Here is a 57,671-nt window from a genome sequence, read left to right as displayed (position 1 = left end):
TGAGAAAACTGAAATAATAACGAACATTGCAGCCACAGCAACCGTCATGGCACCTACTGAAAGCCACGTAATAAAGGTAACAGCGGTACTGCCTTTTTTAGCCAAAAGGTATCTGGATGCTATGTAAAATGCAATATTCTTCAAGATCTATAAAACAGGATTGTCACCTTCGCCTCTTAATTCTCTTTCCAGCTTTTCAACATCATCAAGAGCAGTATCTAAGTAAAAGTTAAGTTGTGGAATAATACGTACCTGTTTTGCCATTTTCTGGCCGATAAAGTTTCTGTATTGAGGTTTGTTTTCTTCAATCTCCTTCATTACCGCTGTACGGTGTTCTTGAGGGAAAATACTTAAATAAATTTTTGCAATACCTAAATCCGCCGTTACTTTTACATCTGAAACGGATACCAATATACTTTGTTTGCTGTCAGCAGCCTGCTTGCGGAAAAGTTCTGCGAAGTCCTCCTGAATAATCTGTGCTACTTTTCTTTGTCTGTTACTTTCCATAATTTATGCAAATTTACTACTTTTGTTTGAATTGATACTTTGAAATTCAGCGATCGTATCAAATTTACGAATTAATTATATTTATTAGTATTTATGAAGCTAGAACATATCGGTATTGCCGTAAAGTCTTTAGGAGTTTCTGACGAGCTTTTTGCTAAACTATTAGGAAAAGAATCCTACAAACAAGAAACAGTGGAAAGAGAAGGAGTGGTGACTTCTTTCTACGGAACAGGAGAAAGTAAAATCGAACTTTTGGAAGCCAGTAATCCCGAAAGTCCAATCTCAAAATTTATCGAAAAAAAGGGTGAAGGCATCCATCATCTGGCATTTGGGGTTGAAAATATCCTGGACGAAGTAAAAAGATTAAAAAAAGAAGGATTTCAATTTATCTCTGAAGAACCCAAAGAAGGTGCTGATAACAAATTAGTTGTATTCCTTCATCCTAAATCAACAAACGGTGTGCTGGTAGAACTTTGCCAAGAAAAGCAATAAAAAATTTTGTAGTGAAAGAAATTTTACTATTTTTGCAAACACAAAATTTAACCAAGTTTTGAGGTCCTATAGCTCAGTTGGTTAGAGCACCTGACTCATAATCAGGTGGTCCCTGGTTCGAGCCCAGGTGGGACCACAATAAAATCAACCACTTACATAATGTGAGTGGTTTTTTTATATTCTTATAAGAATTGATTCTTTATAATCTTGAAAACATAATGTTTTTTTAAGCTCCCTATTATAAAGAAATTCTCCAAAGATTTTAAATTTTCCCGCAAGGTCTATTATACTTTTGAAATAATTTTTTCCTTAATTAATAAAAAAGTAATCCCTGTTGTGGAAAAGCGTATTGGGTAGTATAAATATTTATTTAAATTGAATGACTCTAGTGAATATTGAGGAGATATCCATAAGACAACTCATCTATAAATAAATATATTATGAAAACCTTTGATGAAGATTTTAATTACTTTAGACAAAATTGTACGTTTGAAAATTATTTCTTAAGGAAACATTTTCACCACAAAAAAAGGACTGGCTTTTATTAATTCCTCTCTTTCTTGCATTTGTAGGTTGTATTTTACTTTATTTTAATTATTTGAAATGGGGACTAATATTAGCAATACCCAGCTTTTTGGTTTTCTTTTATTACATTATTCTTGTGAAAGCTAAACAGGCTAATAGTGAATTAAAAATGAATAATTTACCTTTTTCAAAATCATCTTATAAATGGAAAGTTACTGAACATGATGGAATAAGAATCAGAGAGGTGGGTAAACTCTATGAGGATATCAGTAATGATATTATTGTGAAAAGAATAAGTATGGCAAAAGAAAAAATCAAAACGGATAAAAATGAAATATTCATGGATATTCAAAATATTGTAAGCTTTTTCGGTAAAAATTTCATAATACTTTTTCTTGGTTTTTTCATGGGACTATATAGTAAATCTGACTTTTCTACAGAGAATTTTGAAGCATTGATGTCAATCATAAAATTATTGTTTTTGTTTGGGTTGATGATAGCTTTGATGTGGGTGTTTTTTATTAAAAAGAATTATACAGATTTGAGTAAGAATAGAAATGAACAGTATGCCGATTATATTTTTGTAATGGAAAATGTTTTATTAATGAGAATGTAAAACTAAAACCTCTTTTGGAGATTACATTGAAATCAAACGTACGTTTAAAAAAACCATAAAGAATAATTAAAACTCAGTTAACAGCCTTCTTCCTCAGATCCCGTTGCTTTGCAGAAAAAAGTAATGATGGAAAATAACAATCTGCTTAACAGAAGAAGGTTTCTTAAGAATTCACTATTAGCAGCTGGAGGAATCTTTATTGCTCCTCTCATTGAAAGTTGCAGCGATCAAGACTTTACCGAAGGCGGAACGGCTCCTAATGATCTTAAAAATTCAGGTTTTGATAACGGAGTAGCCAGTTTTGATCCTACCGCAACAGGAGTTATTATATGGACAAGATATTCTGTAGGAGTGGATGCTGAAATTACATGGGAAATAAGCAAAAACAGCAATTTTTCTGAAGTTTTAAGAAGTGGAAAAGCTAGTGCTGTAACCATTAATGACTTTACTGTAGCGGTAGATGTACAAAATATTCCATCCAATACGAAATATTACTATAGATTTTATAACCTTAAAACAAAGGAAGTCAGTGTAACAGGGGAAACGATTACCTTACCTTCTAAGGCAGATTCCGTCAGTGAAGTGAAAATGGCGGTGGTATCATGTTCGAACTTTCCTGCGGGACTTTTCAACGTATACGGAGCCGTTGCCAAATCTGAAGCTGATGTAGTAGTACACCTTGGCGACTATATCTACGAATATGCACCGGGAGAATATGGAACGAATCCATATACCAACCAGCTTGGAAGAGCTCATAAGCCTGCGAAAGAAATCCTGAACCTGAACGATTACAGAGAAAGATACAGACAATACAGAAGTGATAAAAACCTTCAGCTGGCCCATCAGAAAAAACCTTTTATTTGTGTATGGGACGACCACGAATTTGCAAACGATACCTATAAAGGCGGAGCAGAGAATCATCAGCCTAACGAAGGTGATTTTCAGGTTAGAAAAATGGCAGCATTTCAGGCTTACAGTGAATATATTCCGCTTAAAACAGGGAAAGATCTGAAAATCTACAGAAGCTTTACCTTCGGAAATATTGTTTCCCTTTATATGATGGATACCAGAGTGATTGCAAGAGATAAGCAACTAGAGTATTCAGATTATCTGGATAATGCAGGAAACTTCGATCAGTTGAAGTTTAAAACAGATTTTTTAAATCCAAACAGAAAACTGATCGGAAGCGAGCAAATGGCATGGTTAGGCTCCCAGATCAATTCTGATTCTACAAAATGGAAGGTATTGGGACAGCAAATCCTGATGACCAAAATGATGGTTCCTGCAGAACTATTGATGCTATTGAATAAGATTTTAGCAGAAATAAAACAGTACGGAAGCGCACAACCGGCTACGATGCAGGCACTTCAGAATACCATTGCCCAACTGATGGTCATAAAAGGCAGATACAAAGCTCAGGATCCCACGCTTACTCCACAAGAAATAGCAAGGATAACCACCACTTTACCTTATAACCTGGATGCCTGGGACGGATATTTCATGGAAAGAGAACAGCTGTATTCTATGCTTGCGGGTAAAAATGTTGTTGTGTTGGCAGGGGATACGCATAACGCTTGGTTAGGGACATTGACTAATGCACAAGGGAAGGTTATCGGAACCGAATTAGCCTGCAGTTCCGTTTCTTCACCAGGCCTTGAAGGCTATCTCGGAATTACATCAGATCCTGGTCAGGCAATCGCATTAGCTCAGGCATTTTCATTACTGATCGACGATCTGGAGTATGCGAATCTTTACAAAAGGGGGTATCTGCATGTTAAATTTACTTCAGGAAATTCAGTAGCAGAATGGAGGTTTGTAGATAATGTGATTTCCGACCTCTATAATGTTACTACAGAAAAAACACATACAATTTCATAGTTTCAAAGAACATATCTTATTTTCAATTTTGTACAAAGCTATAGGCAATCCTATGGCTTTTTTTATTATCATTTTTTTCCGTATCTTGAACAGATGCAAGAAGATTTTAGAAAAGAATTTTTACCATTAGCCTCCAAACCTAGCTGGGTAATCACATGGCTGATGAATATTTTCTTTGGATCAGTGTTGTTGTTTATGTTTACAGTACTTGCTGTGTTTCCTTTTTTGGTTTCGGGGAATATAAAGGTATTTGTTGTAGTAGCTGTATTATATTATCCTGTTTGGGTTATAGGTATGTATCGGTTTTTTCGTTATGTGAAAAAATCAAAAGGTATATCCGTAACAAAAATTATGGTAGATGATAAAGGCATTCATTTTTATAAAAAAAACGGAAGCATAGATGCTATTCTTTACAATCAGTTAGGAACGTTCCTTCGTTCAGATGATTATGAGGTTTACCTGACAATGAAAAGAAAAACATGGATACTCACTGTAGGAATCAATCGTAATGAAACTAAAGTTGTATTTGACGGAACAGACATTGGAAGTACTCATTATATCAAAAATGGAAGAGCTCTACGTGCCAGGTTCATAGAAGGAATTGTTCGCTTCAGGCCAGATTTGAAAATAGATCCGTTTGTTTTTAAGGAATTCAGTATCCATCCCGAAAAATTCACATTTGACGGAAAAAGATATCTGAAGCATGTAGGCGAAGCTGCTATCATAGCCGGTATTATAGTATTGCTGAGTTTAGGATTAATGCTCTTGGTTGTAAAAATGTAGAAAGACCAACCGTAAAATGTATCCGTTTTTCCTGAATATGTATCATAAGGACACTGTTCAAAATATTTAATTTTACCCATTATTGAAAGCCTGTACAATGAGTATAAAAATATTAAATATCCCCGGATTCTGCCAATACCTGAATGTTGGCAATCTGAAAAGTGATGATCTTCACATCGTAGATTTTGAGACGCAGAATGATATCAGGCTAAAATCTGAGCCGGTAACCATTGATTTTTATCTTTTGGCTATCAAACCACCGATGGAAGTTAAGTTTGTTCCTCACCAGCTTCTGGAAGATCAGTCAGACTCTTCCTATATGTATGTGGATTGTCCGCAAAATACGTTGGAGTGGGAGATTGCTCCACCATTTTCAGGGTTATGTATTATGATGGGGGCTAAATATCTTGAGAAATATGCCAAAGATTATAGCTTTGTACATTATAACAATCATGAAGCTCTTTTCCTCACTAAAGAAGAAGAAAGTATTTTGTGGGATCTCTTCAGAAAAGCAAACCACGAATTTCAGAAAGAATATTATTCAAAAAAGGTTATCATTTCTTATGTCAACCTGATTCTTACTTACGTTAAAGATTTTTATGACCGTCAGTTTGATACCCGCAGTGAGATTTACCACAGGGTAATCGATGAGTTTTATAAAAACCTGGATCATTATTTCATCGATAATGAGAATCTCGCCGGACTCCCTTCTGTTGCTTATTTTGCACAAAAAAGTAACCTTTCTCCTAATTATTTCGGAGACCTCATCAAGCACTTTACAGGCAAATCACCATTGGATCATATTCATGATTACGTTGTAAAGCTGGCAAAAGATAAACTCAAGAATACAAGCCTTTCTGTAAGTGAAATATCCTACAGCCTCGGGTTCGATTATCCCAATTATTTTGCACGGTTCTTTCGTAAGAAAACAGGCCTTTCCCCAAAAGTTTTCAGGAATCAGTAAACAGTTTGAACAATATAATAAAAGGCAGCTCCGCGAGTTGTCTTTTGCTTTTTCAGGAGCTTTTCCGGCTATTCACTCATACTCCTCGCGCCAGCGCATCCCAGGCTTACCTCCCCAGCTTTCCAGTTTAGCTGCGGGGTAACCGTTACTATCCGGGCTAATGTATGCGTAATGCGTAATAAATGATGAGTAATATTAATTCTAAACCGGTGTTTTGTTTTCAATAATATCTACAAACATCTGTGTAAATCTGAGCAATCTGTGGGAAATAAAATTCTGCAATCTAATAAGGATTGTGCCTAACCACAAAAGTCACAAAAGATTTAAACACTTAAGGGATTTTAAGTTAAAAGCTTTGTGGAGAAGAAGTACACGCAAGTTTTTGAAAACCTATGATTTTCATATCCGCAATCATCTGCGAAATCTGTGCGATTTGCGGGAGATAAAACTTTAGCAGGTCTGAAAATACCCAAAAACATCATCCGGCTCTAGCCAAAATTTACTATAGAAGTACCCAAAAATACAAAAAGGTAAAATGTATCTGTTTTCAGGTAATGTGTCTCCGTCTCAAGAGCGGGTCCCTTTCTACCTTTGATTTATCAAAATGAAAGAAGAATAGAGCTGAAAAAAAGTAATCAAAAAATAGGATACTCTTTTGTTCTTCCAGCTTTCATCAAAATAAATAATAACAAATAAAATACAAAGTCATGTCACAGGAAAAGATCAGTATCAAAAACACAAACGCCCAGGAAATTATCCTGTCAGCAATCATCAATTTCCCTGAAGGGTTTGATCAGAACAAAAAATACCCGGCAGTCGTAGTGTCTCATCCGGGCGGCGGAGTAAAAGAGCAGACCGCAGGTCTATATGCTAAAAAATTAGCTGAATATGGATTGATAACTATTGCGTATGATGCTTCTTATCAGGGAGAAAGTACAGGAGAACCACGCCAATTGGAAAATCCTTATATCAGAACAGAAGACATAAGTGCAGTAATTGATTACCTTACAACCTTATCTTATGTAGATGCTGATAAGATCGGAGCTATGGGAATCTGTGCAGGAGCAGGATATACAGCCAATGCAGCTATCAACGATCATAGAATTAAAGCGGTAGGAATGATAAGCGCAGTAAATATTGGATCGATGTTCAGAAACGGATGGGAAAACAATGTAAAAGATGCCGACGCACTACCTTACTTAATAGCTGGCTCTAACGCAAGAACAGCAGATGTCGGGAGTACAGAAATCCAGACGATTCCGTTAGCTCCAACGAGAGAAGAAGATGCACCCAATGAAGAATTAAGAGAAGCCTGGGAATATTATCATACAGATCGTTGTCAATATCCTACAGCACCAGGTTTTTCTACAACCAGAAGTCTGACACAGCTTACTTCTTATGATGCCTATAATAAAGCAGAGGTTTTCTTTACGCAGCCGCTGCTTGCAGTAGTGGGAAGTATAGCAGGAAGTGCCTGGATGAGTGATGATCTGCTTGAACGTGCTGCCTCTACAGACAAAAGAAAATATACTATTGAAGGAGCCAATCATATGTCTTTATATGATAGAGAAAATTATGTTAATGAAGCCGTTGATCAGTTGGTAGCATTCTTTTTGGAAAAATTAGCCTAAGAAACCTGATAAATACAGCCATACAAGAATGTATGGCTGTATTTATTTACAATAAAATGGTAATACCGGATGAAAAAAATGCATTCTTAAGCAATATACTTGAAAATTAGTTTCTACTGGAATTGAAAACTAGATAAAAAACAAATCATATTTATCAAAATTTATATAAATTAGATTCACACAATTAATTGAAAAACAAATGGTGGAGAATTTCATTTATTATCTCGGACTGGTTCTGGTCATTATTGGGTCCATTATGCTGGCCAATCGCTTAAGAATAGCATATCCTATAATATTGGTAATTGCTGGTCTTTTGATAAGTTTTATTCCTGGATTACCACCCATAAAAATAGATCCGGAACTTATATTTATCATTTTTTTACCACCATTATTATACGAAGCGGCATTTGCCGTTTCATGGAAAGAAATCTGGAAAATGAGGCGGATCATCACCAGCTTTGCTTTTATTGTAGTGTTTCTTACAGCTATATCAGTGGCTTTTGTTGCCAATTTCTATATTCCCGGGTTTTCATTAGCATTAGGTTTTGTACTGGGAGGAATTGTTTCTCCACCGGATGCGGTGAGTGCAGGAGCTATTTTAAAGTTTGTAAAAGTTCCTAAAAATCTATCTACCGTTTTGGAAGGGGAAAGCTTATTCAATGATGCTTCCTCCCTTATTATTTTTAGATTTGCGATGGTAGCTGTCGCAACCGGGCAGTTTATCTGGCAGGATGCAGTGGTAAGCTTTGGATGGATGGTTTTCGGGGGTCTAGGAATAGGGGTTGTACTGGCAGTTATTTTTCTCAAAATCGAAAAAATATTTCCTACAGATGTAAACATGGATGCTATTCTTAGTCTGGTAGCTCCCTATGTAATGTATATTGCCGCTGAGGAAGTGCATTCATCCGGAGTATTGGCCGTGGTGAGCGGCGGATTGTTTCTTTCGATCAGAAGACATGAAATCTTTAGAACCTCAGAATCAAGGCTGAAGGGTTCCAATGTATGGGAAAGTTTCGTATTCCTGATTAATGGGATTGTGTTTTTATTAATAGGGCTGGATCTTCCGGAAATTATGGTAGGGTTGGATAAAGAAGGAATAAGTCTTTCTAATGCGATTGGTTATGGGTTATTAATCACAGCAGTACTGATAATTGTACGATTTTTAGCTTCTTTTGGAGCGGTTTTCGTAACATTAATTATGCGTAATTTTATCAATGTAGCCGATAGAGATCCAGGGACGAAAGCTCCCATATTGATGAGCTGGACCGGAATGCGTGGGGTAGTTTCATTAGCCGCCGCTTTATCCATTCCTGTCGTGATGGAAAACGGGCAGCCTTTTCCCCATCGTGATCTTATACTCTTTATTACTTTTATTGTAATTTTGGCTACCCTTATTATTCAAGGGCTTACATTACCTGCATTGATTAAAAAACTTAATTTATCTGACATCGGACGTGGATACCTGTCCGAAGAAGAATCTGAACATTATTTAAGAAAAGGAATGCGTAGGGTTGCTTTCAGATACCTTGATGAAAATTATAAAGAGCGAAGAAATGAAAATGAATACTTTAATAAGCTGATGGATCGCTGGGAGCAGGAAGATAAAGAAGGTTCCACCCATAAACTGTCGGATGAAGCCAAGGAAATTTATTTCGAAACTCTGGAACAACAGCGCATCTGGCTTCGGGAAGAAAACAGACAGAATCCGAATATTGACGAAGAATATATAAGACATTATTTAACAAGGCTGGATCTTGAAGAAGAAAGGCTGAGAATGTAAAAAATAAGGAAATGAATTTAGTAAAACAGCTCGGACAGTTTCCTGATGAAAAAAGAAAGGAATACTTCAGTACACTTCCCAATTACCTCAACGGGAAATTTCAGAATATACTTATTACTCCGGCTTTATTAGAAGGAGAAAGTATGACAAAAGCCCTCCTTAACAGTTTGTGTAAAATAGAAAATACTTCCCCAAAATCTGCCCTTCCATTTGTTGTCACAGATTTGAAAAACCTTCCCCCGGAAGAAAACGTTTTGGTATGGTTTGGACATAGCTCGTATTTTATACAAGTGGATGGAAAAAAAATCCTGGTAGACCCTGTTTTCAGTGGAAATGCCTCACCAATGCCCGGATCTATAAAAGCATTTCAAGGAGCAGATTATTATAAACCGGAACATATGCCGAATATCGACTTTTTGTTGATTTCCCACGATCATTGGGATCATCTGGATTATAAAACCGTACAGGAATTAAAAGATAAAGTAGGAAAAGTAATCTGTGGATTAGGAACAGGCCAGCATTTTGAATACTGGGGTTGGGAACCGGGGAAGATTATTGAAAAAAACTGGTGGGAAAGCATAGATCTTGCCAGTGGATTCAGAATTACCCTTACTCCGGCAAGACATTTTTCCGGCAGATTGTTGAATAGAAATATCTCTCTCTGGACTTCATTTGTTTTAAAGACTCCAACCAAAAACCTGTTTTTAGGAGGTGATAGTGGTTATGGAAATCATTTTGCTGAAATTGGTGAAAAGTATGGCCCATTTGACCTTGCAGTGATGGAATGCGGACAATACAACGAAAAATGGCCCTATATTCATACATTGCCGGATCAGCTTATAGGAGAAGTTAAAGAACTGAAAGCAAAAAACTTTATGCCGGTACATCATTCAAAGTTCAAGCTGTCTCAGCATGCATGGTTTGAGCCGGTAGAGCTGGCCGCTAAAAATGCAGAAGATAACAATCAGCCAATTACCTTACCTGTTATCGGTGAAAAAGTAGATCTGGATCAGTTGGGCAATGTAACCTGGAAAAAATGGTGGGAAGAATACTGGTAATAACCAATACCTTATCTGAATGTAAATAAAAAGCTACTGTCATACTGAATGAAGTATCTCTATTCAAAATGAAAATTGCTTACTCCATAAAATTAAAACCTGCCCATATCGAGCAGGTTTTTCTTATAATAAAACACTATTGAGGTTCTTTGTGAGCAGGATCATTTGTATGAATGATATCATAAAATACAGTTGGTGTGTTTGCATCAGGAGTAATTCTGTAAGTAAACGTAGTTTCGTTCAACACAAGAATTTCTACAGTACGGGTGAAAAGCACATTACCGTTAGCATCTAAAGCAACAAGTGTTCTTGTCTTCCCATCAGGAGAAATTGACCATGTTCCCTGAGATCTTAAGACATCATTTAATCCAAAAATTTTAAAAGTTCCGTTGGCTTTGAAGTAAGAATATCCTACATAACCAGCCACCGCGGAATTATCTAAAGCTACATTGGCTCCACTGTTATCTTTAGCACCTGTAGTCTTCCATGGGGTAGAAGCTAATGTAAGTTGTCCGTTTTTAGGTTCAGCATGAGGAGTTCTCGTATGAATGATGTCATAATATACAGATAGATCGGCAGCATTAGGGCGGATTCTGTATGTAAATTCATTTCTGTTTAAAACAAGAATTTCAACATCACGTGTGAAAATGGTTGTTGCATCCGGGTTTAACGCTGTAATGGTTCTCGTTTTCCCCTGAGCATCTACAGACCATGTTCCCCTTGATCTCAAAACATCAGTCAAACTGTAAATAGCAAAGTTTCCGTCCGCTTTAAAGTAAGCAAATCCTACATAACCAACTACGCTGGCGTCTGTTAATGCTACGTTACTACCGTTTTTATCCTTAGCTCCTGTCGTTTCCCAGGGAGTAGAAGATAGAACTTGTGAGGGAGTCTGTTGTTCAATAACAATTTCGTTATCATCGCTTGAACATGAAACGAAAGAAGCAGATAAAAATATCGCTGCAGACAGATAACATAATTTTTTCAGTGTATTCATAAGGGTATTTTTAAGTCTTTGCAAACTTATCCTTATTACCTATCAAAATCTTTGTATGAAATATCTCTTTTGTTGTAAAAAATATAACCGATAAAGTGTTGAATTGATTGAAATTACCAGCCTGTCACCAATAAGTTTCTTGCTGCTTTGATGCTGCATTTTTGGTATTTTGAATAGGCTAGTGCCGCCCGGCTTCTGATCTGTTCCGCTGATTAATCGTTGAGATAACCTGTTAAGGCATCATGAAGAATATAGGCTTCAGGGGCCATCAGATTTTCTCACAATGCTTATGCTTCAAATAACTTAAGTGTCAGAAAATATATTTTAAATTTGGTAATTATATACAATTTTACACTAATGCGGTTATCTTATTACTATGACTCCGTCATTCTGAATACAGGCTGAAGGTCTGCGAACGTAGTTCAGAAGTGAAATGAAGAATCTAAGCGATATTATGAGATTCTTCCTTCGTCAGAAATCGAAGATTCGACGTAGTCAATGACAGTGATGTAAAATTGTATAGAGCCACTTTAAATTTTATCTCCCACAGATCCCACAGGTTTTACATATGGTTGTAGAAAGAGCTGCGTGATCAGCAAAATCTGTAGAGATTTACCTTTAAAAATTCTATTTTTGAGTATGAATAACAGAAACCGCGGAAAAAACACAGGTGATGACACTCTGTTCGGTTCAGAAAAGCAGATCAGCAAGCTGAAGCTGGCAGTTCAGGATATGCAGTATCTTTTGACAAGAGGGTATGCGGAAAAAGCCGCATCTGACCTTGTAGGAAACAGATATAGATTAAAAACACGACAGATACAGGTGATTCGTGGAGCTTCAGCATCTGATGGACAAATTCATAACAGAAGACTAAAACAATTGAATCTTTCAGATCTGAAAGATAAAACCGTATATCTTGATGGCTTCAATGTATTGATTCTGTTGGAAAGTCTGTTGTCGGAAGCCTATATTTTTGAAGGGGTGGATGGTTGTTTTCGGGATCTTTCCGGAGTGCATGGAACATATAAACGGGTAAATCAAACAGAAAGAGCAATAGGACTTGTGGCTGCATTTTTTCAAAAAGCTCAGGTTCAGAAATTGGACTGGATTTTTGATCAGCCGGTTTCCAATAGTGGAAGAATTAAGCAGATCGTTCTTGACTTTGCTGTTGAAAATCAACTTAACTGGGAAGTTGAACTACAATACAGCCCGGATAAATTTCTGGCAGAGAGTTCCGGAATCATTATTTCCTCAGATGCCTGGATTCTGGATCACTGTAAAGAATGGTTTAATCTTATTGGTTATCTCATTAAAGAAGAAAGTCTGTTCGTTAATCTGATACAATGTTATGATGAATAAGTTCGAACAATATATGGTATGGATTTCAGAGGACTGGAAGGAAAAATATCAGGCTATTTTAGCAGAAGAGCATTTAAAAAGTTTGTCCGATAATATTCAGAAATTTCAGGATAAGAAGTTGGAGTGGAATCTCCCTTATTTTAATGAAGAAATTGAGATAAATAGGGAAGATATTTTTAACCAATTTATCAATATTATTAAGAATAACAATACGGATGAGGATAAAGCAAAACAGTTGGAAGGTATTCCATTTGAAAACTGGCTTATTGTTTTGGGACAAAGACTGACTTCTGCAAGTATTCGGGACGAAAATGCTGTTCCACCACTGACTTCTATTTTGATCGAAGCCTGCCAGGAACCTTTTAATGAAGAAATTACTATTGCCCAGCGTGCCTGGGAAAAACATACCGGAAGAATGGACGATGATTTTTGGGGTGAAGTGAAAGGAAATAACCAGCAAAAACAGGAAAAAGTAATGAAGAAAATTCACTATATCCTTGAAAATAACACCTGGTGGAATGTTTTCTTTCACTATAAGCACGAATTTGTCTTTGAAATAAGGGAAAAAGAAGGCCACGGAATTCGTTGGAGTCATGGAGGAAAGAAACTGATTGGATTTCTTGAAAAATTCATCAATGAATAAAAAAGCTGGAAGTTATTTTTGTCTCGTAACTTCTAATAACCACATTAAAAAATAGAGGTCCACTATAAATTTTTGTAATTTCTATCTCCCAATTTCCAACTCATCTTTTTACTACGCAAAAAGATTGCGTTTCTTATAAATAATTTTGCCGTGCATTTTTCTAAAAAAAATAAGTAACCTTGGAAGATAGATAAAAAAGTAAAACAAAAATTTTTAACCAATGAATACATACATTGATATTGGCATTAACCTGACCAATAAACAGTTCTACAACGAACAAGAAGAAATCATTAACAGAGCTTTGGATAACGGAGTAGATTATATGATCCTCACCGGAACAAGCGTCCGTGGAAGCAAAGAATCTTCAGAAATTGCAGAGGAATATCCTGATATTTTATTTTCAACAGCAGGAATTCATCCCCATGATGCAAAGTCTTTTAATCATGAAAGCATGAATGAACTTAGAAAGCTGTTAAAGCAGGATCATGTGATTTCAGTAGGTGAGTGCGGATTAGATTTCGACCGCGATTTTTCACCAAGGCCCATGCAGGAAAAGTGCTATAAAGCTCAATTGGAACTGGCAATAGAAGTTGATAAACCTCTTTTTCTTCATGAAAGATCAGCCTTTAAAAGATTTAATGAAATTACGGATGATTATCTTTCTCAATTACCGAAAGCTGTGGTGCACTGCTTTACAGGAACACTTGATGAAGCCAAAACTTATCTGGACAAAGGATTTTATCTGGGATTTACCGGAGCCATCAGTGATGAGAAAAGATTTAAACATTTGGAAGAGGTGATTCGTTATGTTCCTCTGGACAGAATGATGATTGAAACCGATGCACCATTCATGCTTCCGAAGAATATGCCAAGGATGCAGAACAGAAGAAATGAACCCTCCTTTTTGCCCTATGTGGCGCAAACTATTGCCCATTTGAAGAAGATCAGCATTGCTGAAGTAGCAGATGAAACTACAGAAACTGCCAGAAAATTTTTCAGACTATAAAAAAGAGCTCTACTGATTCAGTAAAGCTCTTTTTAATTATAGTGTTGAAAGGGTGACCAGCAAATTTGCCTTTTATCCTTTTCTTATAAACTCTTGATTGCAGACTCCAGTGCTAATTCCATCATTGGCTTCAAGGCAGTTTCTCTTTCGTCAGCAGAAATTTTCTCATGAGTTGGGATAATATCAGTTACGGTAAGAATCGTAGCTGCATTTTTACCTAAGTGCTGAGCATTTGCAAACAATCCGAAAGCTTCCATTTCTACAGCAGGACAGTTATATCTTGTAGCAATTTCAGGAGTGTTTGGATCTTTTCTGTAGAAAATATCACTACTGTGGATATTGATCGCTTTAGCATCTATAGATAACTCTTTAGAAGTTTCATTGATTGTATTGAAGATATTTCCTTGGTGAGGAAGGATGTCTCCTTCAATTCCCCATGCATATTTAGCATAGGTACTTTCGCTGGCAGCATTTTCAATATTTAAAATATCAAAAAGCTTAAGGTCTGTATTGTAAGCTCCACAAGTTCCGATTCTGATGATCGTGTCTACCTCATATTCTGTAAATAACTCAAAAGAATAGATCCCGATACTTGGGAATCCCATTCCACTAGCTCCTACAGTGATTTCTTTACCTTTGTAAAGACCTGTATAATAAAAGATACCTCTGGTTTTGCTTACCAGTTTTGCATTTTCTAAATAATTTTCAGCAATATACTGTGCACGAAGCGGATCCCCCGGCTGCAATACTACTTTAGCAATTTCTCCTTTTTTAGCACTGATGTGAATACTCATAATTTAATTTTGAATAGCACAAAGATAATAACTTTTATATTGACCTCATCATTATGAGAATTGAAATGAGACAGGTGTTTTATAAGAATGTAATAGGTAAATATTTGTATATAAGTGTTTTGTTTATTGCTTTCGAACACAAGTCTTAGTGTTTTTATTTTTTAGTCTGTTTTAAAAAAATGCACACCTTGAAATGAAAAAATAAAACAGGTAAATACAGAACAAAGATAGAATAACAGAGAGCAGATATAGCCAGGCTGTTCAGCTTACTTTTGCGAGAGTAATCATATTAAAATTAAAAAAATGAAAATAGAACATATTGCTGTTTGGGTAAAAGACCTTGAAAAGACCAGAGCATTTTATGAAAAATATTTTGAAGCGGTTTCCAATGAAAAATATTGTAATCCGGTCAAAAAATTTCAATCTTATTTTCTCAGTTTTGAGAATGGGTGCCGTCTTGAAATTATGACCAGGCCGGATCTTTCAGCAAGTGAAAACTCCTATGAATCCCAACAGTTTGGAATCATTCATTTGGCGTTCTCCGCAGGAAGCAAAGAAAAAGTAAATGAGCTTACAGAAACCTTAAGAAAAGACGGTTATACCATTGCTGGTGAACCCAGGACAACAGGTGATGGATATTATGAAAGCGTCATTCTCGATCCTGAAAATAACATCATTGAAATAGTAGCCTAACCTGTCATTGCGACGAAGCAATCTCTTACTTTTGATAGAACCTCTTTGTTGGAAAACAGAAAAAGGGTTTGAATAGTATTATACCTATTTTAAGGCCCAAGAAAATCAACAATTTTCAGCAATTAGATCGTTATAATGCCACGAATTCACGAATAAAATCATTCGTGAATTCGTGGCTACAAATATATGTGTCGCAAATAAATACTGTTGCCTTAAGGCATGGAGAAAGGAAAAAACTTCCCTCTGCATTTTCCAACATCACCAGATTTTTAAAAGTAAAGCTTGTACTTTCATGTCCACAAAAAGTGTTTTTTTTCATCATCACCATAATTTAATAGTAATCCTTTCTTTAAAAATTTTATTCTCAACGAAATAATTCTATTTTTGTTAGATGATGGAAACCAAATCACCATTTTTAGATACCATATTTTTGCTGAGGAAGAATGAATGCATCACTCTTTTTTCCAATATCCAGACCATTTCCCTAAAAGAGGAAGAGGAAGCAGAAGTGTATTTAGAAGCAGAATTTGAAAAAGAAAGACTGGAGTTTCTGTCCGATCAGATAATCTGTAATAAAACAACCGCTGTTTGGGCAGCAAAAGTGCTGTATCATAGTGCACAATTGTATCTGATAAGGGAAAAGACAGCCAATAACCTTGAAAGTCTTGTTCCAAAGTTTAAGAGGACAAGAGATATTCCTTCCATTTTATCTGCCGATTTATCATTAAGGTTTCTCCCTGATGTGATGTTGGCTCTGAATGCATTAGATCCCGAAGATCCACTTATTAAAATACTTGAAGATATTCTGACAGAATTTCATTATTCAGCCATAGGGTATGATCTTGATTTGAAGCAAGTAAACTGGGAAGAAGAATTGAAAGATAAAACGTACCGGAAATTATATCTGGAAAGAATTGTAGAAAAAAAAGATTACAAACTAGCGGAAATTCCGTTCATTAATACACTGCTAATTGCAGAATTTGGAATGTATAAGGATGCATTCTGGAGAGAATTAAAAATTATAACTGAAGAAAATCAATGATGCAGAATATTAATAAACTCAATACGGTTCTCAACTACGTAAAAGATACTTTCGTAGGGAAAAATGATGTGGTGGATCTGCTGGGAATCTGCCTTTTGGCAAGAGAAAATGCTTTTTTATATGGTCCTCCCGGAACTGCAAAATCAGCCATAGTAAGAACATTGGCAAAAACAGTAAAAGACGGAAAGAATTTTGAATACCTATTAACCCGTTTCACAGAGCCGAATGAAATATTCGGTCCTTTTGATATCAGAAAATTAAAAGAAGGAGAACTTCTCACCAATACAGAAGGAATGATGCCGGAAGCCTCGATGGTGTTCCTGGATGAGATCTTCAACGCTAATTCTGCTATTTTGAATTCACTTTTGATGGCTCTTAACGAAAAGATCTTCAAAAGAGGAAAAGAAACAAAGCGTTTACCTGCTTTAATGTTTGTAGGAGCAAGTAACGCTCTTCCGGAAGATGAAGCTTTGAATGCGTTATTTGATCGTTTCCTGATTAGAATCAATGTTGATTATGTCAACCCGGAGCTTCTACAACAGGTACTTTTAGCAGGAAGAAAACTGGAAAACGAAGAAGAAACAGAAGTTCCGGAAATTCATGCTAATGAGATCAGAGAACTTCAGAACCTGTGTAAAAAGATAGATTTAAAACCTATCTATGAAGTATATCTGAATACCATTATGAGCTTACGAAATACCGGAATTGCCATTTCAGACCGTAGAGCTGTCAAACTTCAGAACCTCATCGCAGCAAGTGCTTTGATTTGTGGAAGAAATGAAGCCGTTCTTTCGGATCTATGGGTTTTAAAACATATCTGGGATACAGAAGAGCAGATTGAAATTCTGGAAGGGATCATTAACAGAACCATTGAGAAAGACGATCATCCGCATTCCCATCCTCAAGCCATGCAGAATAAAACTCCTAACCCGGAAGAAGTAATGAAGGATGTAAAAATATTGGTTGATAAATGGAATCAGGAATCGCTAAGCTTTGAAGAGCAAAACGTAATCAAAGATAAACTGAGATACCTTCAGACACGCTGTGACTGGATCAGAAACCCTGAGCAAAAGCAATACATTCAGCAAGAAATTGAAAGCTTATGGCAGAAAATTCTTCAGACGATATAAAAGAATTCTGGGCAGAACTACCCCATACCGATGAAGATTATCTAGGCTCTATAAGAGACTGGAAGAACATTCATGTTGCAACGGATGGTGAAATTATATGGCTCAAAGGTTTTACTGAGGAACAGACATTGGATTCAGAACTTCATCAGCTGCCTAACTTTTTACTGTACAAACTCCGGGATGGGCTTTTATTTAAAAAAGAAGCATTGGTTCCCCATAAAAAAATGAGAACAGGATTGCTTTGGACACCAATTGATAAAGCATTACGCCTTACTTTTCCTGCCTCTAATCAAAACTATTTCGGAATTAGCGAAAAAGTCCATATCAGGTTAAAGAAAAGTGATGAAGAACATCCGGTCATTGCTCTGATAAGCATCATTACAGAGATCAAAGAGAGTATTGTGACACTGCCAAAATTCAGACTGGAAAAAATAGACTGGACTGTAATGGAAGATAAAGCTCTTTTTTTAGGAACTCCGTTATTAAGTCTGCCGGGAAAAACATATTGGACAAAAGACGGACATCTTTTGCCTTCCGGTTTTGATTTTGAGTTTAAAAATCTTAGCAAATTCTTACAGCAGAAATATAATAAAGAGTCAGACGGATGGCTTTTATGGGATGAGAATGGAAATTATCTTTCCATAAAGAAAGCTGATTTTCAACCCTTGTCTGTAAGTTCATTTCGTCTTACTGAAAAATCAAGAGAATGGAATTAAAGGCCTATTTTCAGTCCTATGAAAATTATTTCTGGGAATGGAAAACTGATGAAGATGTTCCCGGAGATTCCGGATATAATGACAATAACCTCCTCTCCATTCCTGGAGTAGGGGCTATCGCTTACAGACCTTATATTATTGAGATTCTTAAAGAACTTCAGCCGCAGGGATGGCCACCATTCGGTGCTTTACTGATGGTTTTATATGCAATGCAGGACGGTTATACAGACTTTGCGGGTCCTTTAAGATATACTGCAGATTTTTACAGCATGGGGAACTTTGATTTCAATGCTGAAAGAGAGATCGAATTTCTTGAAAAAATAAAAGCACTTCCCAGGCTTTACAAACAGAAACAAAACAAAATTGTACTGCTACATACCTTATTTAAAGATAGTCACAACAGAATATCTTCCTTACAGGCTGAAGCTCATTTAAGAATTTATTATAAAAGGCCCCAAGAACTGGCTGTAAGTGCAGAAAAGCAGCATGCAGGACCATCAGTTTTGAATAAGGACCTGACAGCAATAGATCTCAACCAAAAATTTCCCACTGTACAATCAATCATTGATGCTATGAAAGGGTTAATTGAAGAACCTGAATTGAATGATGAGGTTGTAGAAGAAGATGCTACTGCAGATACAAATAAAGACTTTATCAGAGAATTGATTAATGAGCCGAAAACATTCCAGATAGGAAGCCTGATTAAAAGGATCTGGAGCGGACTGAAAATTCCAATGAGACACCTTTCTCCGGGAGAACAGCCTATAGGAGGAATTTCCGATATGACCAATAAAGGAGATTTTCATAGAATGCTTTTGTCAGAATTTGCCAATGATGAAGATATATTCATGAACCGTGTGGCCAATAGTGAAGCTCTATATATTCAAAGAGAAATACCGCCTGAAGAAAATATTTTTGAAAGAATTATTCTGATTGATACTTCCCTCAGAAACTGGGGAACCCCGAAAGTATTGGCGTTTGCATCAGCTATTGCGATCATCAAGCATCCCAAAGCGCATTCTGAATGTAAAGTGATGGCATTGGGGCAGGCTGCAATCCCTATTTCTTTGAATAAAGTGGAAGCTGTAATTGAAAATCTTAATCAGGTCAGCCCGGTATTGGAGGTTTCAGAAGCATTGGATAAGTTTTTTAAGGACGAGTATCCCCAAAAAGATATCGAAGTATTTTTCATTACCCATCAGGAAAATTTTGAAGATGAAAAAATCCAGAGAGTAGTCAATCAGAATAGAGACAGACTTAAGTTTTTGGTGGCTACCACTTCAGATGGAGAAATTAATTTTTATAAACATCATAAAGGAGTACGGAAACATATCCAGAAAATAAGACTTCCCCTTCATGAATTGTGGGCCAATCCGCCGCAGCAAAAAAGAGCAGAAAGTAATTCAAATGGAAAGAAAACTGATCTTCCATTGAATTATCCGATCCTGTTTCCGACACCGGTTAATAAGATTGCCCAGTTTTTATACGAAGGAGAGTTTTTTATTCTGAGTTCAAAAAAACAATTGTTGAAAACTTATCTTTCCGATAATTATTACGATAGACATTCCTATGATTATTATAAAACCTATCATGGTTGTGAAGTAATGATTGAAGATATTTCTGTAAAGCCAACCGGGCAGTTTGCTCTGGCAAAAAATAAGCAGCAGCATTTTATCCTCTGTCAATATCAGCCTTCCAGAAAATTAGTATCTAAACTTAATGTAAATACAAAAGAATATTCTGAGATCAATGTCACCGGATTGAATATTCCTGAAGACTATGAACTGATCTATTTTGGGAAAAGCTTCTATCTTCACCATTTTAACAATCCTTTACTTTATAAAATAAATATTGAAGGAAATACCTCTGTAGAGCCTCTTGATAACAAGTACGATGATATAGATAAAAACACCACAAAAGTAAATACGGAAGTAGCCAAGTTAAACCGGAGTGGATTAAAAATTATTGGTAATTTTAATAAAATCGGTATTAATGCCCATGATAATCTGGTTTTTTCAGGATTTGAAATCAGTAGTGTATATGAAAATACCCTGAATCTTTATAAAAACAGATATGATATTAAGATTTTTGCGGAACAGAATAAGAATAAATACACTTTCCCTGACGGAAGCGAGGTTATTGCAGATTCCCGAGGAATGTTGACCTTCAGGAGCAGCAACAAAGGAATTGAAGAGTTTTATATACCTACCACAGCCTATGGCTTCCTGGCTCTGGCTACCTATACAGAGTTTGGCGGATCAGAATATTATCTTCCGGAACAGACTTTATTAAAGGTGAGAACCATGGACGAGATGTATAATCAATATGTAAAGCCGTTTATAGAACAGATCTTGGATTATGGAGCTTAGAATAAAACCTTTCCCGAAAAATGTATACCCTAAAAAAGGACTTTTGATAAAAGGTTCTTCACCTTTGGTATGGCTTCAGGAGATGGAAAATTTAGGAATCAGGCTGGACGGAATAAAATCTTACGCTGTTCCGACTAATAGTCCCAACGTGTTGTATGGATGTTTTCTTATATTTCATGATAATGCTCCGCAGGAAATTGGAAGGAACGCTTACTTCCAACAGGTAGATAACAAACTTTTTATTCCGGAGAATACAACATTTTACCCCAAGATTAATCCGGAAGACTGGAGTACAATAGATTCAGATTTTCTCATAATGCATCCTGATTTTGGGTTGGTAAAATTATCAGAACAGGTGGATTGGATTGAATTGATTCAGGAGGCAGGGAAAATAGAAACCAATATCAGAAAACCTTTGAACGGTGTTAAAATTCCTCAAACCATAGAAAGCTATACGGTGGAAATGGATGATGAAAAAATGCTCGAAGCATTGCAGAAACCCCAGACCGAGGAAGAATGGATGAACAGCCTGCCGTTTGACCTGAAAAAAGTAATGGCCGGAAATAAAAAAGAAATTGAAAAATACTTAAAATACATAGAAAAATACCCGGAAAGAGCTATCGAGTTGGGGGTTCCATTGGATATTCTTGGAACCTCCAGAGGAGATGGGTTTAGTAAATTTACCTGGCTGGAAGGATTGTTTGGCGGAGGAGCTGATAGTAAACAGGAAAGCACCAGTACTAGAAATTTCCGCAGAATATTCTGGGCCGTTATTGTCATTGCAATTGTTTTAAAAATAGCTTTCCCATCCAATCAAGATAAGCCCCGGCAGGAAGGAGATCAGGAATCCTCAGGAACTATTGTAACAGATGCTGTAAAAGCTCCTTCAGATATGATTGCTTTTCATTCAGGAGTCTCTGAAATAGATATGAAGATAGACTCCATGTACTACAAGCAAAGGAAAAGCTTGTCCAATGAACTCCTGAACGCTGGGCTGAAGGAAAGTAAAACAAAAAAAGAAAAAGAAGAATACAAAAAGAAAGGAGGAAGAGAGGTCAATGAAATAGGTCATGATATTCAAAAGCTTAGCAATAAAGAGCAGCAAAGCAGGGATTCGCTTAAAATTATTTATACCAAGAGAATAACAAAGCATATAAAAGAAAGAAGTGAAGTACTGAAACGTAAAATTTCAGATTCTTTAAAACAATATACCAAAGGAAAACCGGTAAACGGAGAGGTAGTAAAATACCTTTTAAAGAAAAAGCAGGTTCTGATGCAGGACTCTTTAGGAAAACTCTATGGAACCATTGATATGGCTGATATGTCACCTCCATCTACCATCAAAGATTCCAAAGTCAAAGGGGTAGAATCAGGGGGGAACTCGCTGAAGAAAGACACTCCCATTTCTGATATATTATACATGGTGATTCTGATGATTGCAGCAGTTGGATTGTATTCCTTTCTGTTTAAAAATAAATCATTAAATCTGGGTGGAGATAATGTTCCGGGCTGGGTTAAATTTCTTTTGGTGGCTATCCTGGTAGCGATGCTGGTATATCTCTTTTATCCATTAGTGAAAATGTTTGGCTATAATTGGTTTGTTTGGGTGCTTGCTATTGGGGTGATGCTATTGCTTTACCGTTTGTTCAGAGATGATAAAACCATTTTAAAAAACGATGATGATGAATAAACAGAAATTTATAGACAAATTCATGGCTGCCTTTGTTCTGCTGGCCATGTTTAAGATCATCGGAATCGTAGCCCAGCTGTTCCATGAGAGTTTTTGGAGTGTAGTAGGAACTCTGGTAATCTTTTTAATTGTAGCATTTATTATCCTTATGGTGATTGCCACTTTAAAGGATAAAGAACAAAGTAAGCAGAATTCAAGAAGAGGAGGTGCAGGCGGAGGAAGTTTCTATCTGGAGAATTCTTTATTTGACAGGATTCGAAGTAAATATGAAGACCTTGCCCAAAAATATCTTGCCGAAAAAGATTACAAGAAAGCAGCAAAAGTATATATGAATCTCCTGCAGGATTATTACAGAGGGGCAAAGACCTTGGAAGATGGCGGATTTTATAACGAGGCAGCTGCAATATATCTTAAAAAACTAAAAAGTAAATCCGATGCTGCGAATTGTTACGAAAAGGCAAAACAATACAAAAAAGCAATTGATCTGTACAAAGAAATGGAACAGAAAGAAAAAGTAGGGGATCTTTATAAAGAAATCAATGATCTGAAAAATGCCCATACTTATTATCAAATGGTAGCAGATGACTATACAGCCAATAATCAAATGGTAAAAGCTTCACTGGTATATCGGAAGAAAATGGAAAAGCCGGAAGATGCCCAAAAAGTATTATTAAAAGGATGGGAAGAAGATAAAGATGCCTTCAACTGTTTGAATAACTATTTTGCGAATATTTTTGATAGTACAAAACTGGAAACGGAAATACAGGCGATGTATGAAAAAACTCCGGCCTATAAAAAACTCACCTATCTGGAAGCAATGAAGCACGAGTTTAAGAAAGATCCCAAGTTACAGTATGTTACAAGAAAAATAGCTTATGAGATCGTTGCTGAAAAAGTAGAAAGCCGTTCAGAAATTGTTAACGAGTTGAAACATTTCAATCCTAAAGATGAAGTGATCCTTAAAGATATCTCAAGATTTAAGACCGGAAGAAATAAAATGTTTAGAAATTAAAGGGTAAAAATAAAATGGATAATATATTTAAATATATCCAATATAAATATGACAATAAAAGTCCCTTTGAAATTGTACAGAGAATGATATCAAAAGGAAGATCTCTATGGTATGCCGTAAAAAAGATATTAAGGAAAAATTTCCTGCATTTTCATTAATGGAAGCTAAAGAAGTAGTTATTATTGCAACATCGGAACACAAAAGTCTTTATGATTATCAGGGTGAGCTATTCATGCAACTTGAAAAACTCGATGAAGAAATAGAGTAAAACTCTGTGTTTCAAAAACACATAATTCAGCCGTTAAAAGCAATCATAGAATCCTTTTTTTATTACTCTTCCATGTGAGAATTATAAAAAATAACAAAAAAGATTTATCTTTGCACCAGAAAATTATGACAATACAAAGAGCACATATCAATGCAGAACTATTCGAAAGTCCTTCTAATAAAGGATTATTAGGATATGATGAAGGGGTATGGAATGAGGCGAAATGTGCTGACTTTGGAAATTATTTACTATAAACTTGTAAAAAATTAATCAAAATACAACAGAAACGCCTCGATTTTTCGAAGCGTTTTTTGTTTTTTAGGTCAGAAATTATTTAGAATGAAAAAAAATAACCATAAACATGAAAATTTTTTAATTAACAATGCAACTTTAATACGATAAAATAGAGTGATAAGTAACCCAATGAGAGACAGTCATTTAGGTAATTAAGATATCTGCAAAAGATTGCGGACAGAAATCGCTTATTCTTAATTTTGCATGTAATTAATTGATTATCAATAATTTAATTTTAAAATTTATTTGCAGATTCCAAAAAATCATATTTACTTTGCAACCGAAAATTGAAAGCAACAGGTTTTCAGGATTCAACAAAAAATAATTTAGAAACAAACAAAAATAAAATGAAACAATTTCATAACATACTCAATCAATATTCAAGACTATTCGGACAGGAGCCGACAGGGACAGTGTGTGCTTATGATTGTGAATTTGTGGATAAAAGGTGCTTATATACGTGGGTCAGCTAATGATCTTTCACGTTAAAAAATATGAAGCGCCTCCCGAAAAGAGGCGCTTTTTTTTTATGGTTTCTTTAGCTTATTTGGTAAAGCGCCGGTCTGTGGAACCGGAGAACAGGGTTCGATCCCCGAAGATACCCAAAATATAAAATCTCATAGCTCAAATGGTTAGAGCACCGGTCTTTTAAACCGGGGGTTGAAAGTTCAAATCTTTCTGGGATTACCAAACGGTTCCGTAGCTCAACCGGATAGAGCATGGGTTTTCTAAACCCAGGGTTAGAGGTTCGAATCCTTTCGGAATCACAAAATGGTCTATTGAGGTAATGGTAACCTGCCCGACTGTCTCTTGGGCACTGCGAGTTCGATTCTCGCATAGACCGCAAAGATTCGTAGAAAGTTTTGCTCCGGCTGTCTCCCGGAAAAGAATTGAAGTGAATCTGTAAAACTGGAAAGATAACGGTGGTTGTTTACCCGTCTTGGACGCGGGAGGTCGCAAGTTCGAATCTTGCTTTCCAGACGAAATGATAAGTAATCAATAATGAGTAATAAGCAATAATGCATAGAAAGTAGTTTTCAATATTACTCATCATCAATTACTCATTACTCATAAAACCGCTGCGGGAATGGTGGAACGGTAGACACACTTGATTTAGGATCAAGGCGCTGAGGGTTCGAATCCCTCTTCCCGTACAAAAGATTTTGTAGCTCAATGGTAGAGCGCTGGTCTGTTAAACCAGAAGTTGGAAGTTCGAATCTTCCCGGAATCGCAGTAACTAAATGTTAATTGTTTCAGGAGAAAAATAAAGTTTGTCAAGAGCAGAAGATCTTTACATCAAAAAAACACAAGAAAATACAGACAAACTTTTTCTTTCTCAATAAAAAAGTTACAAGTGAAAGAAAAATATGATTAATACAATTTTAGGTAAAAATAAAGTCTGTCAAGCGCAGAAGTTCTTATATCAAGCAAAAATATAGACAGACTTTGTTTTTTTGAATAATAAACATCAAAAATTATTCATTACCTCTTGCTTATTCCTCATGTTAAAATCTGATGGTTCGCCGAAGTGGAAGAGTCGGGGCGGTCTGCAAAACCGTTGCGTAAGCTGAGTGGGTTTGAATCCCATAACCATCTCAATGTAAAGCTGGAAATTGTAATGTTAGAAGATGATCCATCAACTATCATTCATTAATTATAGCTAAAAATATCCTTTATTAAGAAAAGAAAATGTCTGTCAAGCGCAGAAGATCTTTAAGCCAAAACACAAAATACAGACAGGCTTTTTCTTTTTATAAGTAATGGGCAATAAGCAATGAATGATAAATTAGCCATCATCAATTACTCATTACTCATAAAGAAATCCGGAAGTACGCCGAAGTTGGAGAGTCGGGGCAGACTGTAAATCTGTTGCTTCATTGCTGAGTAGGTTCGAATCCTACTACTTCCACCCAACCGCTGATAATGTAATGGCAGCATGCAGGAAATATACTCTTGTTGTTTAGGTTCGATTCCTAGTCAGTAGGTCAAAAAGAAGAAAATATTAAATGCTCAATATAATTTTCGAAAGAAAGGCTTGTCAAGCGTAGAAGATCTTTTTGTTAAGCAAATTTAAAGACAAGCTTATTCTTTTTATAATGGATAATGGGCAATAAGTAAGTAATAATATAAAATAGTATCACTTACTCATTGCTTATAAAAACGCTCTATTCGTCTAACGGTAAGGACGCCTGCCTTTCGAGCAGAAAACAAGGGTTCGATTCCCTTATAGAGTACTGGATGTGAATGACTGGTCAATACATAATTGATATAATACCATGAAAGTTCAGATTTAAAAAAATATTGGCCAGTTGCCATTCACACAAAATGAAGAAAAGAGAAAAGGCTTGTCAAGCGTAGAAGATCTTTAGTCAATAAAAACAGACAACCTTTTACTTTTTATAATGAAAAATAAGTAATGAATCATAAGTAATGAATGATAGAAAATTAGTTTTCATCATTACTCATCACTAATTGCTTATTACTCATAAAATAGGGAAGAGTGGTGTACTTGGTGTGCACGTTAGTCTGAAAAACTAAAGGTACAGGTTCAATTCCTGTCTGTTCCGCAAGAACATGAACGATAAGTAATATAATGAGTGATCTTTGATACTTGATTGTTTTTAAACATTCCTCATTATCTATTACTTATTGCTCATGAATTAATCTGATTCATAGTGTAATTGGTCAGCACACAAGATTTTGATTCTTGGAGTTTAGGTTCGAGTCCTAATGAATTAACAACATTTACTCTGATATTGTAATGGTAGCATCTCAGTCTCCAAAACTGATGGTATTGGTTCGAGTCCAGTTCGGAGTGCAGAAAGTGAATAATCAATAATGATTTATGAATTATAAAAAGTATAGAACTTAAATATGTAAAAAAATGGAAACGCAACAACAAACATGGCAGAATATGAAAGGAAAATTTTTCCAACATTCTATCACACAGCTGGTAGAAGAAGCCATTATTCGCGAACAGGCAAACGGACATCGTCTGAAAGTATGTGTGGGATCAGACTCTCACGTATATGGAGAAGCTATTAATTATGCTACGGCAGTAGTATTTATTCGTGAAGGAAAAGGAGCGTTTACCTTTATCAGAAAAGAAAGAGAAATACAGACCATCAGTATTAAAGAGCGAATGCTGAATGAAGTCAATAAATCTGTTGAAATTGCTTATGCAATTTGTTCTGTATTGGATACTTATGGAGTAGAAATGGAGGTACACGCAGACATCAATACCGATCCTGATTTTAAATCCAATGCAGCATTAAAAGATGCAATGGGATACATTCTGGGAATGGGATATGTGTTTAAAGCAAAACCTTTTGCCTTCGCAAGTTCCAACTGTGCTGATATGATGGTGTAATGAGGCTGGAAGTTTTTAACGTTATGATACTAACTTCCGGCCTTTATTTATCGAAGTATTAAATACTAGCTTTTCAAAATATATCACGTGTTAAGAAAATAACACAAAAAAACTAAAAACATGACTCACAATAGAATAGCCGTTATCGGTTTACACGAACAGGAATATGAATATATACGACAACATTATGATGGTCTTATGATCTGGCATCAATCCATCCCAATGATAAAAGTAGTAGACGGAACATTATATGTGGAAAAAGCCCAGGGAGTAGGAATGCTTCCGGTAGATAAAGTTGTTTATCATGGGATTTTTGAAGAGGATCTTGATTTTATCTCAGGATTGGCACTTTGGAACGGCCCATGCTTTCCAAATGCTTATGGAATGCTCGAATGTAGATTGAAAATTCCTTGTCTTGCCAAAGCGATGAAGTATTCAAAATTTAATTCCCAAAGAGGATTTATCTCTGCAGGAGCTTATGTGAATACAGATACCGAGTTGGTGGCAAAGTGGGGAAACTGGCATTGTGGAGAAAACAAACATAAGTTTACAGGAAGTTGGGAAAGTACAGAAAACAGTGTGCTGGAACCTTATTTTGAAGGCGATGCCGTAAGAATTTTAAACATAGGTGAAAAATCCTGGCAGATTAAGCTTGAAGGAGAAACATGGTTAAAATCCATACATCCTGATGATGCCCAATTTATGGAAATGGATGTAGAACTGTTACAGGATACCCTGATGTTAAAAGATAAAATAGGAATGGATGTCATTGCGAATGATTATATCGTTCAGAAAAATGGGGATAAACATTTACTGGAGATTAATCATATTCCCAATATTACAAGGTTTGAAGAAGTAAGATTACATTTTTTGGAGACAGTAGTAAACTGGATTCATGAAGATTAAGTGTTAAATAATAAAGCAATGGAAATAACTAAAAGACTATTATTTCTGGATGATATACGATATCCGATTGAGGCATATCGTTATACCAAACAGGATATTTTTCTCAGAAGAGATTGGCATATCGTTCGAAATTACGATCAGTTTGTCAACAGAATCCTGGAAAAGGGACTTCCGGAAATGATTTCTTTTGACCATGACCTTGCAGATGAACATTATCTGAAAACAGATACCGGTGAATTTGTGGAAAAAACAGGCTACGATTGTGCAAAATGGCTGATAGAATATTGTATGGATCATTATTTAGACCTACCCAAATTCTACTGTCATTCTATGAATCCTGTAGGAAAGGAGAATATTGAAAGACTTTTAAAAAACTTTTAAAAATTGTAATGGACATTTTCAGATATATTCAGGAGATTAGAAATCATCTCAGCCTCAGTTTTAATGAGGTTGACGGATGGTTTGATAAAGATGGTACAACCCTGAACTATCAGCCATCAAATGGAGGCTGGTCAGTTCAACAGATTTTAGAGCATATCTATCTTACGAATTTTTATTTGCTGATCCTTATTGAAAAAGGCTCAAAAAAGGCAATGCGAAATTCTTTAGAACTCGACCTGGAATCTGAAATTAAAAACTACAGTTTCAACAAAGAAAATTTTGAAAAAGTAGGGAAATATGGTGCTTTTGATTGGATCAGACCTGAACACATGGAGCCTAAAGGAGAACGAAGTTTAAGAGAGATCAGAAACCTGATTACTCAACAGTATTATCAATGTCAGAATTACCTGGATTTGATGAAAAATGGCGAAGGAGTTCTCTATAAAACGACCATGAGCGTGAATAATCTGGGGAAAATCAATGTCTATGAGTACATTTATTTTCTCTCACTTCATGCACAAAGACACATTACCCAAATGGGAAATAACCAATCAGAAATGATTAAAAACTAAAAAAATGATTTTCAAAACATATAACTCTATAGAAAATGCTTACCAAACCCGCATGATCGATCAGATCAGGTTGCAGGGCTTTGGGGATGAGGTTTTCATCGTGCAGGAAAAAGTTCACGGTGCTAATTTCTCTTTCTTTACCGACGGAAAGGAAATTAAGATCGCAAAAAGAACAGCTTTCATTGAAAAAGAAGAAAAATTTTACAATGCACATCAGATTTTGGAACAATACAGAAAAAATGTAATTAATTTGTTTCAAAAAGTGAAAACAATATACCCGAATGTTGAGACAGTAGTCATCTACGGCGAATTATTCGGTGGCAGTTACAATCATAAAGAAGTAGAACCCGTAAAAAATGCGATAAAAGTGCAAAAAGGAATTGAATATGCACCGTATAACGATTTTTATGCATTTGACATTAAGTTAAATGGGGTCACTTATTTGGATACAGATATCATCAACTCAATTTTTGAGAAGACCGGATTTTTCTATGCTAAAACTTTGTTTGAAGGAACTTTAGAAGAAGCTTTAAGATTCCCGAATGTTTTCAATTCTAAAATCCCAACCTGGTTAGGATTACCGGAAATGAACAACATGTGTGAAGGAACCATTATTAAGACCTTAAAAACCAAATATTTCGGAAACGGAGCCAGAGTCATTCTAAAAAATAAGAATGAAAAATGGATTGAAAAATCTAAAATGGTAAAAAAAGAAAGAAAAGCTACTCAAAAACAGGTTGATTTTAGTGAAACGGCTCAAAATATCTGGGGGGAGATTCAACAATATGTAACAGCAAACAGATTGAATAATGTCTTGAGCAAAATTGGTGAATTTGAACCCAAAATCATGGGTAAAGTGATAGGACTTTTTGCACAGGATATTTTAGAAGATTTTGAAAAAGATTTTCCAGCTGTTTTCACAACCATAGAAAAAGATGAGCATAAAAGGATCAACAAAAAGTTGAACTCTTTAGTCATTGATTGTATAAAAGAAGAGTTAATGACTCTTAAAGTCTAGTTTCGGTAATGTATTACCGAAACTTTTTTATGTATAATATAACCACAAGCCCAGAGGAATACTTGAAATTTTCAATTTTTATGAAAATCTAAGTTGAAGAAATGAAAAGTAAGGATGACGAAAACTCAAAGAATTTTTGATGGGCTGGTTTTAAAAAAAGAAAAGAAATGTTACAAGCAGAAATAAAAAGTCTTTTAAAAGAAGACATCAGTATATTAATAAAAATTCCTAATTCAGGAAAGCATTATGTATGTGATTGTGGAGAAGCAAGTTTACTCACAGTAAAGGAAGCGCAGGCGATATCAGCAATATTCATCAGTCATACTCATATCGATCATTTTTCCAACTTTGATGGTATTTTCAGACATCAGATTGGCAGTGGTGAAAAAGTTGTGATCTGTGGACCGAAAAATATCCATCAGCAAATTGAGGCAAGATTAAAATCCTACACCTGGAACTTAATAGATGAAAATGCCATTGAATACGAAATTCATGAAATTATTTCCAAAGAAGAAATCAACATCTATACGCTTCGTCCTCCTTACTGGAATGCTGAATATGTAAAGACACAGAATTTTCTATTTGAAGATGAATATGTAAATGTTGATTTTGCTATTCTGGATCACAAAACAGATTCTATTGCGTATCTGTTTAAAGAAAAAGATTCAGTGACTTTTCATGACAATGCCTCTGATTTTAGGAAAGGAAAATGGATCAGTGAATTGAAAACCGCTTTTGAAAATAATGATCTTGAAAAAGAAATTGAAATAGAAGAAACCTTGTATAAAGCATCGGATCTGTTCCATTTGTTGACAATAAATGAAGGTTACAAATTAGGCGTCATCATGGATCATGCTGTAGATGAAGATAATTATAAAAAGATAAAAGCCGTTTTCAATAATGCAGATAAAGTCTATATTGAAACCTTTTACAAGGATACGGATCAGGAGTTCGCCAAGATCAATTATCACAGTTTTGCCTCTGCATCAGGAAAAATTATGAATGAATGTAAGGTGAAAGAAGCCGTTCCGATCCATTTTTCAAGAAGATATACTGAAAACGACCAACTGGAAATTGAATCTGCTTTTTATAAAGCATTTCAAAATTAAAAACCTTAGTACCCCTTTACAAAAATCTCAGTTGAAGACGTAAAAATTCCCCTTCTTTGGAGGGTTGGTAAGTGCGCAGATTTAACAGGGTGGTTTTAGGAACAACTAACAAAAAAAATAAAAAAATGAAACCCAATATATTTTTTACAGCAGACCATCACTTTGGTCACGAGAATATTATACGATTCTCAGAAAGACCATTTGAGTCTCTGGACCAGATGAATGAAGAATTAATTAAAAGATGGAATGAGAGAGTCAATCCTGGAGATACAGTGTATCATTTAGGAGATCTCAGTCTTGGAAAACCGGATTTTACAAAGGAAATCTTAGATCAACTGAACGGAAACATCCATTTAATCAAAGGTAATCATGAAGGCGCAGCTTTAACATATCCTAAAAGATTTTCCTCCATCAGGGATTATCACGAACTCAGAATTGATGAACCGGATAATCAAAATGGGAAACAGAAAATTATTCTCTTCCATTATGCCATGCGTACCTGGAATGGATCACACCGTGGAGTCTGGCAATTATACGGGCACTCACACGGAACATTGCCGGATGATGAGATGACATTGAGTTTCGATGTAGGTGTAGATTGCCACGATTTTTACCCGATTTCCTACGAAGAAGTTAAGGAAGTCATGAAAAATAAAAAATGGACACCACCGTTTGGGCCTCGAGAGTAGATGAGCAGGAGGGCTTTGGGATAAAGAGAAGATTTCTGGAGCCTCCTTGCCCTCATTAATACATTTTACACAACCATGAAAACAACAAATGAAATAATAATTGTCGATTTGGAAGCAACCTGTTGGGAAAACGACAGGATTCCAATCGGACAGAAAGTAGATATTATCGAAATGGGAATTTGTAAGTTGGATCTGATATCCAATACTATTTCTCAAAAACAAAGCATTTATGTCATTCCCGAAAGATCAGAAATCAATAGATTTTGTTCAAAACTAACGGGGATTACACCACAACTGATAGAAGAAAAAGGAATCTATTTCGAAGAAGCCTGTGCGAAGATCAGAGATGAATATGATACTGAATCGCTCACCTGGGCCGGATATGGAAACTTCGATAGGGAACAGATCATCGAACAGAGTGACTGGCTTGGAATAGAAAATCCTTTTTCAGGGCAATACCTGAATGTAATGTACGAATTCAAAAGACATTTCAGACTGCATAAATCTCTAGGACTGAAAAGAGCCCTGGATTACCTGAATATGGATTTCGATGGCAATCATCATAGTGGCGCAGACGATGCTTACAATACAGCCAAAATACTGAATAAGATTTTGGAATAATAATTTGGATGGAAGAAGAAAATTCAAAGACATACGTTACTTCCATCTTTTAATCTTAAATAAAAAACAATGAAAACAACAGAAAATATACTTATTATAGACCTTGAGGCCACGTGTTGGGATAACCGTCCGCCAAGAGGTCAGGAAAGTGAGATCATCGAAATCGGCGTTTGTATTATGAATGCAAAAACCGGAAAGATCTCCCAGAATGAAGGGATTTTAATAAAACCTCAATATTCAAAAGTGAGCCCGTTCTGTACGGAACTTACCACTCTTACCCAAAATATGCTGGATAATGAGGGAATTATGCTGGATGATGCATTTGACATTTTGAGAGCAGAATACGATTCAGAAGAATTAACCTGGGCAAGCTATGGAAACTATGATCTGAATATGCTTCAGGATCAGGCCAGAAGATTTTATGTTGATTATCCGTTAAGTGATGACCATATCAATGTCAAAACATTATTTGGAGAAATTCATCCTACGGTAAGAAAGAGCGTAGGAATGCAAAGAGCATTGAATGAACTTGGATTTAAATTAGATGGCACCCACCACAGAGGAGTGGATGATGCCAGAAATATCGCCAAGATCTTGCATTGGTGTTTGCAGAATAATTAAAATGCAATACAGATCATATCATTGATACTAAGAGATTGTTCCAGTGCGTTCAGTCTCTTTTTTTATATGTTACTTTATTTTTATAATTTACCTTTGATAAAAATTGTATCCCTTGGAGGAACTCGTCAAATTACTGGAACATACCAACAGAAGTGTATTCTTGACAGGAAAAGCAGGAACAGGAAAAACAACCTTCCTGAATAATTTTGTAAAGATAACCCGTAAAAAACATATTATTGTTGCTCCTACAGGAATTGCAGCAATCAATGCCGGCGGGGTAACCATACATTCGCTGTTTGCTATTCCGTCTCGAACATTTGTTCCTACTACTGAGCCTGTTGATCCTAATCTTGCGATGAATATTAATGAGTTGTTTCCTCACTTTAAGTATAGAAAAGAAAAGCTGGATCTTTTTCGGGAAATTGAACTGATTATCATTGATGAAGTATCTATGCTGAGAGCAGATTTATTAGATATGATGGATCATTCGTTAAGGCGGGTAAGGAGGAATCAATTGCCATTTGGAGGAGTCCAGTTATTGTTAGTTGGGGACCTGTATCAATTACCACCTGTGGTAAGAGATGATTCTGAACGGATTTTATCAAAATTCTATGAAACTCCATTTTTCTTTTCAGCCAAAGCGTTGCAGAATGTACGGTTAATCACAGTAGAACTCACCACAGTTTATCGCCAGCAGGATGAAGAATTTCTGGAAATATTGGATGCTGTCCGGCATGCAGACTTCCACGAATTAGATTTTGAAAAACTGAATTCCAGATACAATCCCAACTTTGAGCCTGAAAATGAAGCCTATATTCATTTATGCTCTCATAATCGGATTGCAGATCATATTAATCAGAAAAAACTTGCAGAATTAGAAGAAGAATCACTGTTTTATAAGGCCTCAGTGATTGGTGAATTTAAAGAAACCCAATATCCGATGGATGAAACACTGGAGCTGAAAGTAGGTGCCCAGATTATGTTTATCAGGAATGATTCATCGCCCGAAAAAAACTTTTACAACGGTAAGTTGGCAGAAATTTCTTATCTCGATGGAGATACCATAAAAGTCGTATTGGATGAAAGTAAGAAAGAGATCATGGTGACCACTGAAGTATGGGAACACAAGCGTTATACTCTGGATGCAGATAAGAACATTAAAACAGAAGTACTGGGAAGTTTTGAACACTATCCCATACGTCTCGCATGGGCAGTTACCATTCATAAAAGTCAGGGTTTGACATTTGATCGTGTCATTATTGATGCCGGAAGATCCTTTGCCAGCGGACAGGTATATGTGGCATTAAGCCGTTGCCGCACTTTAAGCGGAATCGTTCTGAAATCTGAAATTTCTCAGAATGCCATATTCAAAGACCAAAGGATTGAAGACTTTCAAAACATAACCAATGCAAATGATCATTTACCTCAAATCATTGAGCATGAAAAATATGATTACACATTATATAAAGTTCAGATGACGGTAGACGCAGGTTGGTTAAAAGAAGCGGTCATGAGCTGGAAAGAGATAACCTTTACTGCAGGAATTCCGGATTCAGAAAAGGTCAATACCCTGTCTGATGAGTTTGAAAGAGAAAGTGAGCATCTTTTTAAAGTAGCTGAAAAATTTAAAAAAGTGATCCGTTTGAAATTAGTTGATTTTATAGGAGGAGAAATTCAGTGGAGTGAAGTTGAAGAAAAATGTCAGGGTGCTGTCAACTTTTTCTATAAAAATGTCGCTGAGAAGTTCTTATTGCCTCTGAAAAACCTTTATTCAGATACCATAGGCATCAAAGGCTTAAAAAACTTCAACGAAGAAACGAAAACATTTCTACACGATCTCGAAGAATATCTCGAAAAGCTTAAGTCCTGTTATTTGTTGGATCATCCTTTATTCGATCAGGAAATTGAAATAGATACTTCCGTAAAAGTTGTTAAAAGACCGACTCACATGATTACCTTTGAGCTATTTGATGAAGGAATACCTCCCTTTGAAATCGCAGAAAAGAGAAATCTTACCCTTGCAACAGTATATAGACACCTTGCCAAAATGGGATTAACAGAAGTAGAGCGGACTTTTAAACAGTAATGCAGCCAAAAGCTATGCACTTATTTTTGAGATCAATGTAGTAATTTGGTTACAGATAAGTTGATACAATTCTTTTGGAACAGAGTGTCCCATCCCTTCAATTAACATCAATTTTGCATTGGGAATAGAATCTGCAATATCTTTTCCACAATCAGAGTGGAAAATAAGATCCTGAGTTCCATGGATAACCAAAGTTGGGGCTTCAATTTTCTTCAGAACTTCCCGGTCATATTCATAGGTAGCCATAGCCAGCAGTTGCCTTATAATTCCATATTTTGTTTTTGAACGGTTGAGCTCTTCCTCAATCATTTTGACTTCTAAGCTCTCATCCCATTCATATAAATTTCCTGAAATTCTCTTAGCAAAAAGTAATTTTTCCTCAATATAATCCTCTTTATTCGAGGCTGGATCGGGAGAAGGTTTCATCATCATAGCCATCACTTCCGGATCAGAAGGAGGTAATGCGGGATTTAGAGATGTTGACATGAGAATAGTTAATGATAAAACTCTTTCAGGAAAGTAAGAACCTAATAATTGTGTAATAATTCCTCCCATGGATCTTCCGGTAAAATGAGCCTTATCAATTTGTAAATAATCAAGTAACCCCATCACATCTTTTGCCATATCCATCAAAGAATAAGGGATATTTCCCGCTTTGATAGTAGAAAAAAATTCCTGATGATTTCCGTTAAAATTTAGCTCCTTTTCAGTTGGAAAAATTGACATCCCGGAATCTCTGTTGTCCAATCGAATGACTCGGAAGCTTTGTTTTACCAATAATTGGCAAAAAGAGTCGTCCCAGCGAATCATCTGACTTCCTAATCCTGCAATCAGTACAATAGTCTGTTGATGCTCTGCTCCTAAAATTTCATAGCATATATCAACGCCGTTTATTTTGATACGATGATTCATGATGTATAAATTTCGCCATTAATTTCTGACAGGGCAGTTTGCTCAGCCTTTAAGATTTCCTGACGATAGTTGATATATTTATTTTCCTGATAGGGGATAGTGACAATAAATTCAAAACTGAAATTGTCACTTCCATATTCATTCCAATCCTTTTGGAGCTGAGTATTAGCGAATAATCCGCTTTTTAATACAAACTTCATTTTATTCACCAACGCTTCGAGATTTAGAGTTCCCTTAAGGTATTGCTTTCCGGTCATATTATTTTTTACGGAAAGTACACCCATTGTTGTGACATGGTTTTTGGCTTTTTCGCGAAGCTGTTGTTTTATAGCATTTTTCATGGTAATTATTTAATATCTCCACCTAATTCAGATAAAAGCCCGGAAGCGGTTTGTAAAGACTTATTTTTTTTTGAAGGAAGAATATCGTTTGACGCATGTTCTGCAGTTATTTTAGCTTCTTCAAATATCTTTTTACCATTAGGGCTAATCACAACATAGCTTACTCTGGCATCTCTTTCATTTGTTTCCCTGGTTACCAGTCCTACTTTTTCCAGAGGATTCAGTAAACGAGTGATACCGGAAGCTGTAACTCCTATTTTTTCAGCCAGATCAATCCTGCGCATTTTACTTTCAGATGATTGACTGAGGATATAAAGAATTACAAAATCATTGAATCCCAATCCATGAGCGCTCAGAGAATCAAGCTTTCTGGCAATAATTGATTGAACTTTATTGAGGTTCATTAAGAATAATAATTCAGGGCTTGTCATTGAAAAGTATTTGAGTTGTCAAGTAATTGTGTTTTGCAAATATATAAATATTAATGAATTATAAAACCTTTTTATAAAATAAATGTTTTGAATTATACTTTTTGTTTTAACTAGGATAAAAACCGGGTAAGAAATTTTAAAAAATAAAACATGCAATGATGTAAATGTTAAGTCAATTATCATTTGATGATTAAATTAACTTCTGTTTGTATTTAAAGTCCGTATCAAAAAAATAGATTGCCATTAAATTTAAATCTTTAAATAGGGAATGAACATATATCATAAAAGTGTTTAATATAAGTGCTTTATTAACTTAAAGTTTTGTTAAAAAATTCACTTTTTAGGGATAATTTACTGCCTGTCAGTCATTTTTTTTTATTTTAGCCGCCAAGAATGAATTTATGCTTATTGATCAGGAGTTTAAGGCGATATATTTGAACTATAAAATCAAGGAAATCATTCCTTTTCTAAAGAAGCTTACACCCAAAGATAAAAAAGAAGTTGCTGCCATTTTAAAGAAGCACATCAATAAAGAATGGGGGCATAATACAATATCTGTGTTGGCTGCTTTGGCATGCTGTAAAACGAAGGAGGAATATGAAAAGATGAGACCAGGTTTTTATTCCATTCCGATAGAGTTGGTTGATGAACTTTTTGAAACCTATATTCCTGATTGGATTGGAGAAAGTCATTTATTTCTTGATGGATTCGATTATCTGAAAATATTGGAATGGAAGCGTAAAGGCTACCTTACCCTTCAGGATGAAATTTGGGCGTCATTGCTTTCCTCATCATCCAGAACAGAAGAAATATTGTTTACAGATCCGGTAACACTGGACTCCCATATCTGGCTTTTGTTTGAATATGAATGCAGTATCACCTCCGTTTATCGTGACAGAAGTTGGAAAGATGTATTTAAAATCCTTGTTCAGGAAAAGAAAATAGACCGCTTCAGAGTACTTAGAGCAAGCCTTTCTGCTATCAATTTCAATTTTTCAAAAGAACATAATGCTTGGTTCCTTGAGCTTTTTGCATATCTGGAACCTACTCACAAAGAAACTCTGGAATTACAGGGCGAGCTGTATATGATCTTTCATTCCACACAACATTCGCTGTTTCCGGGAGTTTTAAAAATTATCAATCCCGTAATTGCAGAAAAAGATTTTAAAATAGAAGATTTTTTACAGGCTACAGCATCTTTAATGACCCTTCCAACCAAGAATATTGTCAATGCACTGCTTCAGGCTCTGGAAAAAATAGCGAAAGAGAATAATAAATACCATGAAGCAGTAAGTCTGTTTCTCATACCTGTTTTTCTGAATAAAGACAAAGCACTTCAAACCAAAGGAGCAAAGATCATTGTTAAGTATGGAGATCCGAAATCAGAAAAGATAAGAAGAGAACTGGCATTTTATACTGGATCTCTTCTTTCTGATGCTCAAACTTTACTGCAGAAATTTCTTGTAGAAAATAAAGTCATTGAAATTAAAGAAGAACAAAATTATGAAGCAGCTTCATGGCATGTATCACAGCCTATTCCTCCTATAGGGTCCATAGACGATTTTATTTTTCTGGCTTCTCAGATTTTCAATAATAATGAAACGTATCACATTGATCTATTTTTGGATGCATTGATAAGATTCAATGGTGATTTTGATGAAGAGCATTTTAACCAGCTTGAGCCTGCCTTTAATGCTGCCTTCAAAAGGAAAGATACGATAGGGTTTCAACATCTGCTGGCTACCTTTCTTATTAATTACGGCCTGCTAAAGCAAAAAAATAAATCAAAGATATTATCAGATGCTAATTTAGGATTTCCAACATTCGAAAACTGGAACGAAAAAAGAACACCTTTTATTTTTAAAGCCTATCATCAGCTTTTGTTAGGAATTTTTGAGTTTTTAAAAGAACATAAACAACTTCCATTACTTTCAGTTCCTGAGCTTACGCCTTGCTGGATTACTCTTAATACCCTTGTGGATAAATTAAAAATTTATCAGCAGCAAGGTGAAAAACCTATTGCTTTTGATCTGGAAATTGCCCTGCTCAGAGTAGAAAATCAGAATCTGAAAAAAGGAGAAAAGTACGCCAAAGAACAGCTTAATGAAGAATATTTTGATCTTCTTAAGCCGATTTTTGAGAAAAACTATTTTTCAGAACGTTATAAAAAAGAATTTCTTGATGGAAGTTTCGACTGGAAACTTGGATACAAAAAAATATATAAATGGAATACTACCGAAGAAGTTCCAGAGTCATTAATCGCTATTGATAATAACAAGGAATTGCCGGAAAATGCTTCATTCCTGGATTATCTTTTCAATTCTTATCATACGATCTACCAGGATGATCTGATTCGAACTTTATATACTGTACCTTATTTTTCAGGGTCTTTAGCTGCAAGAAAATATAATGGCGATTTATCCTGTTCTACTTATCAGTACGATATAAAAGGGAATATAGAATTTTTGGATTCGTGGATGAAACTGAATCTTCCTTTTCAGTCTGTGCATTATTTAATCCTGTCTGCAGGGTTATTTCATAAAGATAAAACATTCTCTGGTATAGCTTTTGAAGTGCTTATTAATAGGGCTGTTTCAGAAGATTTTAATATGCTGGAGCTGGGAATTGTAATCGGTAAAAAGATCAATTTTGAATGGGCTCCCGTAAAAAGATTTACAGATGGATTGTCCGGATTTATTAATCTGAGTACCAGTCATAACCAAGCCTTTGAAAAACTGCTGATATCCATTCTTTCAGCAGTTGAAAAACCGGTTTTTAATCTTAAAAAGCTGTTAGAGCTTTATTATGAATTACTGAATCAAAACAGAACCAAGGTAGATGAAACAGTTGCTGAAGTTCTTAAAGAATGGGAAAACGAGAATAACCTGAAAAAAATTATACATCAAATTAAAACACATGAAAGAAAGACTTTATGAGATCCTTAATGAGGAAAAAATACATGAGATTGTCCCTTTTTTGAAACAGCTTACTGTAGAAGAAAAGCAGACATTAGTACCTACGATAAAAAAAATGGATCGTGAGATCAATAAGATCATCATGACCAAAAATTCTTACCATACAGCAGGCTCTGTGAATCAGCATTCTATTATTGATATTGCATCATTTGTCTGTATGGATCAAAAGAGTTTTGGTAAAAATTACTGGAGTCTTTTCCGTAATATAGAACAGACAGAACAGATACTGGAATGGGGATGCCCCGACTGGTTTTCTGACTTTATCAACGATTCTATTGATGCGGAGTTTACTGCTTTTAATTATCAGCATCTTTTAGGATGGACAGAAAAAGGCTATATCCAGCCAAAACCGGAATTACTGGGACATCATCTGAGTAATTATCCTGCTAACCTTGACCAGCACCCTGAAACACTCAGTACTCATTTTTGGTACTTGTGTGAATATCCATCCAAATCATTACCCTTCCAGAAAGAATGGTTTCCATTAGTACAAAAGCTTGTCACAGAGCAAAAAATTGAAAGAAAAAGATTTTTAAGAGAATGCCTTCTGGCTGCCAACAGAAATTTTAATAAGAATGTGACAGGATGGTTTATGGATGCTTTTACTGCTTTAAAACCTACAGAAGAGGAGTTAATAGGACTTCAGGATGAATTATTGGCCGGGTTAACATCTGCACAGTCAAAAGCAGTAAATACCATTCTTATCCATTTGAAGAAAATGGTAGGAAGTCCCGCCTTTAAACATGAAGAATTTGCCCATTACCTTCCTAATCTGCTGAGCTTAGAAGTTAAAACAGTCGTGATCGGCAGTCTTGCTTTAACAGAAAAAATCTTTCAACATAAGAAAATTGATCCGGAAATATTAGGACTAGCTCTAACTTCTGCATTTGTAAGCAAAGATGATGGAATACAGTCAAAAGCAGCCAAAATTATCCTGAAATACATTCCGCCATCCAAAACGGTAAAGGAATCTATTTCCCATTATTCAGACAATATACTGACAAATGTACGTTCTCTTTTAGAAACTTATATAGAAGAGAAACCACAGGAATTGGAAGCTATCGTTTCGGAAAAAATATACCTCACTACCGAAGATAATAAAGTTAAAGTACTTGAAAGCTTTGAAGATTTGATGTTCTTTCTGCCTTTGGCTATAGAAGATCCATACAGTCATCACTGTGATACTGCTTTGTCCGGATTTGCCCGTTTTGCCAATGATGTAAATGAAGAATCTGTGAAACTGATAGAGCCGGTATTCCTGAAAGCCTGTAAAACCATTGCAAAATGGGAAGTTCCATATCTGAATGTCCTGTTGTGTAATCTCATTATTAATTATGGATTGAATTTATTGGAAAAGTATCCGGTACAACTTAAAAATCTGGACAAGATATATGAAAAGACCAGTAATGAGGAAACTGCAAGGGAAACCTATTCAAACTATCAAAAAAAATTAGGTCCCATAACGAAAGTGGGAGCAGGAAGCCCTGTGATGAAAGCTTTTAAAGAGCTTGCAATATATACTTATGAAAAAATAAAAGCAGGAGATAGTGTTCCTTTGCTTTTTGCTATTACTCATGCTCCTTGCTGGATTTCTCCCGTCACTTTAGTAGAAAGACTGGAAATATATCAGAAGAAAAATATTGAGCCCCATCACCTTGATATGCAGCTGGCTTTACAGAGATGCGCTCTGGATAACACATCGGAAGCATTACAATTGGCTGAAAAAAGACTAGAAGGTGAGTACAAAGATTTATTACTTTTCTTCTTTGGTAAAAATGCTGAGCCCAAAGGAAAAATTGAACATCCTGCATGGTGGATGACTGCAGGAATTACGCGCTCTCCGGAAACTGTTTTCAAAGAATTCAGTGGTTTTGGGTATGATACGATTCCGGCGGAATTCTTTTCAGGAGTTTATCAATGGAAAACTATTGACAGTAAGAAGAATTCATACTATCCGGCTGAGCTGAATATTATGATTCCAAAATATCATTTTGAAAAAAGAAAAGATCCGCTGCTCCTGGAATATTTTATTGCTGAACCAAGAGAACTTTCAGAAACCATCGGTATGATGTGGTGCTTTCCGAATACCTTGGGAAATGCTTTGGCAAAAGTGATTAAAAGCTGTCTTTTCTATTCCGGTATTGCTGAAGTTTATGAAAGAAGCATGGTCTTGAATACAGCACAGGCCCTTTACCAGGTTAAAAAACCTTTGGATGAAATGGGCTATCTGTTTTTGGGAACTATTTTCCTGGATGGAGATAAAACGATCCGTGGAACGGCTGCTGAAATCTGGCTGGAACAGGTTTCTCATAAGATGATAGATAATGCCCGATTAGGAAAAGTGATCGGTACCCATGAAAAACTGGAGTGGGCTCCTATAAAGAGATTTACAGATCTTATCCAACATCAGATGCTGAATGTGAGTAAAAATCATAATATTGCACTGGAAGAATTAATTTCCAGCATCCTGCTTCAGATGGATAAACCTGTTACCAATCTGAAGAAATTGTTGGAGGTGTATCATGAAGTATTGGCTTTAAACCAGTCGGAAGCCGATAAAAAAGTAATTGAAAAACTTAGCGACTGGAAAGAAAACTCGAGCCTGAAGAAAATCTGCAATCATCTTCTAAAAAAATAAATTATGGAAGATATGCTTACTTATAACTATTCAAGGTCATCCTCATTCGTAAAGAAAGATGCTCTTGAAGAACTGTTTCTTGCCCAATACAGCGAGATCCAGAAAAAGACTGATGTTCCCTGTTTCTTCTGGGGAAATGTAGGTCAGCCTTTTATATTAGCCCGTTGTCTGATTACACTTTCCAATATTGTAAAATCAAGTTTCAGTTTGTCACCATTTCAGATGGCACTTTTGAAAGACCCTATTGTGACTGCTGGAAATGAGAGGCTTCGTTTTGAGGGCTTTTCTCACTGTGCCGGAGTATATGCCCGTGTAGATGTTCTCCCTGATGGATTGGATGGAGAGTTTCTGGAAAACGGAACAACCAATGTAGACTTTAATCAACCTATGATAACTGCTTTGGGAAGTATTCGACCTAATGAAAAAGTCATGCTTTCCGTAGGGGAAAAAGAAGTAGGATTGTATAAGGAAGAGAAGAAAGTGGTAGAAAGAAAAGTCCCTTTACCGGTAAAATGGATCAAAGGTCTTGGGACCGTTCAGATTTACCTTTCCGAATCAGAAAAACAACATATTTTTAATAAGATTCAAACCCAGCAATTGTTTAGGGGAATGCCGAAAGGAGTGGTAAAGTCGGATTACTACCTTATTGTAAGAGGAAATAAACCTATGTTTTCTCCTGTGAAATCTGCTGATACTGTTTGTGTTGGAGGACTTCACAGGCTTCGTTTGCTGGAACCTTTGTTACCCTATATTGATTGTATGCAGGTCTTCTCACATCCCAATATGCAGTCTACAACCTGGCAGCTTTATATGGGGAATATAAGATTCAGTTTTTCCTTATCAAGAGAAAGCTGGCGTGGGTTTTCCGGAGAAGGGGCGGTATTGAACAGCCTGGCTGCTGAGGTTTCGGATGAATGGATTGATGCATTGGATAAATATGCTTATGCCAACCAGTCGTTCAGCGCAACCGTTTTGGCGCTGGAACAGAATCTTAGCTTGAGTACAACCGAAAACCTGACAGGAAGATTAGCCGCAATGGGATTATTAGGATATGACCTGGATGAAAATGAGTTTTTCTACCGTAGATTACCTTTTAAACTGAACCGTATTTTAGGACTGAATCCCCGCATGAAAAATGCTGAAAAGCTGATTGAAGATGGAAAAGTAGAGATTTTAAATAACACTAAAGAAAGAACAGAAGCCAGGGTAGAAGGTACAGGAGTACATCATACCGTAATTCTTGAAGAAGATAAAGAACGTTGTACCTGTGAGTGGTTCAGTAAATATCAGGGCGAAAGAGGCCCTTGTAAACATGTCCTGGCAGTGAAGAAACTTGTTAACAGCCACTAAGAAATAATATTGAACATACTATAATGCTGATATTTTTACCACGAATGCGCGAATGAATAAAATATTCGTGCATTCGTGGCTATATAGATGATCAACTTTGTGTTTGCCCTATCCACTCTTCATAAGAAAGAACCCCCAATTCAGGTTTCCCGTCACCTTCAAGAATAGAAATAAACTCCAGCTGATTACCGTCCGGATCATTAAAATAGATAGCCAGCGCAGGCATCCATGCAAATACCATAGGTTCTATACTTCCGTTTTTCAGAAAATTATAGGGTTTTAAACTCTTGTTTTCTAAGAACTTTACAGAATAATTTAAGATATCTTCTTTTGTACTTGTAAATGCGAAATGTCTGGTCTGAAGATTTTCTTTCTGCTCCCACAATCCAAGCATAAATTCCTTCTCTTCCCCGATCCATAAAAATGCGATAGGCCTTGTTTCATCTCTGTGAGCCAATCTCAAACCTAATACTTCGGTATAAAACTGAATAGCACTTTCCAAATCACTTACCTGAACATGGGTTTCATATAATCCTTTAATCATAGCTTTAATTTTAATACGGACAAAGCTAGGAAACACATGCTGAAAAGCCTGATAATAACGATTTCTTTCATGAAAACGAATGATAGAAGGAAGTTATTGATGAGTAAGTAAAAAGTATTGCTATTAAACATCTATTATCCATACGGATATCAACATCAATAGAGTCGGGCTTTAGCCCGGCCAATAAAAAAAATAAATTCCATGGGTTTTAGCCAAAACCTAAGCATCAACACAAACCTAAAAGATTTGCATCATCAGCAAAATCTGTGAAAGCTTTAAAAATTTTTCTACCCATCAATTTGAAAAAAAACAAAAATTTTTCGAAAGAAATAATCTACGCAAAAAGACTGCGTAATACTGTTTTTACTTTGCATCAGAAATCAGAGAGGAAGCAATAGCCTTTCCAATGTTTACCAATAAAAACAGTAACTCATGAAATTTAACTTTCTAAAAAAAGAAAAAATAGTGGTAACCAACCACGAAGGTGCAAAAGCTTATGTGATGACACCTGCAGAAGAATTGTATAGTGCTGTGGTTACAACAGGGCTGTCAGATATTACTTATGAAAAAGGAAATGACAGACTAGAGAGAATACAATCTCTGATTCAGAAAAATGATCCTGAATTTGTAGCGAAACTGGCTGTTTATGCAAGAAAAGATATGCATTTGCGTTCCATTCCTTTGGTTTTGGCTACAGAATTGGCGAAGGAGGCTACGGGTACCGATTTGGTGAGCAGAACCGTAGAGGGTATTGTTCAGAGAGCTGATGAGATCACGGAAATGTTAGCGTATTATCAGCTTGCTAATGAAAGAACGGAAACCAAGAAATTGAACAGGTTATCCAAACAGGTTCAGAAAGGTCTGGCGAAATCCTTCAATAAATTTGATGAATATCAATTCGCCAAATACAATAGAAAAGGAGCCGTAACCTTGAAAGATGCCCTCTTTCTGGTTCACCCAAAAGCAAAAGATGAGAACCAGCAGACCATTTTCAACAAGATTGTATATGACATTCTGGATACTCCTTATACATGGGAAGTTGAACTTTCAGTATTGGGACAGAAAAAATTTACAGATGAGGTAGAAAGAAAACAGGCTTTCAAAAATAAATGGGAAGAACTGATCTTCAGTAATAAACTGGGATATATGGCCACCTTACGAAACCTGAGAAATATCCTTGAAGCCGGAGTATCTCCTGAAGCCATGAGTAAAGTGTGCAGTTATCTGTCAGATGAAAGAGCAGTGGGCAACTCAAAACAATTGCCTTTCCGTTTCCTGGCAGCATACAGAGAATTGAAAAAGGTAGATTCTCCTTATCTGTCTTCTGTTTGGAGTGCACTGGAAGAAGCTTTAGTAGCAAGTGCTCAAAATATCAAAGGTTTCGGTTTCAATACCTCGGTAGTGATTGCAGCGGATGTTTCTGGTTCTATGCAGAAATCAGTTTCTCCTAAGAGTAAAATTTTACTGTATGATATCGGTTTATTGATGTCTATGATTTTGCAGTCGAAGTGTCAAAATGTGACTACAGGAATCTTCGGTGATCGATGGTTGCGCGTTGCGATGCCAAAACAAGGTATTCTTAACAATGTAGAAGCCTTCTACAAACGAGAAGGTGAAGTAGGATATTCAACCAATGGTTATCTGGTTATCGAAGATCTGATCAAAAGAAAAGAAATCGTGGATAAAGTAATGCTGTTCACTGATACTCAAATGTGGGATAGCAGTGGAAGAGGAAACTCTTTTGAAGATACATGGAACAAGTATAAGACGATAGCTCCTGAGGCTAAACTTTATATTTTTGATTTGGCAGGATATGGAAGACCACCCATTGATGTCAAAAGAAATGATGTATACCTTATTGCAGGCTGGTCAGACAAGATTTTCGATGTATTGAATGCCTTGGAAGATCAAAAATCTGCTCTTGAAATGATTGAAAAAGTAGTGTTGTAAAAGGCACTGCTTTTCGTTGAAATGTAAGAAGGGAGTGCACTTTAGAAAAAATGAGTAATGATAAGTTTTATTATTAACAGGAGGATGTTATAAATCATTAGTATATTTAGGAGCTTATTCCCGCTTTCCGCTATATCTTTTTCGCCTTTCTTAGGTCAATTCAGAAAAAGGATGCCGCTGCAATCGGGGCTAGTAAATGAAGAGATAGATTATGATAGAGCTTATTAACACCATAGAAATTAATCCGTTAAAATATTCCAAAGAAGATTTTGAATTACTCCAAATTGCTGATTATCCTGACTCAGAAGAATTGTTTTTGAAATGGACAGAAACAGCTTCCCGGCTTACCTTCAATTTTAATGAAATTCAAAAAGGTTCCAATCTGGTCGATATTAAAACTATTGATGATGAAAGTTTACACATCATTGTAGCTGCAAAACTGAGTGAAGTAGAATTTGATGACCCTGATGAAAACGGTTTTGTCTTATCTTTTGATGGCGGAATCGTATTAAAAAAAGATGATGAGATTCTTATCCATCCAAGTTGTTGTGGCGATATTGAGAATGTAGAAAATTGGCAGAAAGTGGTAGATAATAGATCTTTCGGATGGGCAGAAATGTGGATTGGTCATCCCTGGGTTCTGTATAAAAGAGAAAACGGAGTCATTAGTTTTTCAGACTATACAGAAATCAATATTAATGAGGTGAAAAATGTAAAAGTAAGATTTGAAGTGGAAGAATCAGAATTTCAAACCGAGTTGGGAAAAGTGATTCAACATCAAGTTCGTTTTAAAAATAGAATTTTAAATATTTTGAAAAAAATGAAAATTAACCATGCTGAGAAAATTTCAAAACATATGTCCGGTATTGAATAAAAAAAATACTGCGTAAAAAAATGCGTACTTAGATGATAATTTTGCAATGTTAATATTACCGGTGTCGTAAAAAAGACTTACTTCGATTCCAAACTGACCGTGTCTTTTGTCAAATTACCCGGTAAAAACAAACCAATGCCGTTAGTAAGAGTTTCATCGTCAACTTCCAATTGAAACATTAATTACTCTTATGATTTGTTGCTTGGTTTTTATAAAAAAATGGACTGCGTAAAAAGAATGCGCAGTAACCCTATAAATTTGTAACCTAAACTAATAACCATGAATTGATAACTACCAGCAAGTGCCGTAAAACAGAATTACTTCGTAGGGTAACAGAGGTACAGGTGCAAGTCCTGTTCTGCGGAAGCAGATAGTGTAAAGAGAGTACGCTGTTAATATGAGTCTGTTTAACTGATTGCCTTGCTGTTTATCACTAGAAGAGTGCCGTAGAAAAGACTTACTTCGGTTTAATTTGGTTCGATTCCAGAACAGATTGTGAAAATGATCTGGAAGTCTTTTTATCTTTTTGCCTCTTTTTTCAAAAAAAAACAAGTGTCGTAGAATAGTGCTACTTCATTCATCACGACGGTGTCACGGGTTCGAATCCCGTCTCTTCCACTCCAAAACATAGGAAGAGTAGCTCAGCTGGTAGAGCACGACATCACTATTTGCCTGTTGCCTTGTTTTATGATAAAAAAGAGAAGCCGATAAGTTATTTATCGGCTTTTTTCATGGCATGATTCAGCTCTTCTTCAAACATCAGTTTCCATTTTGAGAGAGTCGTTCTGCTGATCTTATATTTTTTAGACATATAACTGGTAGAATGCCCATGCTTCTTTTGATATTCAAGAAGTTTAAGCATTGTTTTTTTGTCATAAGTCTTAAGTTTCTGATTGTTTTTCTGGCTTTCCCTGGAAGGCTTGAAAAGCCTGTCATTGAATTTCAATACATCTTCACTCGTGTCCAGTTTTCCGAGAAGCTCTTTTATTTTGGGATCCTTTAGCTTTTCAGGATATTCCATCTTAAGCATGTCCTGGTATATCTTTTTATAATTGGGACGCATCTTTTATCAGTTTATCCATTAATATCACTTTTCTGAAGCCATCTGTGAAGTGTACTTTTTGGAATAGAATACTCCTTAATCACCTCACTCTGGGTCATATCTCCTGAAAGAATTCTTTTCATAATGAATTCCTTAATTTCCTGAGTATAAATATTTTTTCTGAAATAAGGAATCTTGTCAGATTTTTGTTGATTTTTATTGGCAGCTGCCGGAGGAGCGTATAAAATTAAGTGCGAACTGTACAGTCTGAAAAAATCATATTCCAATAATTTGCTCCATCTAAGGAGAAGATCCGCGTCTATTGATTTGCTATTGTACATCCCTTCTATAGCATCTTCATCTCTGTCCAGGAATTTACATATCCTCTCCATTGTTATTTCATTTTCATCAACCCTCTCTTTAATAAACTTTCCAATATGGATCTCTTTATATAACATTTTTATTTAATATTATCTATTTATTAAACTTATGCATTAGAAAACATAAAATAGGTTATATATATTATAATGTATTACATGATGTAATGCACTTCGTTTCGAAATCAGAGGATAACGGATATCATTCAAAAAACTTTGAATCCTTTATAAAATCTTTGGAAATAGATCAGGACAGCTTAATCTTAAAAGGTATTTTACTTTTAGGTATATGCATTATTTCCAATGGGTAACCGCTCATCTTATTTTTCAAACTTCTTTTTTCTACCATTTGCGTAAATAATATATGACCTATTAAAGTTGTTTCATGCAATTTTATTTACGTTAAGCTTGTGTGTTGAAAGGTTGTATGTGTTGACAACCAGTTTTTTATGTTTAGAATATCTTGTTTAGTACCAAATAATCTGCTTAATTGCTTTCAAATTTAAACAAAAATTGAAAGCGAAGACACTTATAAACATAAAAAAGTATGTTTATGAAGAAATTTTAATTAAAATTAACATATTATTTGAACATATGTGTGAATTATTTGAAGAATAAAAAAATGAGTAAAATTTGAATACAAAAATTGTATACCCTTAAGCAAGTATATACCTTTGCACTTCAATGAAGAATACTATCAGCTTATTCGATTTTTCGAAAAAAATAAATTATAAAAATGAATTGCTGGCTGGCTTTACCGTAGCCATGACCATGATTCCTGAATCACTTTCATTTGCTATTCTGGCAGGACTTTCACCACTTACAGGATTGTATGCGGCATGTCTTATGGGAATCGTAACAGCTGTTTTGGGAGGCCGTCCGGGAATGGTTTCAGGAGGAGCAGGAGCCACGATTGTTGTTTTAATTGCCCTTATAAAATCCCATGGAATAGAATATCTTTTTGCTACTGTAGCTCTTGCCGGAATTCTTCAGATGCTTGTCGGAATCTTTAAACTGGGAAAATTTGTCAGGCTTATTCCACAGCCCGTTATGTATGGATTTCTGAACGGGTTGGCCATTATTATTTTTATGGCCCAGATTGAACAGTTTAAAATTACAGATACCAATGGAGTGGTAAACTGGCTTCAGGGAACACCTTTATACATCATGGGAGGTTTAACGGCACTCACCATTGCCGTTGTCTATTTCTTTCCTAAGATTACAAAAGCTGTTCCTGCATCGTTGGTAGCCATTATTGTTGTATTTGCTATAGTTCTTGGATTTAATATCTCAACGAAAACAGTAGCAGATATTGCCCATATCAGCGGAAGTCTTCCAAGTTTCCATATTCCACAAATTCCATTTTCTCTGGAAACGTTACAGATCATTTTTCCTTATGCATTAATTATGGCTGGGGTTGGTCTTATTGAATCATTGCTGACTTTATCTATGGTGGATGAGATTACCAATTCCAAGGGAAATGCCAATAAAGAATCCGTAGCGCAGGGATTAGCTAATATTACCAACGGATTTTTCGGTGGAATGGGAGGCTGTGCTATGGTTGCCCAGACATTAGTGAATCTTAATGCAGGATCCAGAGCACGACTGTCAGGAATTATCGCTTCCATCATGATCTTATTGATTATTCTATTTGGAGCACCTATCATTGAAAAAATTCCAATGGCAGCGTTAGTAGGTGTAATGATGATGGTGGCTATCAGTACTTTTCAATGGGTTTCTATCCGGATTGTAAATAAAATGCCGAAGTCAGATATATTGGTAGGAATTACAGTGGCTTTAATTACTGTAGTATTGCATAATCTTGCATTGGCGGTTTTAGTAGGAGTGATTATTGCGGCTTTAGTATTTGCCTGGGACAATGCCAAAAGAATCCGTGCAAGAAAATATACCGATGAGAATGGGATCAGGCATTATGAAATATTTGGTCCGTTGTTTTTCGGTTCAGTGACTGCATTTGCTGATAAGTTTGATCCGATGAATGATCCCGATGAAGTGGTAGTAGACTTTAAAGAAAGCCGTATTGTAGATATGAGTGCAATAGATGCTGTAGATAAATTGTCAAAACGCTACAAACAACAAGGGAAAACAGTATTCCTTCGCCATCTTAGTGAAGATTGCCGCAAAATGCTGAAAAATGCTGAAGCTGTAGTGGAAGTTAATATTCAGGAAGATCCGACTTATAAGGTAATGCCGGAAAAATAATAGGGATGTCATTGTGAGTTTTGTTTCGCAAGTGAATAGTGAATCCTGAAATAGTTGACAATTCAAGAAAGTAAATAAATATTCATAACCAGACAAGGACTGTAAGAAAAATCTACAGTCCTTATTTTTTATCCTTTCTTCATTAAAATCATAAAATATCTTAAAACAGAGAGGGAAAGTAATGCATTTCTGATAAAAATTTTATCTTTGGGAAGAATAGAAAATGAAACACTTTTTGATGATTAATAAATTTTAAATCTTTTTCAAGAAGCTAAATAAAACTTTTAACTTAAAACATATTGAAAACAGATATCGACATTCATAACCACTGTCATTTTTCCTTTGACCTGTGGCTCACCCTAATCAAATCTCATCCTGAATTTAAAACAAAAAGAGTTGAGCTGTTCTCCTCATTTTTTAATCTGGATGCACCGATTGAAGTGGTTGCAAGAACTGTAAAATATTACGATGATCTTTGCAATAACATTAATGAGGTTACAGGGGGGAATATAGACACTTTTGAGATCTATCTGATGATTTTGGGAGCTTTAAATAATGTAGATATAAAGCTTTTTGATAAGGAAAAGCTTAATGAGTTTTATCAAAAAAGTGAAGAATTGTTTTTAGAATATAAACCTGTTATCATTTTTGAAAATATTCATGATTTTTTTGATGAAATTAAAAATCAGGGAAAAACCATCAATATTCTGAGTAATACAGGATTTATCAAAGGAAAAACAATGAGAAAGTTTCTGATTCATGAAAATCTGGATCAGTATATTGATTTTCATATTTATTCTGATGAAATCAACTGTTCTAAACCGAACCCGCTTATTTTTCAGGAAGTAAAGAATAAGATTAAAAATCAGGATCTTCCATTAAGCCAGATTCTGCATATCGGAGACAATCCTGTTGCCGACTATAAAGGAGCAACTGACTTCGGGTTCAGCGCACATTTACTAAAACACTAACCATAAACATGAACACAAGATACAGCTTACACCACATTCATTCAGCGGATGAGTTCACTTTCTCACCCGCAGAATACAGCTATTTCAAGTATGGCGATAAGTCGTATGCTGAAAAATTTGCAAAAGAATTATTCGACGGATTTATTTCCGAAAATAAACACCTTTTAAATACAGATAAAGAAATTGTAGTGCTTCCAAGTCCTTATATGGCCATTCCTACAGCTTCCAATTTTTTATGCTTTTACTTTAAAAAACATTTGGACTATTATCTGTTTCAAAAGGAAAAAAAATCAAGTATTTTATCTAAAATCAACAGAAATCATACGTATATCACAGATTATGGGAACCTTAATTTCGAGGATCGTAAAAATCTGATAGCCAATGATACTTATTACATTGATAAAGATTTTTTAAGAGGAAAACTTTGTATTTTTATAGACGATATAAAAATTACAGGAAGTCACGAATATACTGTGAACAGAATCCTGAATGAATATGAGGTGGAGGCAGATTTCATGTTCCTGTATTATGCTGAACTAATGAATTTTGATCTCGATCCTAAAATTGAGAACTTTTTTAATTATTATGCAGTGAAAAATGTAAAACATGTTGCAGAAGTGATGAACAAGTCCAGTTTTCAGTTCAATACAAGGATTGTAAAATATATTTTAGGGTTAGATTCAAGTAATTTTGACTATCTTACGTCTAAAGTAAAAAAAGAGCAGATGGATCTCCTGGTAGAACTTGCTATCAGTAACAATTATCATTTAATAAAAGAATATAAAAATAACATCAATACTTTAACACAAACGGAATTATATTATGGCTATTAACTTACAAAAAGGACAAAGAGAAAATATTAACGCCCCTAAATTTACTGTAGGTTTAGGATGGGATCTCAATAATACTTCTACAGGAACAGCATTTGACCTTGACGCTTCTTTATTTTTGCTGGGAGATGATAAAAAACTAGTTTCAGATAATCACTTTATTTTCTATAACAACCTGGAATCTCCGGATAAAGCTGTAGTCCACACTGGAGATAATCTTACAGGAGAAGGTGCTGGTGATGATGAACAGATCAAGATTGATCTTACGAAAATTGATAATGCAGTAAAGGAAATTACGGTTGTAGTAACCATCCACGATGCAGATTCAAGAAGACAAAACTTTGGGCAGGTAAGAAATTCTTTCATCAGAATTTTCAATACAGATACGAATGAAGAAATCTTAAAATATGAATTGGACGAAGATTTCTCAATCGAAACAGCAGTAGAGTTCGGAAGAATCTACAACAGAAACGGAGAATGGAAATTTGAGGCAGTTGGAGCAGGACAGAGAGACGGCCTTGAAAAATTTGTATCAATTTATCAGAAGTAATTATGGACAATCAAGAAAATCAACCGATAGATCCACTAGGATCAATTGAACCTCTTAGAACATTTGAACCTACTCCAATGGTTCCTCCAACACCGGCTCAGCCTGTTCAAAATGCAGCGCCAGCAGTATTGGTAGACAGAGAAGGAAATGTAAATTTGACTCAGTTACAGTCAGAAGAACGCCAGAAATATGAAGTTTTAGCGAACTCTATTGATGAAGCTAATCCGGGATCTATTGTAAATTTCGGAGCTGAACTTCAAAAAACATTAACCAATCAGAGTGATAGTTTCTTAGGGAATGTAAGAAGATCTAACTCAGGAGAAGTTGGTGGATTGATCAATGACCTTTTGGTAGAGCTGAACTATGTAGATGTAGAGGAACTGAACGGAAATAAAGTAAAAAGTTTCCTAAGCAAGTTGCCATTCATGAAGAAGGTAATCACTCAGGTAGAAAATTTGTTTACAAAATATGACAAGATCATCAATAATATTGAGCAGATCTCTTATAAAGTAAATGCAGGAATCATCACTTCTACAAAGGATAATGCAGTGCTTCAGACTATTTTTGAAAGCAATGTAAACTCTATCAAGCAAATTGAGGACCTTGTGATTGCAGGAAATATCAGAATGGAAAGAGCTGCTGTAGAATTAGCTCAGATGGAGGCAAGCCCTGAGAGTTTCCAGGATTATCAGATTGCCGATAAGAGAGACTTTATTGCAAGATTAGACCGCAGAATGGCTGATCTTAAGGTGGTACGTGTAATTATGATGCAGTCACTTCCACAGATCAGACTGGTTCAGAATAACAACGTTTCTATTGCAGAAAAAGCGCAGACTATTCTTACCACTACACTTCCTGTATGGAAAAACCAGCTTTCACTTGCCGTTGCGATGTACAGACAGCAGCAGAATATTGAAATCCAGCAGAAAGTATCTTCTACTACAGAAGAGATTTTAAGAAAGAATGCAGAGCGTCTTGGTCAGAACTCAATTAACGTGGCAAGAGCCAATGAACAAACTATTGTCTCTGTAGAAACATTGAAAGAAACAACTTCAATGCTGATCAACACATTAAATGAAGTGAAACAGATTCAGAAACAGGGAGCTGATAACAGAAGAAAACTGGATCAGGATCTTCAGACATTAGAGCACGAATTAAAAGCGAATGTCAGAGGTTAATTTATAGGGTACTACGGTGGGGGAAGATGCAGCAACCATATTGTCACAGAGCAAAAGAAGGTTAACAAGACTTAAACTTCTGGCTAATTTTTTTGAACATATTGATATAATATCCATTTACATCAAAACCGATATTATCCACAATCTGTTCCAGGAAAATACGGCCCTTGATTACAATAAACTTGAGCTTTTCCACTTACAGTATACCGACAGTCTCATTGAGCTTTTGACCAAAATAAAAAGGCAAAAGGAAAATGATATGCTGGCGGTCCTTAATGAAATTGACATCAACAAAAAATATATTTCAGGTTTTGAAGAAAGACAGGCAGATAGTTTTCAGACCGATAGGAAAATGTACAGCGGTATATTTTCACAACATATGAAAGCTCTGTATAAAGACCTTACGGAAGATATCTTTACAGCCAATTGGGAGAATGTTCTCTACTTTCATAAAAAATATGCAAAGGAATTTTACAGGTTAGAGGCAGATGAATCTCTGCTGAAAGCCGAATCTTTTCCGGCTTATCAGTATAAAGATTATTCTATTGAAAGAAAACTGTTGGGAAGGTTGAACATACAAGGATTTAAAGTCCGTTTTGTCTGTGGCTATGTGATCGGAACTCATGAATATGAACTTTTCAAGATCTTTCAGTCTGATGATTATTTTATTTTCAGTGTAGATGATAAAAAGCTTTATCTTTTCGATAAGGATTTGGATAAGCTTGACACTTCTGAAAACCAGTCTAATCAGAGTACCATTATAGATCAGCTTAAGAATAAAAACGAACAGCTGGAAAATACAATGAATGAAAGAAAACGCAATTTACCTCCAGAGGTAGAAGGAGTCTTGAAAGATTATATCAAAAATTTAGAAAATATAGACATTATGAGCAAGATATTTGATTTCGATGAAGAAACAAATATTCTGCGGGCGATGCTTAATCTAAACCTGAATAATCAATAATACGAAATTTGAAACAAGCGGTTAAGCGTATTGGCTTTTCGCAAAAAATGTAAATAACAACTAAACATAAAAAGATGGCTATCAACTTACAAAAAGGTCAGAGAATCAACCTTAAAAAAGAAAACGGAGCTGAACTTTCCCAGGCTTGTGTAGGAATCAACTGGGGAGCAATTGAAAAAAAAGGATTTTTCGGAACTAAAAAAGAGGCAGTAGACTTAGACGGAAGCTGTATTTTATATGATTCCAATAAAAATGTAACGGAAGTGATCTATTTCGGAAACCTGAAATCTAAAAATGGATCTGTAAGACACAGTGGAGACGACCTTACTGGTGACGTAGATGGAGACGACGGTTTAGATAACGAAGTAATTACTGTTGATTTCAATAACCTTGATTCTAATGTAGATCACGTAGCAATGGTATTGAACAGCTACAGAGGCCAGGATTTTGGAACTATTCCTTTTGCTTCTATCCGTATTTATGAAGGAACTCCAACGAACGTAAAGGAGGTTTTTGCTAAATATGATATTGCGAATGATGCTTCTTTCAAAGGACATGTTGCTATGGTAATGGGTGTTTTCTACAGAAGAAATGGAGAGTGGAAATTCAATGCGATTGGAGATCCTACAGCAGACAGAAAACTGGAGCAGACGATCCAAACCGTACAGATGAATTATTTATAATCGTTTATACATAAAAGTGAAATAAAATAGCAATATTTGTACTCTGTACATCTATTGCTTTTATCATATAATAACATAACTCAAGTGGAACATCAAAGTATTTTAGATCTGCACCCTGGCTTGGTGTGGGGATTTGCGGTAACAGTCGTTATCATGTTACTCCTGGATTTAGGAGTTTTCAACAAAAAAAGCCATGAAGTTTCTTCCAAAGAAGCTACCATCTGGTCTATTGTATGGATCTCACTGTCTATGATATTCTCGGGCGTTGTGTATTGGGTTTTCAATACAGACGGTACCCCTGAAAGTCATGCCCTGGCAGTAGAAAAGTTTACCCAGTATCAGGCGGCTTATTGGATTGAAAAAGCCCTTTCTGTAGATAACTTATTCGTATTTATCCTTGTTTTCGGATTCTTTAAAGTTCCGAAATTCCTTCACCATAAAGTACTTTTCTGGGGAATTATCGGAGCATTGATCTTCAGAGCGATATTTATCTTTGCGGGAGTTGGGCTGATTAACCTTACATATCTTCCTGAAATGAACATTTTCGGAGAAGCAGTAAAAATTAATGTTGTAATGACCTTATTCGGTTTATTCCTTGTATATGCGGGAATCAAATCATGGGGTGACGGAGGAGATGACGATGATGAAGACTACAGTAATACAGCAGGGGCAAGACTAATCAAAAGCTTTTGGAAAGTTTCTGATAATTATGATGGGGATAAGTTCTTCACGATTCAGAATGGGATTAAAATGGCTACACCACTATTAGTGGTTGTAGGTGTAATTGAATTTACGGACGTTCTTTTCGCAGTAGATTCCATTCCGGCGATCTTTGCCATTTCAAATGACCCGTTTATCCTGTACACATCAAATATCTTTGCTATTTTAGGTCTTAGATCACTATATTTCCTATTGGCCAACTTTATCCACATGTTCAGCAAGCTTCCGTACGGATTGGCAATTATTCTTTCATTCATCGGAGTTAAGATGCTTATTGCACCATGGATTCATATCCCTTCCCCAATTTCATTAGGAATTGTAGGTGGAGTATTGGTGATCTCTGTTCTTCTATCTGTTATCTTCCCTGAGAAAGAGGAGGATAAAAAAGAAGAATTAGAAAAAAAATAATATGCAAAAAAATATATAAGAAACCTCTGGAATTAAATTCCGGAGGTTTTTTTTATTGGAAAATACAAGATGTAAAGATATTCTTGATGA

54 protein-coding genes and 14 tRNA genes (1 of these 68 running past the window's edge) are annotated in these 57,671 nt (G+C 35.6%); 57 read left to right on the top strand and 11 right to left on the bottom strand.

The genetic code is table 11. The annotated features are described in order from the left end of the window. Together NBX25_RS20750 and rbfA are read right to left on the bottom strand one after the other, a co-directional pair. Nucleotides 1–144, bottom strand: the beginning of a protein-coding gene (locus tag NBX25_RS20750) for an ABC transporter permease (protein ID WP_250255266.1). It extends 1,062 nt beyond the left edge of the window; 144 of the gene's 1,206 nt are visible here — the first part of the coding sequence; the start codon lies at nucleotides 142–144; the stop codon falls past the left edge of the window. A 3-nt stretch (nucleotides 145–147) separates the two neighbouring features. Continuing rightward, nucleotides 148–507: a 30S ribosome-binding factor RbfA gene (gene rbfA, locus NBX25_RS20745; protein ID WP_045492923.1), complete on the bottom strand. Its 360-nt coding sequence runs from the start codon at nucleotides 505–507 to the stop codon at nucleotides 148–150. 93 nt (nucleotides 508–600) lie between these two features. Between rbfA and mce the strand changes: the two genes are divergently transcribed. The 9 genes from mce to NBX25_RS20700 all read left to right on the top strand — a co-directional run bounded on the left by mce (nucleotide 601) and on the right by NBX25_RS20700 (nucleotide 10,234). Beyond that, nucleotides 601–999: a methylmalonyl-CoA epimerase gene (gene mce / locus NBX25_RS20740; protein ID WP_123908940.1), complete on the top strand. Its 399-nt coding sequence runs from the start codon at nucleotides 601–603 to the stop codon at nucleotides 997–999. 62 nt (nucleotides 1,000–1,061) lie between these two features. Further along, nucleotides 1,062–1,135: transfer RNA gene (locus tag NBX25_RS20735), tRNA-Ile, on the top strand. A 525-nt stretch (nucleotides 1,136–1,660) separates the two neighbouring features. Next, entirely contained in the window at nucleotides 1,661–2,140 is a 480-nt protein-coding gene (locus NBX25_RS20730; protein ID WP_250255265.1) for a hypothetical protein, read from the top strand. Nucleotides 2,141–2,263: 123 nt separating this feature from the next. Beyond that, entirely contained in the window at nucleotides 2,264–4,018 is a 1,755-nt protein-coding gene (locus NBX25_RS20725) for an alkaline phosphatase D family protein (RefSeq protein WP_250255264.1), read from the top strand. A 93-nt stretch (nucleotides 4,019–4,111) separates the two neighbouring features. Further along, a complete protein-coding gene (locus NBX25_RS20720) occupies nucleotides 4,112–4,801 on the top strand; it encodes a hypothetical protein (RefSeq protein ID WP_250255263.1) in 690 nt (229 codons plus the stop codon). Between the two features lie 97 nt (nucleotides 4,802–4,898). Then, on the top strand, nucleotides 4,899–5,765 hold the full coding sequence (locus tag NBX25_RS20715) for a helix-turn-helix domain-containing protein (RefSeq protein ID WP_123908938.1): 867 nt from the start codon (nucleotides 4,899–4,901) through the stop codon (nucleotides 5,763–5,765). Nucleotides 5,766–6,472: 707 nt separating this feature from the next. Then, nucleotides 6,473–7,396 carry an alpha/beta hydrolase gene (locus NBX25_RS20710; protein WP_123908937.1) on the top strand — a complete coding sequence of 308 codons (924 nt, stop codon included), beginning with the start codon at nucleotides 6,473–6,475 and terminating at the stop codon, nucleotides 7,394–7,396. Between the two features lie 199 nt (nucleotides 7,397–7,595). Next, entirely contained in the window at nucleotides 7,596–9,176 is a 1,581-nt protein-coding gene (locus NBX25_RS20705; protein ID WP_250255262.1) for a Na+/H+ antiporter, read from the top strand. An 11-nt stretch (nucleotides 9,177–9,187) separates the two neighbouring features. After that, entirely contained in the window at nucleotides 9,188–10,234 is a 1,047-nt protein-coding gene (locus tag NBX25_RS20700; protein WP_250255261.1) for an MBL fold metallo-hydrolase, read from the top strand. A gap of 136 nt (nucleotides 10,235–10,370) precedes the next feature. On the opposite strand, the gene NBX25_RS20695 is transcribed toward NBX25_RS20700, so the two are convergent. Then, the gene (locus tag NBX25_RS20695; protein WP_250255260.1) at nucleotides 10,371–11,231 is read right to left on the bottom strand and encodes a DUF4822 domain-containing protein; all 861 of its coding nucleotides are present in this window, start codon (nucleotides 11,229–11,231) and stop codon (nucleotides 10,371–10,373) included. A 639-nt stretch (nucleotides 11,232–11,870) separates the two neighbouring features. Here NBX25_RS20695 and NBX25_RS20690 point away from each other — a divergent pair. The 3 genes from NBX25_RS20690 to NBX25_RS20680 all read left to right on the top strand — a co-directional run bounded on the left by NBX25_RS20690 (nucleotide 11,871) and on the right by NBX25_RS20680 (nucleotide 14,239). After that, the gene (locus NBX25_RS20690; protein WP_123908934.1) at nucleotides 11,871–12,590 is read left to right on the top strand and encodes a DUF434 domain-containing protein; all 720 of its coding nucleotides are present in this window, start codon (nucleotides 11,871–11,873) and stop codon (nucleotides 12,588–12,590) included. Next, nucleotides 12,580–13,233 (top strand): tRNase toxin domain-containing protein, encoded by a 654-nt coding sequence (locus tag NBX25_RS20685; RefSeq protein ID WP_250255259.1) that lies wholly within the window; start codon nucleotides 12,580–12,582, stop codon nucleotides 13,231–13,233. The genes NBX25_RS20690 and NBX25_RS20685 overlap by 11 nt, the downstream gene beginning before the upstream one ends. A gap of 220 nt (nucleotides 13,234–13,453) precedes the next feature. Continuing rightward, entirely contained in the window at nucleotides 13,454–14,239 is a 786-nt protein-coding gene (locus tag NBX25_RS20680) for a TatD family hydrolase (RefSeq protein ID WP_250255258.1), read from the top strand. A gap of 83 nt (nucleotides 14,240–14,322) precedes the next feature. Here the strand turns inward: NBX25_RS20680 and deoD are convergent, their stop codons facing one another. Next, nucleotides 14,323–15,033, bottom strand: coding sequence for a purine-nucleoside phosphorylase (gene deoD / locus NBX25_RS20675; RefSeq protein WP_123908932.1), 711 nt, complete (start codon nucleotides 15,031–15,033; stop codon nucleotides 14,323–14,325). 303 nt (nucleotides 15,034–15,336) lie between these two features. Here deoD and NBX25_RS20670 point away from each other — a divergent pair, with 303 nt between their 5' ends. Then, entirely contained in the window at nucleotides 15,337–15,726 is a 390-nt protein-coding gene (locus tag NBX25_RS20670) for a VOC family protein (RefSeq protein ID WP_250255257.1), read from the top strand. A gap of 130 nt (nucleotides 15,727–15,856) precedes the next feature. On the opposite strand, the gene NBX25_RS20665 is transcribed toward NBX25_RS20670, so the two are convergent. Continuing rightward, entirely contained in the window at nucleotides 15,857–16,048 is a 192-nt protein-coding gene (locus tag NBX25_RS20665) for a hypothetical protein (protein WP_250255256.1), read from the bottom strand. A 69-nt stretch (nucleotides 16,049–16,117) separates the two neighbouring features. Here NBX25_RS20665 and NBX25_RS20660 point away from each other — a divergent pair, with 69 nt between their 5' ends. The 31 genes from NBX25_RS20660 to NBX25_RS20510 all read left to right on the top strand — a co-directional run bounded on the left by NBX25_RS20660 (nucleotide 16,118) and on the right by NBX25_RS20510 (nucleotide 35,620). Beyond that, entirely contained in the window at nucleotides 16,118–16,768 is a 651-nt protein-coding gene (locus NBX25_RS20660) for a conflict system bpX4 domain-containing protein (protein ID WP_250255255.1), read from the top strand. Next, nucleotides 16,765–17,898, top strand: a complete 1,134-nt coding sequence (locus NBX25_RS20655) for an AAA family ATPase (RefSeq protein WP_250255254.1) — start codon at nucleotides 16,765–16,767, stop codon at nucleotides 17,896–17,898. Before NBX25_RS20660 ends, NBX25_RS20655 begins: the two co-directional genes overlap by 4 nt. Continuing rightward, nucleotides 17,871–18,614: a hypothetical protein gene (locus NBX25_RS20650; protein WP_250255253.1), complete on the top strand. Its 744-nt coding sequence runs from the start codon at nucleotides 17,871–17,873 to the stop codon at nucleotides 18,612–18,614. Before NBX25_RS20655 ends, NBX25_RS20650 begins: the two co-directional genes overlap by 28 nt. Next, nucleotides 18,605–20,983 carry a hypothetical protein gene (locus tag NBX25_RS20645; RefSeq protein ID WP_250255252.1) on the top strand — a complete coding sequence of 793 codons (2,379 nt, stop codon included), beginning with the start codon at nucleotides 18,605–18,607 and terminating at the stop codon, nucleotides 20,981–20,983. Before NBX25_RS20650 ends, NBX25_RS20645 begins: the two co-directional genes overlap by 10 nt. Continuing rightward, nucleotides 20,973–22,673 carry a bpX3 domain-containing protein gene (locus tag NBX25_RS20640; RefSeq protein WP_250255251.1) on the top strand — a complete coding sequence of 567 codons (1,701 nt, stop codon included), beginning with the start codon at nucleotides 20,973–20,975 and terminating at the stop codon, nucleotides 22,671–22,673. The genes NBX25_RS20645 and NBX25_RS20640 overlap by 11 nt, the downstream gene beginning before the upstream one ends. Then, nucleotides 22,666–23,685: a tetratricopeptide repeat protein gene (locus NBX25_RS20635; protein WP_123908926.1), complete on the top strand. Its 1,020-nt coding sequence runs from the start codon at nucleotides 22,666–22,668 to the stop codon at nucleotides 23,683–23,685. The genes NBX25_RS20640 and NBX25_RS20635 overlap by 8 nt, the downstream gene beginning before the upstream one ends. Before the next feature lie 106 nt (nucleotides 23,686–23,791). Next, nucleotides 23,792–23,953: a hypothetical protein gene (locus NBX25_RS20630; RefSeq protein WP_250255250.1), complete on the top strand. Its 162-nt coding sequence runs from the start codon at nucleotides 23,792–23,794 to the stop codon at nucleotides 23,951–23,953. A gap of 125 nt (nucleotides 23,954–24,078) precedes the next feature. Further along, complete coding sequence (locus NBX25_RS20625; RefSeq protein ID WP_164464399.1) at nucleotides 24,079–24,207, top strand: penicillin-binding protein; 129 nt, start codon at nucleotides 24,079–24,081, stop codon at nucleotides 24,205–24,207. 571 nt (nucleotides 24,208–24,778) lie between these two features. Next, nucleotides 24,779–24,851: transfer RNA gene (locus tag NBX25_RS20620), tRNA-His, on the top strand. A 9-nt stretch (nucleotides 24,852–24,860) separates the two neighbouring features. Continuing rightward, nucleotides 24,861–24,937: transfer RNA gene (locus NBX25_RS20615), tRNA-Lys, on the top strand. A 3-nt stretch (nucleotides 24,938–24,940) separates the two neighbouring features. Continuing rightward, nucleotides 24,941–25,014 (top strand) — tRNA-Arg (locus tag NBX25_RS20610). A gap of 6 nt (nucleotides 25,015–25,020) precedes the next feature. Further along, nucleotides 25,021–25,091, top strand: a tRNA-Asp gene (locus tag NBX25_RS20605). A gap of 65 nt (nucleotides 25,092–25,156) precedes the next feature. Further along, nucleotides 25,157–25,228, top strand: a tRNA-Pro gene (locus tag NBX25_RS20600). A 100-nt stretch (nucleotides 25,229–25,328) separates the two neighbouring features. Continuing rightward, nucleotides 25,329–25,401 (top strand) — tRNA-Leu (locus NBX25_RS20595). 5 nt (nucleotides 25,402–25,406) lie between these two features. Then, a tRNA-Asn gene (locus NBX25_RS20590) sits at nucleotides 25,407–25,478 on the top strand. Nucleotides 25,479–25,761: 283 nt separating this feature from the next. Next, nucleotides 25,762–25,843 (top strand) — tRNA-Cys (locus NBX25_RS20585). Nucleotides 25,844–26,072: 229 nt separating this feature from the next. Beyond that, nucleotides 26,073–26,156 (top strand) — tRNA-Tyr (locus NBX25_RS20580). A gap of 253 nt (nucleotides 26,157–26,409) precedes the next feature. Further along, a tRNA-Glu gene (locus tag NBX25_RS20575) sits at nucleotides 26,410–26,481 on the top strand. Between the two features lie 260 nt (nucleotides 26,482–26,741). Then, nucleotides 26,742–26,814 (top strand) — tRNA-Phe (locus NBX25_RS20570). 99 nt (nucleotides 26,815–26,913) lie between these two features. Then, nucleotides 26,914–26,986, top strand: a tRNA-Gln gene (locus NBX25_RS20565). A gap of 8 nt (nucleotides 26,987–26,994) precedes the next feature. Continuing rightward, a tRNA-Trp gene (locus NBX25_RS20560) sits at nucleotides 26,995–27,065 on the top strand. 66 nt (nucleotides 27,066–27,131) lie between these two features. After that, nucleotides 27,132–27,617 carry a ribonuclease H-like YkuK family protein gene (locus tag NBX25_RS20555; RefSeq protein WP_123859100.1) on the top strand — a complete coding sequence of 162 codons (486 nt, stop codon included), beginning with the start codon at nucleotides 27,132–27,134 and terminating at the stop codon, nucleotides 27,615–27,617. A gap of 120 nt (nucleotides 27,618–27,737) precedes the next feature. Further along, entirely contained in the window at nucleotides 27,738–28,523 is a 786-nt protein-coding gene (locus NBX25_RS20550) for a hypothetical protein (RefSeq protein WP_250255249.1), read from the top strand. Between the two features lie 18 nt (nucleotides 28,524–28,541). Further along, nucleotides 28,542–28,904, top strand: coding sequence for a cyclic-phosphate processing receiver domain-containing protein (locus tag NBX25_RS20545; protein WP_250255248.1), 363 nt, complete (start codon nucleotides 28,542–28,544; stop codon nucleotides 28,902–28,904). Between the two features lie 8 nt (nucleotides 28,905–28,912). Continuing rightward, a complete protein-coding gene (locus tag NBX25_RS20540; RefSeq protein ID WP_250255247.1) occupies nucleotides 28,913–29,476 on the top strand; it encodes a DinB family protein in 564 nt (187 codons plus the stop codon). 4 nt (nucleotides 29,477–29,480) lie between these two features. Then, nucleotides 29,481–30,494 carry an RNA ligase, Rnl2 family gene (locus NBX25_RS20535; protein WP_250255246.1) on the top strand — a complete coding sequence of 338 codons (1,014 nt, stop codon included), beginning with the start codon at nucleotides 29,481–29,483 and terminating at the stop codon, nucleotides 30,492–30,494. A 167-nt stretch (nucleotides 30,495–30,661) separates the two neighbouring features. Beyond that, nucleotides 30,662–31,603, top strand: coding sequence for an MBL fold metallo-hydrolase (locus NBX25_RS20530; RefSeq protein WP_250255245.1), 942 nt, complete (start codon nucleotides 30,662–30,664; stop codon nucleotides 31,601–31,603). 125 nt (nucleotides 31,604–31,728) lie between these two features. Beyond that, nucleotides 31,729–32,292 (top strand): metallophosphoesterase, encoded by a 564-nt coding sequence (locus tag NBX25_RS20525; protein WP_250255244.1) that lies wholly within the window; start codon nucleotides 31,729–31,731, stop codon nucleotides 32,290–32,292. A 75-nt stretch (nucleotides 32,293–32,367) separates the two neighbouring features. Further along, a complete protein-coding gene (locus tag NBX25_RS20520) occupies nucleotides 32,368–32,913 on the top strand; it encodes a 3'-5' exonuclease (protein ID WP_250255243.1) in 546 nt (181 codons plus the stop codon). Nucleotides 32,914–32,982: 69 nt separating this feature from the next. After that, nucleotides 32,983–33,534, top strand: a complete 552-nt coding sequence (locus NBX25_RS20515; RefSeq protein ID WP_250255242.1) for a 3'-5' exonuclease — start codon at nucleotides 32,983–32,985, stop codon at nucleotides 33,532–33,534. 112 nt (nucleotides 33,535–33,646) lie between these two features. Next, complete coding sequence (locus NBX25_RS20510; RefSeq protein WP_250255241.1) at nucleotides 33,647–35,620, top strand: AAA family ATPase; 1,974 nt, start codon at nucleotides 33,647–33,649, stop codon at nucleotides 35,618–35,620. A gap of 12 nt (nucleotides 35,621–35,632) precedes the next feature. Here NBX25_RS20510 and NBX25_RS20505 read toward each other — a convergent pair whose 3' ends face one another. From NBX25_RS20505 to NBX25_RS20495, 3 genes are read right to left on the bottom strand one after another with little or no spacing between them, the layout of a single operon-like run. Continuing rightward, complete coding sequence (locus NBX25_RS20505; protein WP_250255240.1) at nucleotides 35,633–36,532, bottom strand: alpha/beta fold hydrolase; 900 nt, start codon at nucleotides 36,530–36,532, stop codon at nucleotides 35,633–35,635. Further along, complete coding sequence (locus tag NBX25_RS20500; protein ID WP_250255239.1) at nucleotides 36,529–36,873, bottom strand: GIY-YIG nuclease family protein; 345 nt, start codon at nucleotides 36,871–36,873, stop codon at nucleotides 36,529–36,531. Before NBX25_RS20500 ends, NBX25_RS20505 begins: the two co-directional genes overlap by 4 nt. A gap of 5 nt (nucleotides 36,874–36,878) precedes the next feature. Beyond that, complete coding sequence (locus tag NBX25_RS20495) at nucleotides 36,879–37,304, bottom strand: MarR family winged helix-turn-helix transcriptional regulator (protein WP_250255238.1); 426 nt, start codon at nucleotides 37,302–37,304, stop codon at nucleotides 36,879–36,881. Nucleotides 37,305–37,705: 401 nt separating this feature from the next. On the opposite strand from NBX25_RS20495, the gene NBX25_RS20490 reads away from it, so the two are divergent. From NBX25_RS20490 to NBX25_RS20480, 3 genes are read left to right on the top strand one after another with little or no spacing between them, the layout of a single operon-like run. Next, nucleotides 37,706–40,240 carry a DUF6493 family protein gene (locus NBX25_RS20490; protein ID WP_250255237.1) on the top strand — a complete coding sequence of 845 codons (2,535 nt, stop codon included), beginning with the start codon at nucleotides 37,706–37,708 and terminating at the stop codon, nucleotides 40,238–40,240. After that, complete coding sequence (locus tag NBX25_RS20485) at nucleotides 40,221–42,917, top strand: DUF6493 family protein (RefSeq protein WP_123908911.1); 2,697 nt, start codon at nucleotides 40,221–40,223, stop codon at nucleotides 42,915–42,917. Before NBX25_RS20490 ends, NBX25_RS20485 begins: the two co-directional genes overlap by 20 nt. A 3-nt stretch (nucleotides 42,918–42,920) precedes the next feature. Then, nucleotides 42,921–44,267 carry an SWIM zinc finger family protein gene (locus NBX25_RS20480; RefSeq protein WP_250255236.1) on the top strand — a complete coding sequence of 449 codons (1,347 nt, stop codon included), beginning with the start codon at nucleotides 42,921–42,923 and terminating at the stop codon, nucleotides 44,265–44,267. Nucleotides 44,268–44,358: 91 nt separating this feature from the next. Here NBX25_RS20480 and NBX25_RS20475 read toward each other — a convergent pair whose 3' ends face one another. Next, on the bottom strand, nucleotides 44,359–44,811 hold the full coding sequence (locus NBX25_RS20475; RefSeq protein WP_250255235.1) for a VOC family protein: 453 nt from the start codon (nucleotides 44,809–44,811) through the stop codon (nucleotides 44,359–44,361). A gap of 432 nt (nucleotides 44,812–45,243) precedes the next feature. On the opposite strand from NBX25_RS20475, the gene NBX25_RS20470 reads away from it, so the two are divergent. Together NBX25_RS20470 and NBX25_RS20465 are read left to right on the top strand one after the other, a co-directional pair. Continuing rightward, nucleotides 45,244–46,761 (top strand): TROVE domain-containing protein, encoded by a 1,518-nt coding sequence (locus NBX25_RS20470; protein ID WP_250255234.1) that lies wholly within the window; start codon nucleotides 45,244–45,246, stop codon nucleotides 46,759–46,761. Nucleotides 46,762–46,972: 211 nt separating this feature from the next. Then, nucleotides 46,973–47,635: a hypothetical protein gene (locus NBX25_RS20465; RefSeq protein WP_250255233.1), complete on the top strand. Its 663-nt coding sequence runs from the start codon at nucleotides 46,973–46,975 to the stop codon at nucleotides 47,633–47,635. 712 nt (nucleotides 47,636–48,347) lie between these two features. On the opposite strand, the gene NBX25_RS20460 is transcribed toward NBX25_RS20465, so the two are convergent. Together NBX25_RS20460 and NBX25_RS20455 are read right to left on the bottom strand one after the other, a co-directional pair. Continuing rightward, nucleotides 48,348–48,665: a helix-turn-helix domain-containing protein gene (locus NBX25_RS20460; protein WP_228412876.1), complete on the bottom strand. Its 318-nt coding sequence runs from the start codon at nucleotides 48,663–48,665 to the stop codon at nucleotides 48,348–48,350. A 44-nt stretch (nucleotides 48,666–48,709) separates the two neighbouring features. Further along, the gene (locus tag NBX25_RS20455; protein ID WP_123908905.1) at nucleotides 48,710–49,135 is read right to left on the bottom strand and encodes a transposase; all 426 of its coding nucleotides are present in this window, start codon (nucleotides 49,133–49,135) and stop codon (nucleotides 48,710–48,712) included. Between the two features lie 603 nt (nucleotides 49,136–49,738). Between NBX25_RS20455 and NBX25_RS20450 the strand changes: the two genes are divergently transcribed. The 8 genes from NBX25_RS20450 to NBX25_RS20415 all read left to right on the top strand — a co-directional run bounded on the left by NBX25_RS20450 (nucleotide 49,739) and on the right by NBX25_RS20415 (nucleotide 57,581). Further along, entirely contained in the window at nucleotides 49,739–51,277 is a 1,539-nt protein-coding gene (locus NBX25_RS20450) for a SulP family inorganic anion transporter (protein WP_250255232.1), read from the top strand. A 299-nt stretch (nucleotides 51,278–51,576) separates the two neighbouring features. Next, nucleotides 51,577–52,248: an HAD family hydrolase gene (locus tag NBX25_RS20445; RefSeq protein WP_250255231.1), complete on the top strand. Its 672-nt coding sequence runs from the start codon at nucleotides 51,577–51,579 to the stop codon at nucleotides 52,246–52,248. Nucleotides 52,249–52,256: 8 nt separating this feature from the next. Beyond that, complete coding sequence (locus tag NBX25_RS20440; RefSeq protein WP_123908902.1) at nucleotides 52,257–53,081, top strand: phosphoribosyltransferase family protein; 825 nt, start codon at nucleotides 52,257–52,259, stop codon at nucleotides 53,079–53,081. Next, nucleotides 53,071–53,628 (top strand): TerD family protein, encoded by a 558-nt coding sequence (locus NBX25_RS20435; protein ID WP_123859125.1) that lies wholly within the window; start codon nucleotides 53,071–53,073, stop codon nucleotides 53,626–53,628. The genes NBX25_RS20440 and NBX25_RS20435 overlap by 11 nt, the downstream gene beginning before the upstream one ends. A 2-nt stretch (nucleotides 53,629–53,630) precedes the next feature. Continuing rightward, complete coding sequence (locus tag NBX25_RS20430; protein WP_185145894.1) at nucleotides 53,631–54,806, top strand: toxic anion resistance protein; 1,176 nt, start codon at nucleotides 53,631–53,633, stop codon at nucleotides 54,804–54,806. Nucleotides 54,807–54,822: 16 nt separating this feature from the next. Then, complete coding sequence (locus NBX25_RS20425) at nucleotides 54,823–55,770, top strand: hypothetical protein (RefSeq protein WP_123859126.1); 948 nt, start codon at nucleotides 54,823–54,825, stop codon at nucleotides 55,768–55,770. Between the two features lie 74 nt (nucleotides 55,771–55,844). Then, the gene (locus NBX25_RS20420; protein ID WP_123908900.1) at nucleotides 55,845–56,453 is read left to right on the top strand and encodes a TerD family protein; all 609 of its coding nucleotides are present in this window, start codon (nucleotides 55,845–55,847) and stop codon (nucleotides 56,451–56,453) included. 84 nt (nucleotides 56,454–56,537) lie between these two features. After that, on the top strand, nucleotides 56,538–57,581 hold the full coding sequence (locus NBX25_RS20415) for a TerC/Alx family metal homeostasis membrane protein (RefSeq protein WP_123859128.1): 1,044 nt from the start codon (nucleotides 56,538–56,540) through the stop codon (nucleotides 57,579–57,581). The last annotated feature ends 90 nt before the right edge of the window (nucleotides 57,582–57,671 follow it).

The organism is Chryseobacterium sp. Marseille-Q3244 (genome assembly GCF_940807095.1).
Classification (GTDB): domain Bacteria; phylum Bacteroidota; class Bacteroidia; order Flavobacteriales; family Weeksellaceae; genus Chryseobacterium.
This window is presented reverse-complemented; position numbering and strand designations above follow the sequence as displayed.

What these genes read in the sequence shown, in the direction of transcription:
- NBX25_RS20450 (WP_250255232.1), top strand. Translation starts at nt 49,739, where the DNA reads ATGAAGAATACTATCAGCTTATTCGATTTTTCGAAAAAAATAAATTAT.
- NBX25_RS20630 (WP_250255250.1), top strand. Translation starts at nt 23,792, where the DNA reads ATGGTATGCCGTAAAAAAGATATTAAGGAAAAATTTCCTGCATTTTCA.
- NBX25_RS20500 (WP_250255239.1), bottom strand. Translation starts at nt 36,873, where the DNA reads ATGAAAAATGCTATAAAACAACAGCTTCGCGAAAAAGCCAAAAACCAT.
- NBX25_RS20650 (WP_250255253.1), top strand. Translation starts at nt 17,871, where the DNA reads ATGGCAGAAAATTCTTCAGACGATATAAAAGAATTCTGGGCAGAACTA.
- NBX25_RS20640 (WP_250255251.1), top strand. Translation starts at nt 20,973, where the DNA reads ATGGAGCTTAGAATAAAACCTTTCCCGAAAAATGTATACCCTAAAAAA.
- NBX25_RS20475 (WP_250255235.1), bottom strand. Translation starts at nt 44,811, where the DNA reads ATGATTAAAGGATTATATGAAACCCATGTTCAGGTAAGTGATTTGGAA.
- NBX25_RS20545 (WP_250255248.1), top strand. Translation starts at nt 28,542, where the DNA reads ATGGAAATAACTAAAAGACTATTATTTCTGGATGATATACGATATCCG.
- NBX25_RS20520 (WP_250255243.1), top strand. Translation starts at nt 32,368, where the DNA reads ATGAAAACAACAAATGAAATAATAATTGTCGATTTGGAAGCAACCTGT.
- NBX25_RS20515 (WP_250255242.1), top strand. Translation starts at nt 32,983, where the DNA reads ATGAAAACAACAGAAAATATACTTATTATAGACCTTGAGGCCACGTGT.
- NBX25_RS20495 (WP_250255238.1), bottom strand. Translation starts at nt 37,304, where the DNA reads ATGACAAGCCCTGAATTATTATTCTTAATGAACCTCAATAAAGTTCAA.
- NBX25_RS20720 (WP_250255263.1), top strand. Translation starts at nt 4,112, where the DNA reads ATGCAAGAAGATTTTAGAAAAGAATTTTTACCATTAGCCTCCAAACCT.
- NBX25_RS20715 (WP_123908938.1), top strand. Translation starts at nt 4,899, where the DNA reads ATGAGTATAAAAATATTAAATATCCCCGGATTCTGCCAATACCTGAAT.
- NBX25_RS20685 (WP_250255259.1), top strand. Translation starts at nt 12,580, where the DNA reads ATGATGAATAAGTTCGAACAATATATGGTATGGATTTCAGAGGACTGG.
- NBX25_RS20690 (WP_123908934.1), top strand. Translation starts at nt 11,871, where the DNA reads ATGAATAACAGAAACCGCGGAAAAAACACAGGTGATGACACTCTGTTC.
- NBX25_RS20645 (WP_250255252.1), top strand. Translation starts at nt 18,605, where the DNA reads ATGGAATTAAAGGCCTATTTTCAGTCCTATGAAAATTATTTCTGGGAA.
- NBX25_RS20700 (WP_250255261.1), top strand. Translation starts at nt 9,188, where the DNA reads ATGAATTTAGTAAAACAGCTCGGACAGTTTCCTGATGAAAAAAGAAAG.
- NBX25_RS20710 (WP_123908937.1), top strand. Translation starts at nt 6,473, where the DNA reads ATGTCACAGGAAAAGATCAGTATCAAAAACACAAACGCCCAGGAAATT.
- NBX25_RS20540 (WP_250255247.1), top strand. Translation starts at nt 28,913, where the DNA reads ATGGACATTTTCAGATATATTCAGGAGATTAGAAATCATCTCAGCCTC.
- NBX25_RS20695 (WP_250255260.1), bottom strand. Translation starts at nt 11,231, where the DNA reads ATGAATACACTGAAAAAATTATGTTATCTGTCTGCAGCGATATTTTTA.
- NBX25_RS20485 (WP_123908911.1), top strand. Translation starts at nt 40,221, where the DNA reads ATGAAAGAAAGACTTTATGAGATCCTTAATGAGGAAAAAATACATGAG.
- NBX25_RS20660 (WP_250255255.1), top strand. Translation starts at nt 16,118, where the DNA reads ATGATGGAAACCAAATCACCATTTTTAGATACCATATTTTTGCTGAGG.
- NBX25_RS20490 (WP_250255237.1), top strand. Translation starts at nt 37,706, where the DNA reads ATGCTTATTGATCAGGAGTTTAAGGCGATATATTTGAACTATAAAATC.
- NBX25_RS20420 (WP_123908900.1), top strand. Translation starts at nt 55,845, where the DNA reads ATGGCTATCAACTTACAAAAAGGTCAGAGAATCAACCTTAAAAAAGAA.
- NBX25_RS20535 (WP_250255246.1), top strand. Translation starts at nt 29,481, where the DNA reads ATGATTTTCAAAACATATAACTCTATAGAAAATGCTTACCAAACCCGC.
- NBX25_RS20470 (WP_250255234.1), top strand. Translation starts at nt 45,244, where the DNA reads ATGAAATTTAACTTTCTAAAAAAAGAAAAAATAGTGGTAACCAACCAC.
- NBX25_RS20525 (WP_250255244.1), top strand. Translation starts at nt 31,729, where the DNA reads ATGAAACCCAATATATTTTTTACAGCAGACCATCACTTTGGTCACGAG.
- NBX25_RS20480 (WP_250255236.1), top strand. Translation starts at nt 42,921, where the DNA reads ATGGAAGATATGCTTACTTATAACTATTCAAGGTCATCCTCATTCGTA.
- NBX25_RS20670 (WP_250255257.1), top strand. Translation starts at nt 15,337, where the DNA reads ATGAAAATAGAACATATTGCTGTTTGGGTAAAAGACCTTGAAAAGACC.
- NBX25_RS20555 (WP_123859100.1), top strand. Translation starts at nt 27,132, where the DNA reads ATGGAAACGCAACAACAAACATGGCAGAATATGAAAGGAAAATTTTTC.
- NBX25_RS20725 (WP_250255264.1), top strand. Translation starts at nt 2,264, where the DNA reads ATGATGGAAAATAACAATCTGCTTAACAGAAGAAGGTTTCTTAAGAAT.
- NBX25_RS20625 (WP_164464399.1), top strand. Translation starts at nt 24,079, where the DNA reads ATGACAATACAAAGAGCACATATCAATGCAGAACTATTCGAAAGTCCT.
- NBX25_RS20455 (WP_123908905.1), bottom strand. Translation starts at nt 49,135, where the DNA reads ATGTTATATAAAGAGATCCATATTGGAAAGTTTATTAAAGAGAGGGTT.
- NBX25_RS20655 (WP_250255254.1), top strand. Translation starts at nt 16,765, where the DNA reads ATGATGCAGAATATTAATAAACTCAATACGGTTCTCAACTACGTAAAA.
- NBX25_RS20705 (WP_250255262.1), top strand. Translation starts at nt 7,596, where the DNA reads ATGGTGGAGAATTTCATTTATTATCTCGGACTGGTTCTGGTCATTATT.
- rbfA (WP_045492923.1), bottom strand. Translation starts at nt 507, where the DNA reads ATGGAAAGTAACAGACAAAGAAAAGTAGCACAGATTATTCAGGAGGAC.
- mce (WP_123908940.1), top strand. Translation starts at nt 601, where the DNA reads ATGAAGCTAGAACATATCGGTATTGCCGTAAAGTCTTTAGGAGTTTCT.
- NBX25_RS20665 (WP_250255256.1), bottom strand. Translation starts at nt 16,048, where the DNA reads ATGATGAAAAAAAACACTTTTTGTGGACATGAAAGTACAAGCTTTACT.
- NBX25_RS20680 (WP_250255258.1), top strand. Translation starts at nt 13,454, where the DNA reads ATGAATACATACATTGATATTGGCATTAACCTGACCAATAAACAGTTC.
- deoD (WP_123908932.1), bottom strand. Translation starts at nt 15,033, where the DNA reads ATGAGTATTCACATCAGTGCTAAAAAAGGAGAAATTGCTAAAGTAGTA.
- NBX25_RS20440 (WP_123908902.1), top strand. Translation starts at nt 52,257, where the DNA reads ATGAACACAAGATACAGCTTACACCACATTCATTCAGCGGATGAGTTC.
- NBX25_RS20635 (WP_123908926.1), top strand. Translation starts at nt 22,666, where the DNA reads ATGAATAAACAGAAATTTATAGACAAATTCATGGCTGCCTTTGTTCTG.
- NBX25_RS20530 (WP_250255245.1), top strand. Translation starts at nt 30,662, where the DNA reads ATGTTACAAGCAGAAATAAAAAGTCTTTTAAAAGAAGACATCAGTATA.
- NBX25_RS20505 (WP_250255240.1), bottom strand. Translation starts at nt 36,532, where the DNA reads ATGAATCATCGTATCAAAATAAACGGCGTTGATATATGCTATGAAATT.
- NBX25_RS20460 (WP_228412876.1), bottom strand. Translation starts at nt 48,665, where the DNA reads ATGCTTAAGATGGAATATCCTGAAAAGCTAAAGGATCCCAAAATAAAA.
- NBX25_RS20550 (WP_250255249.1), top strand. Translation starts at nt 27,738, where the DNA reads ATGACTCACAATAGAATAGCCGTTATCGGTTTACACGAACAGGAATAT.
- NBX25_RS20430 (WP_185145894.1), top strand. Translation starts at nt 53,631, where the DNA reads ATGGACAATCAAGAAAATCAACCGATAGATCCACTAGGATCAATTGAA.
- NBX25_RS20435 (WP_123859125.1), top strand. Translation starts at nt 53,071, where the DNA reads ATGGCTATTAACTTACAAAAAGGACAAAGAGAAAATATTAACGCCCCT.
- NBX25_RS20465 (WP_250255233.1), top strand. Translation starts at nt 46,973, where the DNA reads ATGATAGAGCTTATTAACACCATAGAAATTAATCCGTTAAAATATTCC.